Raw genomic sequence first — 57,671 nt, forward strand, 5'->3', positions numbered from 1 at the left:
ATTTGCGCAGGCAATGCTAAAAAATATTTCAATTTATAGGGCTGATTATTCCCTTTATTTAAGTAATCGCTGAATACAACGCGTCATCAAGGATTATTATGAATATAAAAACAATAAAGACATTATATGCGCCAGAAAATATTGGTATTGGCATCGTACATATTGGCTTGGGTGCTTTTCATCGTGCTCATCAAGCGGTTTATGTCGAAAAAAACCTAAACCGTAACCTTGGTGGTGATTGGGGGATATGTGCTGTTAATATTCGCTCTAATAGACAATTGGTTGACCAATTAAAAACACAAAATTGTCGCTATCACATAGCTGAATATACAGACAATCAGCACGCTGAATTGAGAGAAATTAACGCCATCAGAGACGCTTTATTTGCGGGGGGAGACAAAGAGGCTTTATTTGAAAAGCTGCTATCGCCTCATACCAAAATAGTGACTCTAACGGTCACTGAAAAAGGCTATTACGTCACGCCATCAGATAAAAAACTACGTCGCGATGACCCAAGCATTCAGCATGATATGCAATCGCCAAGCACACCGAAAACAGCGCCCGGTATTTTGGTGGAAGCCTTATTTCGTCGTAAAGCATTAGGCTTAGCACCGTTTACTATTTTGTCTTGTGACAACATGCCAAATAACGGCGAAATAACACGTCAAGCCGTGTGCGAATTAGCATCACTTCGATCTGAAGAATTTGCCAAATGGATTAAAGAAAACGTGGCGTTTCCTTGCTCTATGGTGGATAGAATTGTGCCCGCCATGACAGATGAATCACGAGCGCGACTACAAGCTGAATTAGATTGTAATGATCCAAATGCGGTGATGTGTGAAGCCTTTAGCCAATGGGTTGTGGAAGATAACTTCCTATTAGGTCGACCAGATTGGGAATTGGATGGTGTTCAAATGGTAAAAGATGTTCATCCATTTGAAACCATGAAACTGCGTTTGTTAAATGGCAGTCATTCTTTGTTGGCCTATGTTGGCTCCGCAGCAAAACTAAACACAGTTGCAGACGCCGCAGCAGACCCAAAATTGGTTGCCTTGATTCGTCACTATATGACTCTAGAGGCTGCACCTACTTTGGATATGCCAGAAAGCGTTGATGTTCAAGCTTACATAGAGAATCTCATTCGACGCTTTTCAAACGACAGCTTGCAACATAAGTTGGCGCAGATCGGTATGGACGGATCACAGAAAATTCCTCAGCGCTGGTTGCCCGTAGCTGAAAATAGATTGGCTTTGAGTCAAGAAATACCAGCGATTGCATTAGGGATTGCCGCTTGGCTTTTTTATGTTCGCGGAGAATCTGTGACAGGTCAAACTCACATTGTGGATGACCCAATGTCGCAAACATTTAGCGAGATTCATGCTCGTAATTCGGATCCAGAAAGCCTTATTCGAGAGATGCTGAGATTAGAAAGCGTTTTCCCAGAAAGCCTCAGACAAGACAACGGCTTCTTTCAATCCGTTTTGAAGTCTTATTTAACATTGACAACAAAGGGTGTGGTTGACTGTTTGCAGTTCGATCAACCCGATACAGCACGTTTCGGAGAATAGAATGGAACATACTTGGCGTTGGTTCGGACCAAATGATGACACAACCTTAATAGACATTCGTCAATGTGGTGCAACAGGCGTTGTTACTGCGTTACATGAAATTCCTAATGGCGATGTTTGGCCTATTGAAGCCATACAAGCGCGTAAAACTATGATCGAAAGTCATGGCTTGCGTTGGTCTGTGGTGGAGAGCGTCCCTGTACATGAAGACATTAAAAAGCGCACAGGGAAGTATCTTGAATACATAGAGAACTACAAGCAAACACTTGCGAATTTATCCGCCTGTGGCATAGACACTGTGTGTTACAACTTTATGCCTGTTTTGGATTGGACACGTACCGATTTGGCCTATGAATTGCCGGATGGTTCCCGCGCACTTCGATTTGATCAAACTGCATTTGCGGCGTTTGAGCTCTATATTTTAGAACGCAAAGGCGCAGAGCTGGAATACAGTGATGCAGAAAAAGCCGAAGCAAAAACCTTCCTTGAAAACTTAAAAGAGGAGGATAAAAACTGCTTAGTTGCCAACATCATTGCAGGCTTACCTGGCGCGGAAGAAAGCTACACGCTAGAGCAATTCCGTGACAAATTAGCGGAATACGACCATATCGACCGAGACGGACTTCGTCAGAGCCTCAAGTTTTTTTGGAAGCGATTGTGCCTGTTGCAGAGCAGGGCGGATTGAAGCTTGCGATTCACCCAGATGATCCGCCGCGTCCTATTCTAGGCTTGCCGCGCGTTGTATCAGTCAAAGACGATGTGCAATGGTTGTTGGACGCAGTACCAAGCGCTTCAAACGGCATTACCTTGTGTACAGGTTCTTACGGTGTGCGTGCAGATAATGACTTGGTCGACATGATTGAGCGCTTTGGTTCGAGCATCTTTTTCACTCATTTGCGATCTACAAAGCGAGAAGAAGTGGCTGGTAGCTTCCATGAAGCCTCTCACCTTGGAGGTGATGTAGACATGGTTGGTGTAGTGAGTGCGTTAATTAAAGAAGAGCAAAAGCGTGAAGGTAGCGATGCTTTTCACCTGATTCCAATGAGGCCGGATCATGGTCATCAAATCCTGAATGACTTGGCGAAAGATGCAAAACCTGGCTATTCGACATTAGGAAGAATGAAAGGGCTTGCTGAAGTTCGTGGTTTAGAAATGGGCTTAAAAAGCATGCTTAAAGCGTCTAAATAAAAATGCTTTAGAATAGGGTGAATAAAAAATGCCTTCTGTCTCGTTGGGACAGAAGGCATTTTTGTATGAGTCAGTTAAGTTCGCATTAAAACTAGCTTGTGCACAGTCGTTCTGTGCGTTATATTGAATTTGTTCTGCACAAGGAGGCTGTGCGATAAATGTCATTAGAATTTAGGGATAAATGGTTAGAGTGCTTTTATGAAGAGGATCAGCGACATCGTTTAATTCCAAATAACCTCATGAGCGCATTGTATCGAAAGCTAGAAATTCTGGATGCTGCTCAAAGTGAAGCTGATTTGAGAGTACCTCCAGGGAATCGTTTTGAGCGCTTGGATGGAAATTTGAAAGGTTGGTGTTCTATTCGAGTAAACAAACAATATCGTTTAATTTTTAAATGGATCGATGGAGTCGCATTTAGCACTTACCTTGATCCACATAAATATTAAGGTTGGACAAAAAAATGCGTAAGACAAAACGTCGTCCAGTTGGTGTTGGTGAAATGCTAAAGCTGGAATTCTTAGAGCCTATGGGCATTACATCAAAAGCACTGGCTGATGCTATGGGCGTTCATCGGAATACCGTCAGTAATCTAGTTAATGGTGGCGTATTAACTGCTCCAATAGCTATCAAACTAGCAGCAGCGCTTGGAAATACACCGGAGTTTTGGTTAAACATCCAACACTCGGTTAACCTTTGGGACACTCGAAACCGCTACCAAGACGAAGCTAAAATGGTCAAATCATTGCTGCCTGAAACAAGTCAAATATAGTAGGCCGATAAAACTCATTTTCAATCTTCTCCTTGAGACAAAAGGGGAAGGAATTAGCGAATTCAGTTTGGCGTATTGCTGCGCTTTAACTGCATACGGCGTAAGAATTCCGACATGATGTGCATATAAAGTTCATCACCTAGATATTTATCTTCCACGCCACGGTCGATACTTGGGTTATCATTCACTTCAATGACGTAACCACGGCCATTAATTTCTTTTACATCTACACCATATAAACCGTCGCCAATGGGTTTGGTGGCGGCAATAGCAGCTTGTAACACCCGTCTTGGTACTTCAAACGTTGGCAAGGTATCAAAACCACCACTTTGGCTTTTGGTTCCGCTGTGTTGATAAATCTGCCAATGGTTTTTCACCATGTAATAACGACAAGCGAAGATAGGCTTGTTGTTTAACACGCCAATACGCCAGTCAAATTCAGTGTACAAATATTCTTGCACCAATAATAAAGACGATTTTTTGAATAAAGTATTCAGGCTTTCCGTCAATGCTTCACGGTTTTCTGCTTTAATCACGCCTTTTGAAAACGCGCCGTCAGGGATTTTCACTACCATTGGGTAGTTGATAACCGCTTCCAACGCCTCTTCTACGTCTTTTTCCCCTTTGTGTACGATGCGGGTTTTCGGGCAAGGTACTTTGTGGGTGTTAAACAAATCGGCCAAATACACCTTGTTGGTACAACGCATGATGGATTGCGGATCGTCCATGACAACCAAACCAGCGGCTTCAGCTTTTTTCGCGAAGCGGTAAGTGTGGTGGTCTATGTTGGTTGTTTCACGAATGAAAAGACCATCGTATTCTGGCAAGCGCATGATGTCTTTTGGCCCAATCATGTCGACCTGAATGCCCAGTTGCTTGCCTGCTTGCACAAACTTCTTCAGAGCTTGAGCATCACTTGGCGGCATGGCTTCTTCTGGGTTGACCAACATAGCCAAGTCAAACTTCGCGGTACGCAAGGCACGACTCTTGTTCCATACCTTGGTGCTGAAGGCTTCCAAAGATTCTGCAAACAAGGTTTCTTCTTCGTCGTTTAAATTCTTGTGGGAAGTGATTTGTAAATCACTCACTTGCCAGGTTTTACGGAATTTCAATTTTACTTCTAATACAGGACAAGCAAAGGCTTCGAACATTTTTCGAGCGAATTCTTTCATCTCTGGTTGCGTACTTTTGCCAAACACACAGTGAAAGCTCAATTCCGTTGGCGCTTCTGGCGTGCCCAATTTTTGCGCGAGTGCCGGCAGCAATTGCGCCACTTGCATTTCATACAGGGCTTTTTTACTGATGTCATTTAAGACACGAACAGAAGGCATAACGTGATGGCCACGGCTTTCCGCCAACAGAGAACAGTAATATCCGTCAGACAAATATTTGCTGCTTTTACAAAGGTTGATGATGCGCGTACGTCCTTGGCTTTTGGGCGCCAAGTTTAGGTATTGAGTAAAAGTGATGACTCGATCACTGGGTAAAAACGCAGACCAATCTTTGGCCTGATCAACAACAATGTACGTCTGTGACATTGGCTTTGTATTTCCTTCTAAATAGACTCTATTGAGTTTGCTTGTAATGCCTTTCTGAAGGGCGTTTCAGCGTTGTTTATACGCCTTTAATTTGAGCGGATAATGCGCCTGTTTTGATCATTTAACAATCGTTTTTTATCGTAAAAAATAAATATTTTTTGATTAATTATTAAGCTATCTTTTTAAAACTTTTCGTCCTAGAATGCGCGAAATTTTCGTCGTTCTGTTTAATCTATCGCAAGAGTTAAAGGATCGACTTTGGTAACTTTTTGCCCTTTCCTGAGGCGACCTAATGACTGCAAACCGCTCCACAACAACCGCTGATCCTGTACCAGATTTAGCTTCTTTAAATGTCGATATTCGTCCCGCGACAATGGACGATTTAAAAGCCTTACTCGCACTCGAAGAAAGCGCATTTTCTGGTGACCGCTTAAACCGCCGAAGCTTTCGCCGAGCAATCAGCAGCACAGGCTCGTCTTTATTAGTCGCCGTTGGAAACGAACAGAATTTACTAGGTTATGCGCTGTTGCATCTTCGACAAGGAACAAGGTTGGCACGCTTATATTCCCTTGCAGTGTCGCCAAAGGCTCGTGGATTAGGAATTGGAAAACAGTTAATACAAGCCTGCGAGCACAAAGCCATTAAAAAAGGTAAAAACTTACTGCGTTTAGAAGTCAGTGACGTGAACAAAAGTGCCATCGCCTTATATCAAGCCATGGGATATCGTGAGTTTGGCCATTACGACGCCTACTACGAAGACCAAACAGACGCCATTCGCATGCAAAAAACATTGCGTTATCTAAGCAGCGAACAAACATCTCGCCCTTTACCATGGTTAGCGCAAGGCACCCCATTTACCTGTGGCCCGGCTTCACTGCAAATGGTGTTGTCCGCTTTAAACCCTGACTATCAAGCCACACCAAACGACGAATTAGAAATTTGGCGAGAAGCAACCACCATCTTCATGACATCTGGTCATGGCGGTTGTCATCCAATGGGCTTAGCTCTAGCAGCACAGAAACGAGGTTTAACCGCTGAAATATGGCTAAGCGAACAAGCGCCTTTATTTGTCGCTGGGGTGCGAGATGAATTGAAAAAAGAAGTGATAACGCGAGTACATGAAAGCTTCAGCGAGCAATGTGCCACAGCAAAGTTAGCAGTGCACTATTCTGTTATGCCATTAGAGCAATTAATTCGTGCTTTTGAATCTGGCGCTTTACCAATCATCTTGATCAGTACTTATCGAATGGATGGCAAAAAAGCCCCTCATTGGGTCGTCATGTCAGGCTACGACGAACATTGTATTCTGGTGCATGACCCAGATTATGAAGCCAAAGACGACACACAAAACCCATTGGATTGCCAATTTGTCCCCATTGCTCGTAATGAGTTTGAGAAGATGTCTCGCTTTGGTCAGAGCCGTTTGCAAGCGACTGTTGTGTTGAGTTTTTAAAGTTCTTTCTTATTGCACAAAAATACAAGCGGAGCGCTTTCAGTCCTGACACAATAAGGAAAATCAATAAATGGAGGATGTTAGATGAAAGTGGCTTTTACCAGTGACAACATCGCGGGTGCGTCAGATTCTGTCATGGCAGCAATAATGGCTGCGAATCAGGGCGATACAATGCCTTATGGAAATGATGATTACACAGCACAAGTGACGCGCATGTTTGCTGAGCTTTTTGAATGTGATGTGGATGTATTTTTGGTTTCCACAGGAACAGCGGCAAATGTATTAAGTTTAAGTGCGATGACACCGCCGTGGGGAAGTGTGCTTTGTCACTCAGAAAGCCATATTTTGAATGATGAATGCTCAGCTCCTGAATTTTATACAGGTGGCGCCCGTTTGGTTGGGATTGGCGGTAAAGACGCGAAAATCGATCCTGTTAAATTAAAAGCGTTAGCTCACCAAAAAAAGGCGATGTACATTCTTGTCAGCCTTCCTCTGTGAGCGTGTCGCAAGTGACAGAAGTCGGTAGTGTTTACACTTTAGAAGAACTGAAAGCCATTACAGCGATTGCAAAAGAAGCAGGCTTGCCTGTTCATATGGATGGAGCGCGTTTTGCCAATGCTTTGGTTGCTTTAAGTTGTACGCCTGCTGAGATGACTTGGAAAGCGGGCGTGGATATTTTGTCTTTTGGGGCAACGAAAAATGGTGCCATGACAGCGGAAGCCATTGTGGTATTCAAAAAGTCTTTGGCGAAAGACTTGGGGCACCTTCGCAAACGTGGCGGACATTTGCATTCTAAGATGCGTTTATTAGCGTCACAAATGATTGCTTATTTGACGGACGAGCTGTGGCGAACCAATGCTGAGCATGCGAACACTATGATGGCGCTTTTACAGGATGGTTTGAAAGATATTTCAGGTGTGGAAATTAATACGCCAGCTCAAGCAAACATGCTCTTTTGCACTATGCCAACACCCATGATTGAGCACTTATTAGCTGAAGGTTATGCTTTTTACACAGGGCGTTGGGCCGAAGGCGTGATTCGTCTAGTGACGTCTTTTCGTACGCCAAAAGAAGGCGTAGAAGCTTTTGTCGAGAGTGCAAAGCGCTTTGCAGAGCAGGGCGTTTAACTCTGTTAAAACTAAATGTTTTAAAATCAGCTTCATCTAAATAAAAGAGCCAGTGAATATTGGATATTCACTGGCTCTTTTGGTTTTCAATCGCTTTATTTAGAGACTTATTTCTCAAGCAATAGATTTGGTAGTGTCATTGAAATTGATGGAATGAAAGTCACTAAAATCAATGCAGCTAACATGGCGATATAGAAGGGCCAGATGGTTTTAACGGCTTTTTGAATCGTTACCTTACCGACAACGCAGCCGACAAATAAGCAGGCACCTACTGGAGGAGTACAAAGTCCTAGTCCCAAGTTCATCATCATCATAATGCCAAAGTGGACAGGATCCATACCAAAGCCCGCTGCGATGGGCAGGAATATTGGTGTACAAATAAGAATGAGTGCCGCCATATCCATGATCATTCCTAAGCATAAAAGCAAAAGATTGAGCATGATTAGAATCATGATTGGATTATCAGAGATCGACGTGATGAAAGCTGACATAACGGCAGGCACTTGATAAAACGCCAACATGTAGCCAAAAGCAGAAGCACTACCGATTAGGATCATCACCATACCTGTAGTTCTGATAGATCCTGTAACGGCTAACACAAACCCTTTGAAGTCCATTGTTCGATATACAAGAAAAGATACCAACATTGCATAGACGGCACCAATAGCACCAGATTCTGTAACAGTGAAAATGCCAGACAAAGTGCCACCTACAACGATAATGGCAGTAATCAAACCAGGCACTGACGCAAGGAAGGAGAGAGCTAATATTTTTAAGCCAACAAAAGGTTCTGTTGGGAATTTTTTCTTGATAGCAATCCAGCGAGCGACACAGGCAAGTAAGACACACATTAATATGCCTGGAACGATACCCGCCATAAATAGACTTGAGATGGATATACCACCACCGGCAGCAACAACATATAAAATCATGTTATGGCTAGGAGGAATTACAATACCGGCAATAGAGGAGGTGACTGTTACGTTTACGGCGAAATCGTCGTCATAACCTTTTTCCTTCATGACAGGAATAAGCAAAGAGCCTAATGCTGAAATATCTGCGACGGCGGAACCTGAAATACCACCGAAAAGCATACTAGAGAAGATGTTTACTTGCGCAAGGCCTCCACGCATCCAGCCAACAGACGCTGCTGCAAAACGAATTAACCTAGCTGCGATGCCGCCGTGTAGCATCAACTCACCAGCAAAAATGAAAAAAGGAACAGCAAGTAAGGCAAATGTAGACATACCAGCGACTATGCGTTGGAAACCTACCATAAGTGGTAGACCTTCAAACATAAAAGCAGAAATAGCTGCGATAGCCAAAGCAAAGGCCACAGGAACGCCCATAACCATAACAAGAGCAAAAACACCAAGTAAAATAGCTAAGCCCATTTTATTTATTCTCCTGGTTAATGGTTGTAGGACGTATTAATTGATTCAAGGTTCTGACAACTCGATCAAGTGAAAAAATAAATATTAAAGCCCCTGATATAATCACTGGGTAGTATCGAAAAGCGGCACTAATATCTAGAAGAGGAATTCTTTTTGCTGCAGAGAACTGAGCTAAATCAATTGCGCTAGATGCCATGAGAAATCCAAAGATTCCCATAATAATATCGGCTAGAAGCCCAATAAATATTTGTCCGGACACAGGTAAAAACTGAGTGAAAATATCGACACTTAAATGTGTTCTTTCATGAATACCAACAGACGCGGTTAAAAAACCAATAGTGATAACAAGTAATAAAGAAAGTTGCTCAACCCATGTAGGCGTGTCATTTAGAACATAGCGTCCATAAACTAGCCAAGCGAAAGTAAAAACTAAAACGAGCATGCCAAGACCGGAAATCAAGTTGACGAGTCGTTTAACATAAACAAGTAATGTGTCGTATACCTGAAGGATATTGATTTTATTCATAATGAGCCTCAAAAAGCGGGAACTCAAAAAAACGGAAAACAGATTAAAAGCGGGAACAGATTAAATCATGTTCCCGCTTGTTATCACCTAATCGACTTTTTTAATGTCTTCAATGTACGACGCTAAGATAGGCGTTGCTTTGATGGCTTTTTCATACACAGGCCCCATTAAGTCAGAAAATGCTTTAGGGTCGTCTACTTCGTTGAACTTCACGCCAGCTTTCTCAGCAAGCTCACGACTTGCTTTAACTCGTTTAGCCCAAAGTTCACGCTGCATAGCAACACTTTTATCTGCTTCACGTTGCACAATTACTTTGTCTTCTTCAGACAGACTATTCCAAGCTTTTGTACTTACGCAAAGGCACTCAGGAATAATAAGGTGGTTTGACATAGAGTAGTATTTAGCCACTTCATAGTGGTTGGAAGATTCGAATGATGGTGGATTGTTTTCAGCACCATCTACGACACCAGTTTTTAGCGACTGGTACACTTCACTGTAGGCCATAGGCGTTGCGTTACCGCCAAGTTCAGCAACCATGTCTACATACAGTTCGTTGTTCATTACACGGAACTTCATTCCGTTCACGTCACTAGGCTTTGATATAGGCTTAGTATTGTTGTAGAAAGAACGTGAACCTGCATCATACCAACCGATCGCCATGATGCCTGAAGGTGCCATATCATTACTTAGGCGTTTACCAAAAGGGCCATCCATTACACGATACATGTGATCGACATCTTTAAAGATGAAAGGTAGAGATACGATATTGGTTTCAGGAATTTCGGTACCCATTGGCCCAAGACTAAAACCAGCAAAATGAATAGAGCCGATTTGCATCATTTGGATCGCATCACCTTGGCTGCCTAAAACACCACCATGGTAAAGGTTTCCAGAGACACGGCCATCGGTCGCTTCTTCAACATTTTCAATGAAAGAGTCAAGAGCGTCACTGATAGGGTAGTTTTGAGTATGGATATTCCAGCCAGTCCATGCGGAAAGTGCGGAACCAGAGAAGGCAAGGCCAGCAGCAAGTGCAGCAGATGCGATAAGAGTTTTTTTCATTGTTTTTATCCTCTTTTTTTATTTTTTGTGTGCTTTTAAAAAAGCGTTTTTTATTATGAGCTTTAATTTCTAACGCATCTTAATAAGAATGACAATAGTGCTATTGTATTATTTTCTCCATTTGGAATTTAAATCATTGAAAATTAAAGAATGATTGGTATGTATTAATATGTAATGTAGCTATTTATTAAATGTATTTTTAAAAGAGGTTAAAAAATTTAAGGAACCTAAATGAGCTGTTTTGGTTTAAGAGGTATGAAGTCGATACTGAGAAGGGGAAATTTGATAAGCCATTTTGAACATTCGATTAAAGTGGCTCTGGTCATAAAAGCCATTGGCTGTGGCAATGTCTGCGATCATCGCTTTTGAATGAGCAAGGCCAATACAAGCTCTTTCGAGTCTGAGGCGCATCAACCAAGCATGTGGTGCAAGGCCGATTTGTTTTTGGAAGCGTCGGATGAATTGAAAACGGGTGAGATCCGTTAAGCTGGCTAATTCGTCTAAGGTGATTTTGTTGTGTAAATTCGATTCGCAATAGTCTCTAATTTTTATAAATGCTTGTTTTCCAATCAGATAGTCTTCTTTTAGCTCAGACTTTTTATCCGCTAAATATAAAAGCTCCGCTAAACTGCTTATTAAGAGACTGTCTTTTTGTAAATCGGCTTGTTCAGACTGCAAAGAGGCTTTTAATTGCAGCAAATTACTGACTAGCTCTGGATGATGAATCACGTTAGGCGCTAGTTGCTGATGGACGTCATGGTATTGGCTATCAAAAAAGAAGGTATTTAATCGATCGGGTGAAATCCGGAAAGTGGTTAAGTGATATGTCTCTTCACCTTGTTCATTCCCGTTGTGCACGACATCCGGTGGCATAATACAAATATCACCAAGTTTGAGATGATGCTTTTGACCTTCCCATGTTTGGTGCAAAGTGCCTTGGGTAACCAAGCCGATGTGATAATCCAAATGAAAGTGTGGCTGAAATGAGAATTGAGCAGAAGTTGCTTCACCAATGGTGAACCCTGGTAACGCATCAAGATGCTGATAATGAAAAGTATCCTTTATCGTCATGTTGTCATTCTCTGCTTTTAGACTCTAAATAAACATTTGCTTTCTTTGTGATATTTCACGAATACATTAGGCTTGTTATGTTACCGGCAACTTTGTTGTCTCGCTTGTATTTCTGTGCATTTATTTTATTAACTTAATGTAACAATTATTACAAATCATCACGACTGTCTGTACCAAGGTACAATAGAGTGATTTCCTGCATGGGCCTATCTTATTACTCATTATAGAGTCTATTTAGGAAGCGCCATTATGAATCACAATCAGCAGCAATTTGCGACTTTAGGAGAGCCAATAGGTTTCATTTCCCAACTTGGTGGTTCAGCAATTGTTCAGTCTATTGGTGGTCAGGATCGATCCATAAAAATAGGCGATTCCGTCTTCTACAGTGAGACAGTGGTTACTCAGAGTGGTGATAGCGTTCTCATTACCTTCATTGATGAAACCGAAATGGCTATTGGGCCTTATTCTACGATTGAGTTATCGGATGATGTGCATGACTTTTATCATGTGGATGACTTTATCCAGAGCTCAACTGTGTCTACTAGCGAACTTCAACAGGCTATTTTAGATGGCGCAGACCCAACTTTGATTCAAGAAGCGCCAGAAGCGGGTGAAACCATTATTGATGATCAGCATCGAGTAGATGTGAATATTGACCGCAATAATGAAGGCGCTTTGCCTGGTTACGGCTTTGATACAAACAGTGTTTCGACACTAGCGTTAACAGCGGAAGAAACTCATGATGCCAATGTAGCTGATCTAGTGGCGGCTAGCGTTAGTGCAGACTTAGTAGCGACTGAAGATACAACTTCTATAGACACTGCGCCTGAAGAGGATGATTCTGTTGCTGTTATTGATCGCTCATTGAGTCCTGAGGAGCCTGTTGCGGACACAAGTGCTGATGCTGGAGTCGTTGTTGTCGATGATATTACGTCAGACGATGTGATTAACTTAGCGGAAAGCAATCAGATTATTATCGTGACAGGAACGGCTACGGGTGGCGATATTTCGGAAGACGATCTTGTTACTTTAGTTATTAATAATCAGACGTACACAACAAGAGTTGCTTCTGATGGTACTTGGTCTGTCGAGGTTGTAGGAGCTGACTTAGCAGAAGATGCCAAATTTACGGCCGTTGTTAGTTCGAGCGATACGGCGGGCAACACAGTTGAGAGTATTGGAAGTTCTGTACATAGTGTGGATACAAAAGCCTTTGGGCAGATTGATACATACAAGGTAACCGATGATGCAACGATTAGTTCAAGTGAGTCTGCGGTTGGTGAACTGGTTGAAATTACTGGTTATGTGGGCAATGACGTCCGTCCTGGAGATCTGATTACTGTCAATCTGGATGACTTGGAAATTGGTCGAGGCATTGTTTCTGATGTTCAAGACTCTAACGGTAAATATCTCTATACCGTTAGTGTGTTAGGTTCTGATCTTGCGAATACAGCTCAAACGAATCCGAATATTACGGTGATCGTTTCAGGAGAAGATGATGCAGGAAACCCTTTTTCAACTCAAACGACAGAAGTCTATTTTATTGAGGAAACGACGTACGCTGATGCTTATGTTTTTCTTGCGGATACCAATTACGATGGTGTAATTACGGAAGGTGAAGCGGAAAACCTGCTGGTTGCAGGCTGGATTCAAACAGCTCACTCTGTTTCTTCTATTGTGATTACGGACAGCGAAGGTGAAACGCTTACGGTTTCCACAGGTGTTACGAGTGATGACGATGGGAGTTGGGTGTATTTTGAAAACTCAATTGATGTCTCTAGGTTATCGAATGGCGCATTAAGCGTGGTTGTTAACGTTGCTGACTCTAGTGGTGTTGTTGCGCCTTCAGAAGCTGAGGTGATTACAAAGGATACTGACGAAGACACAGGTGTTATGTATTTGAGTGACACGGTATCGATCAATGCCAGAATTGCTGAGATTGATGATGTTCAAACTGGATCTGTGGCTGATAGCTCTATTGAAGGAGCAGCATCGGATGATGATTTGAGAGGCGCAAGTGGAAACTCTCAAGACACTATTAACGGTAATGGTGGCGATGATGTTCTGATTGGTGGAAATGGCGCTGATACGCTCATGGGAGCAGAAGGGAATGACATTCTAGTGGGTGGAACGCTTGGTGCTGATGATGACAGCATTGATACATTAACTGGCGGTGCGGGAGAAGATACTTTTGTGCTTTCTCAAAGTCATTCACTCGATGTGATTACAGACTTTAATGCAAAAGATGATCGACTAGATTTAACCGCATTACTTTCTGGTTTGTCTGATAATCCTGGTAGCGGTGCCGATACGGATGTTATCGCTGAGTTTCTATCTGCCAATGTGAAAGTTCAAGATCAGAGTGTTGAGGTCAATGGCGCTGCTGTTGCTTCCTTTGGAGCAGATTCAAACTTTGATTCAGATAATAGCAGTGCTGTGACTTCTGTTGATGCCATTAAAGTGATTTTTAATGACCAAGAATACAGCATTAACATTGATGGCTAGTTCATGCTTATGTCATCTCTGGAAGTGACAGATGATAAATACAGAAAAACCGAACTGGATATGAAAATTCAGTTCGGTTTTTTTGTGTCTTATGATCTTTAACTCTACAAATTAAAGACTGGCTTGCTCTTGATTTCGCTTCGGCAGTAAAAGTGAAATGAGGCTGGCGAAAAGCAGGAAAGCGCATGACACCCATAAACAGCTGATTAGACCATATTCTTGGTAAATCCACCCGGAAAATAATGTTCCAATTAAACGTCCCATGGCATTGGCCATATAATAAAAGCCAACATCCATTGATACGCCATCTTTACTGGCGAACTGAACAATCAAGTAGCTGTGGAGCGAGGAATTTACAGCAAAAACAGCACCGAACACAATCAGTCCGCCTAGTAATATAACTTGTGGATAGAATGACGACTGCAAACCAATCGCAATACCTGCCGGTAAAATCGTCAATGCCAGTGCCCATAAAGTAACCACTTTTGCGCCAGGGACTTGCTTGCTGCGTTTTCCAGTTATGTGAGGTGCGAGGCTCTGAACGATTCCGTAACCAATAACCCAAAGAGCAAGAAAACCGCCGACAGTCCAATGATCCCAACCAAACTGGCTGCTTAAATAAACCGGTAGTGCGACCACAAACCAGACGTCTCTTGCGCCAAAAAGGAACATACGTGCCGCAGATAGAATATTGATTTCTTTGCTTTTAGAGAAAATCTCAGAAAACTTAGGTTTGCTTGTCGATTTGCCAAGGTCTTCTTTTAGTTGCCAGATACTGAATGCCCAGACTAAACCAAGGGCAAGCGTCATGATAAGAATAGCTTGATGAAAACCTACTGTGGTTAGCAGTAATCCACCGATAAAAAAACCAATGCCTTTTAAAGCGTTCTTGGAGCCGGTTAATACCGCAACCCATTGATAAAGTTGGCCACTTTCACCTTTTGGTACCAGTACTTTAATGGAACTTTTAGCACTCATCTTATTTAAGTCTTTGGCGATGCCTGATAAAGCCTGTGCTGCCATAACCCAAATAACCGTTAGCCATGAATCAGGCACCAAGAGCATAGAAAGAGCGAGAATTTGCATGCCAAGGCCTATGTTCATGGTGCGGTTTAATCCCCATTTAGCACCAAGCCATCCACCTAATAAATTGGTCACGACACCAAAGGCTTCATAAAAGACAAAGAGTAGGGCGATTTCTAATGCGCCATAGCCTAACCCATAAAAATACAAAACAACCAACATGCGCAATGCGCCATCGGTTAGGGTAAAGCACCAATAGTTACCAGTTACGATAAGGTACTGGCGAACACTTTGAGAAAGTTGTGAAAGCATAGTCTCGTCTTCAGCTTTGGGTCATGGGATAAAACGGCCTTTCGGCCGTTTTAAATGGTTTTTTTAGGTGGCTTATTTGTCTAAGCGTCCTACTTTTCGCATTAACTCAGCAGTACGATTTGCATAACCCCACTCATTGTCATACCACACATACAGTTTTACTTGTGTGCCATTGATAACCATGGTGCTTGGTGCATCAATAATGCTAGAGCGAGGATCGGTTTTGTAATCAATAGAAACCAACGGACGCTCTTCATAACCAAGAATGTCTTTTAATTCGCCTTCGCTGGCGTCTTGAAGCAGTTTGTTGATTTCAGCTTCTGTTGTGGTGCGATCCATTTCAAAAACACAGTCTGTCAGAGAGGCGTTGGTTAATGGAATGCGAACAGCGTGTCCATTAAGCTTGCCTTTAAGCTCTGGGAAAATGTGTGTGATAGCGGTTGCAGAACCCGTTGTCGTTGGAATTAAACTACTACCACAAGCACGTGCACGACGTAGATCTTTATGTGGTGCATCAATGATAGTTTGTGTGTTTGTAATGTCATGAATTGTAGTCATGGAACCGTGTTTGATACCGATGGATTCATGCAGAACTTTAACCACAGGTGCTAGGCAGTTAGTTGTACAAGACGCTGCTGTCACGATTGGGTGTTGCTGTGGGTCGTAGTCTTTGTCGTTAACGCCCATTACGACGTTCAAAACACCATCTTCTTTCACAGGAGCGGTGACAACAACACGTTTTACGCCTTGGTCAAGGTAGGCTTGTAACAGTGCCTTTGTCTTCATGACACCTGTTGCTTCAATAACAACATCACATTCTGACCAATCTGTTGCAGCAATATCTCGATTGCTTGTGCATTTGATTTCTTTACCATTGATTAGAATGCTATCGCCTTCGCTGGTGGCATTGTGGTGCCAACGGCCATGAACGGAGTCGAAATTAACAAGGTGAGCCAATGTTGCAGCGTTACCTGCAAGGTCGTTGATTTGGACAAACTCGACATCGTCCCAATCAAAAGCGGCGCGAAAAGAAAGTCGGCCCATGCGGCCAAATCCGTTGATTCCTACTTTAATGGTCATTTTTTAATCCTGATTGTGTTGAGTGTTGAAAGGTTAGGTTGCAGTTCATTAACAGCATTCGTTTAAACGTTCTGGGCGGTTTCCCATGTTTTTAAGCTGTTCTATGTTCGTTTTTAGCCATTCTGTCTGACTGTTTAGTGTTGTTTGCAAAATTTTTGGAGCCCATTCTGGAAGATCTGGGTGTAACTTATAGAACACCCATTGCCCTTGGCGTCTGTCGCTTAATAAGCCGCTCTTACGCAACTGAGCAAGATGACGAGAAATCTTTGGTTGTGTTTCATTGAGTGCTTCCATAAGTTCACAGACACACAATTCAGTTGATTGTGTAATTAATAAAAGACATCGGAGTCTTGTGTCGTCAGCTAATGCTTTAAAAAATAAACTTGGGTCCATCATCTCGATTGCTTTTCTCTCTCATGTGTTCTCAGGAAGAGAGTATATGAATTTTTACATATATGTAAAACCATATATTTATATTTGGTCGATATTTAATGTAACTGTCATAATTGCTTGCCGTGTAACCAGCACGAAAAAGGTGACTCATTTAATGGTCACCTTTTAATAACATCACTTGATAGCAGTTTTATGAAAAACAGAAATTAGCGCAGGATTAATAGTGGAATATTGCTTTCTATGATCATTTTGCTGGTGTTGCTGCCAACGAAAAACTGCCTTACTTTGGAGTGAGCATAAGCTCCCATCACCATTAATTCGATGTTGTGCTCATTGCGGTATTGGGTAAGAACAGGATAGATTTTGCCTGGCTGAATGCTTGAGGTTACTTGGAAACCTTCTTCTTCAAGGATGTTCTGAGCCTCTTCGAGTTTTACGCGTCTTTCTTTTGTATCGTCTCCTGCCATGACTAAGTGACAAGGTAAGCCTAATAAAAGAGGGCTTTGCGCAATTTTAGCAATGGCGTTGTCTGCGGCTTCTCGCCCATCATAGGCTATCATAAAGTTTTTAGGCGCTTCGAATTTGCCGACACTAATAAGAATAGGTTTGTGAGAGGTGCGAGCGACTCGCTCTATGTGTGAGCCGATCGTATGTGCGTCCATGGCGTGATTCGTACCAAGGCGACCGAGCACAATAAGACGAGTTTCTTCTTCTAGATCGGAAAGTGTTTCGACGAGGTCACCGTGGCGTTGTAGTAACTCTATTTGTTTTGCGCCAGCTTTTAAGGCGAATGCCCTGGCGTTTTCTAGAATGAGTTTGCCGTGTTCAAGAGCGAGTTTCGCCCGTTGAGCATCTAATGTAATAAGTTCGTCCAAGAGATGCTCTCGGCTCCCAAAACCTATCGTACCAGATAGGTCTTCATCGGTTCTGGGAGGTTCCTTTTCTAAGGAGTGCAACAATGTCAGCGGGCAAGCCATTTGTTTCGCCGCCCACACAGAGGCTGTTGTGATGTTTTCTGATAAAGCAGAACCATCGATACAAGCTATTATATTTGTCATTGCTGTACTCCTTATCTCATGATTGCAAAAGAAGAAGGAGAGTGTAATTTTTAGCGGTTAGTTTTTAGTGACCGCCCATTACTTTTTCTACTTCTTCTGGATTGTTATGAACACCAAATTTATCAACGACTGTTGCGCTGGCTTCATTTAATCCTACGACTTCTACCTCGGCACCTTCGCGGCGGAATTTGATCACAACCTTATCGAGAGCAGATACGGATGTAATATCCCAGAAGTGTGCATCGGATAAATCGATCGTAACCTTTTCAATCGCTTCTTTAAAATCAAAAGAGCCATTAAATTGATCTGACGACGCAAAAAAGACTTGTCCGACCACTTTATAAGTACGGTGATTCGTATTTTCATTTTTGTCGCTTTTAACCACCATGAAGCGGCCAATTTTATTGGCAAAAAACAGAGAGGCTAATAGCACGCCAACAAAAACGCCCAGTGCAAGGTTGTGTGTGGCGACAACAATAGAAACAGTAGCCAACATAACTATATTAGTCGACAGTGGGTGTTTCTTCAGGTTAATAATGGATTCCCAAGAAAAAGTACCAATCGATACCATGATCATGACTGCAACAAGTGCCGCCATTGGGATTTGACCAATAAGTTCGTCAAGGAACACCACCATGATCAACAGCAAGAAGCCGGCGATGAAAGTTGATAATCGTCCGCGACCACCGGATTTTACGTTAATGACAGATTGACCAATCATGGCACAACCTGCCATTCCGCCGAACAAACTAGAACCAATGTTTGCAATACCTTGGCCTTTACATTCGCGGTTTTTATCACTTGTTGTGTCAGTGAATTCATCCACTATCGTGGCTGTCATCATGGATTCCAGTAAGCCAACAATCGCAAGGCCGATAGAATAAGGCAGGATAATCATCAATGTTTCCAGTGTTAATGGAACATCTGGCCATAGGAAAATAGGCAGAGTATCAGGAAGTTCCCCCATATCCGATACAGTTCGGATATCTAATCCATAAGCCATAGCGAATGCCGTTAAAACAACAATACAAACTAACGGGGAAGGAAGTGCTTTACCGATTACAGGCAGTAAAGGGAAAAGGTAAATGATGCCAAGACCGGCAGCCGTCATTGCATAAACGTGCCAAGTAACGTTGGTTAGCTCGGGAAGCTGGGCCATGAATATAAGAATGGCTAAGGCATTTACAAAGCCTGTTACGACAGACCGAGAGACAAACCGCATTAAAGAGCCTAACTTTAAGTATCCTGCAAATATCTGGATGACCCCAGTTAATAAACTAGCCGCAAGCAAATACTCCAAACCATGTTCTTTTACCAATGTCACCATCAATAGTGCCATTGCACCTGTGGCTGCGGAAATCATTCCAGGACGACCGCCAACAAAAGAGATGATGACAGCAATACAAAATGATGCATATAAGCCAACTTTTGGGTCCACGCCCGCAATAATAGAAAAGGCGATTGCTTCTGGTATGAGGGCAAGAGCAACAACAGTACCAGCGAGGGAATCGCCTTTTATGTTCGAGAACCAATCTCGTTTTATTGAGTCGATCATTTATTACCTTCTATTTTGTAAAAGTATGTAACTTCTTCTTAGAGAGAAGCTTTGAATTAGTATTGAAGTTAATGCGGTGCCAGCTACATGACATACAAGGATAAAGGTACCACTGTACAAAGCAGGCAGAACAAAGGGTAGAACGCTAATTAATTTATTAGCAAAATATTGAAAAACCCTGAGTTTGAGGAGCATTGAGAACGCGGCGATTATAAAGATTTGGGATATTGATAGCAACGACAAAGGCTTTTGAATTATCGGGTTTACGAACTGAAACAAATTAGAGGTATTACTGTACCAAGGTACAATAGCGACTTGTATTTGATTCAACTATTCTGCAATTAATTAAAAATTTATTACGTCTTATCAAGAGTCTAGGAGATTCACCATGAGCGACAATCAAAATACATTTGCAACATTAGGCGACCCTGTTGGTATCGTGACTAAATTAAGTGGGTCAGTCACTGTTCAATCTATTGATGGTCAAACACGAGAGCTCCAGATTGGTGACCAAATTTACTTCGCTGAAACTATTATTACTGGGACAAACTCCAGCGTCACGATTGCTTTTGTTGATGGTACAGAAGTTGTTATTGGCGGCGATTCAATCGTTGAAATTAACGAAGAAGTCTATAACCCAGGCAGTAATGAGGAATTAGTTGAAGATGCTACGGCTGAGGCTGAAGCCCTACAAGCTGCAATCTTAGCGGGTGATGACCCAACTCTAGTTCAAGACGCTCCTGCGGCAGGTGATACAGCCGAACAAGATCGTGTTGATGTTTCTATCGACCGAAATAATGCTTCAGTTCAGATCGGTTTTGGTAACGATACAGACAGCAGTCTACCGACTTATGGTTATGACACGGACAATGGTAGTAGCTCTGTCAGTGTTGCTGTATTTAGTGTTAGAAGCACAGACGATAGTTCATCAAGTAGTTCATCTAGCGATGTCTCTGACACGACAAGTGTTGCTCAATTTGTAGATGGTTTGGTGAATGGTGTTTCTTATACAACATCGAGTGGTTTATCTGGTCTTACTGGTGACCAAGGTGTGGATGGCTCATTCCAATATAATGAAGGCGATACAATTACTTTCTCTGTTGGTGGTGTTGTTGTTGCTGAATTTTCCTCTTCTGTTATTCAAGGTGGTTACTTATTTCTGCAGGATATTGCTGGTGTTGAGTTGTCTGACCTCAACGATAACTACGTTGAGAATATGGCGATTTTTCTACAGGCAATCCAAGATGGTTTGACAGACAGTGATACAGGGACTGATTCCGATGATGGAATTCTACAAACAAATGATCTGACTAATTTGGAAGAGATAAGTGGAGTTATCACTATCACTGAAGAAATGCGTGAAGCATTGGCGGATTATGACCTCAGTATTGTCGAAATGGACAAAGAAGATCTTTCAGATCTTTTGGCTGCTATAGGCATTGAGTTTACTCGTGATTCTGAAATTGTTGACGGAACGGGTGAAAATGTATTTGAAACGCTTGCTATGGAGCACGTTCAAGACTCTATCGAAACCTATGCAGGCGATCGTGTGCCTGAAGAGTTTGATGAGAGAACTCCGGATATTATTGAGTTTCATGAAGGTACTGTTACCTATGATTTTACCGAGGTTGAGGAAACTGGGCAGCTAACTTTTAATGCCTCTGATTTGGCGAATGGTATTGTGACTAATCAAGTTTTTACTGAAAACTTGGCAGTATCCAATGTTTCGTTAGGAGCAGGTTTCGAAGATCTTGGCGAATTAGTTGATAATGGTGATGGCACTTATACTATTAACATTACTAAAGACGATCTAACACCTTATGACCTTGAAGGGTTGAGCTTTGATTTCACAGTAAATGACTGGACAGCTTCTTATACAGAAAGCTCTTCTGTTGCGTTAGATACAAATAAATCTCACCTTTCTACTGACATTTCTGAAGTATCTGAAAGTGATGAGTATGCTCAGTTTACACTTTCTAGCTCCCTTTCTTTTGATGAAGCCCAGACTTTAAAAATCACTTTTACCAGCGAATTGTTAAGTGAAGCGCTAGGTAAGCAAATTGCTGAATATGCAGATGACTTTAGCATGCCATTCGAATACTCAACGGATGGTGGTGAAACTTGGGTCTCTGCAACTCTTGATTCAATGTCAGTAAATGATAATGGTGTTTTGTGGCCGACCTTTGCAATCGAGTTGCCTGCGGATTCCACTTCAATAGAAGTAAGAATTCCTATATTTGATGATGTTGAAGTGGAAGGTGATGAATATCTAGAGGCTGTTATAACGGGTGATAATTTTTACGATGAAAATGTTAGCGTAAAAATTATTGATAATGATACAGAAGAAGCAACACAGCCAGTTGTCTCTATTGACTATGTGTATGCAATAGAAGGCCAAGAATACGCAGAGTTTACTATTTCATTAAGTGAAGCTTCTACAACGGATGTAACTGTTGATTATGGTGTTGTCGGTGTGGGTGCCACAGCTGGAGAAGACTTCGAGGATGTTTCTGGGACAGTAACTATTCCAGCCGGTCAGACTTCAGTGACGGTACAAGTTCCAATTATCGATGATACAGAAATTGAAGATACCGAAATGGCTTTCGTTACATTATCAAATGTAACTGGTGATGCAGTACTTGGAGATATGCAAGGCTCATTACGAATCTTTGATAATGATGGTGAAGATAGCCTTCAGGTGCAGCTGGTTATTGATCCGGTAACAGATGATAGAGTTATAAATGCAGTTGAATCAGAGAGTGTCGTTACTATCACTGGTAGTGTGACAGGAGATGACTTTACTACAGGTGTCGTAACTCTGGTTATAAATAATGAGACTTATAGAACTGTAATAGGCTCTGATGGGAATTGGTCTATCGATGTTGCTGGCTCCGAATTGCAGGTTCATGTTGGCGAGAGCTCAACAGGTGAGCTAAAGGCTAGTGTTCTAGTACTTAATGACTCAGACCAAAAAGGTACTGCCGACTCTACTCAAGCATATAGTGTTGATGTTAGTGCAGATGCGGTTATTCATGTTAATTCGATTACATCTGATGATGTCATTAGTGCCGAAGAGAGTGACGATGTTGTTACTGTTTCTGGGTATACCGGTTTTGAGGTCGCAGCTGGTGACCAAGTGTCAGCGACTATAAATGGCACTCTATATACTGCAAGTGTTTTGGCTAATGGAACTTGGAGTATGGATGTCGCAGGGTCTGATCTTGCAGAAGATATTTCATTTACAGTTAGTGTTACTGGTGAAGATGATGCAGGTAATCCTTTTACTGCAACGACCACTTCTAACCATATTGTTGATGTGGCTGAAACGACTGAAGAGAATGCAACATTAGTTGGTACTGTTTCAGGGGGTGATGATAGCAATATTACTAGTTATGAATTAGGGATTGATGTTTCTGAAGGTAGCTTAATTTTTAAAGATGATGGTAGCTATATTTTTTCTCCAGGAACAGATTTTGATGATCTTGCTATTGGCGAGACGCGAGATGTTGAATTTACATATACCTATGTCGCGGATGGAAATGAAAGTGCGGAAGCAACTGTTACGATTACAGTGACAGGTACAAATGATGCGCCTGTTGCTCAAGCTTCTATCGGTTATGTAGAAGAAGACTCAAATATTACAGGTAAGGTTAGTGCTACAGATGTAGATCTTCCAGAAGACGCTGTTTTATCGTTCACAACAAATGAAGATATTATCGGTCTGACTTTAAATCTTGATGGTAGCTATAGTTTTGACGCTTCAAGTTATGGGCACTTGGGCGCTGGTGAAATACAGAAAATCACAATTCCAGTAACTGTAACGGATGATCAAGGCGCAACAGATACAACAACTTTAGTTATTAATGTATACGGCACGAACGATGCGCCAGTAGCGGAGGCGGATGTTGATACAGACGCAACCGAAGGTGGTGATGTGATCAGCGGCACGGTGACGGCGACGGATGTTGATGGCGATACATTGACTTACAGCTTGGTTGACGAAGATGGCGAAGCGGCGACAGCGCCAGCAGGCTTCACATTAGCGGCAGATGGCAGCTGGACGTTCGATCCAACGGCTGCGGCTTACGACTCTCTAGCAGTAGGCGAAGAGAAAGAAGTCGAAGTGACAGTAGAAGTTGCGGATGGCAACGGTGGCACAGATACGCAAACGATCACGATTACGGTGACGGGCACGAACGATGCGCCAGTAGCGGAGGCGGATGTTGATACAGACGCAACCGAAGGTGGTGATGTGATCAGCGGCACGGTGACGGCGACGGATGTTGATGGCGATACATTGACTTACAGCTTGGTTGACGAAGATGGCGAAGCGGCGACAGCGCCAGCAGGCTTCACATTAGCGGCAGATGGCAGCTGGACGTTCGATCCAACGGCTGCGGCTTACGACTCTCTAGCAGTAGGCGAAGAGAAAGAAGTCGAAGTGACAGTAGAAGTTGCGGATGGCAACGGTGGCACAGATACGCAAACGATCACGATTACGGTGACGGGCACGAACGATGCGCCAGTAGCGGAGGCGGATGTTGATACAGACGCAACCGAAGGTGGTGATGTGATCAGCGGCACGGTGACGGCGACGGATGTTGATGGCGATACATTGACTTACAGCTTGGTTGACGAAGATGGCGAAGCGGCGACAGCGCCAGCAGGCTTCACATTAGCGGCAGATGGCAGCTGGACGTTCGATCCAACGGCTGCGGCTTACGACTCTCTAGCAGTAGGCGAAGAGAAAGAAGTCGAAGTGACAGTAGAAGTTGCGGATGGCAACGGTGGCACAGATACGCAAACGATCACGATTACGGTGACGGGCACGAACGATGCGCCAGTAGCGGAGGCGGATGTTGATACAGACGCAACCGAAGGTGGTGATGTGATCAGCGGCACGGTGACGGCGACGGATGTTGATGGCGATACATTGACTTACAGCTTGGTTGACGAAGATGGCGAAGCGGCGACAGCGCCAGCAGGCTTCACATTAGCGGCAGATGGCAGCTGGACGTTCGATCCAACGGCTGCGGCTTACGACTCTCTAGCAGTAGGCGAAGAGAAAGAAGTCGAAGTGACAGTAGAAGTTGCGGATGGCAACGGTGGCACAGATACGCAAACGATCACGATTACGGTGACGGGCACGAACGATGCGCCAGTAGCGGAGGCGGATGTTGATACAGACGCAACCGAAGGTGGTGATGTGATCAGCGGCACGGTGACGGCGACGGATGTTGATGGCGATACATTGACTTACAGCTTGGTTGACGAAGATGGCGAAGCGGCGACAGCGCCAGCAGGCTTCACATTAGCGGCAGATGGCAGCTGGACGTTCGATCCAACGGCTGCGGCTTACGACTCTCTAGCAGTAGGCGAAGAGAAAGAAGTCGAAGTGACAGTAGAAGTTGCGGATGGCAACGGTGGCACAGATACGCAAACGATCACGATTACGGTGACGGGCACGAACGATGCGCCAGTAGCGGAGGCGGATGTTGATACAGACGCAACCGAAGGTGGTGATGTGATCAGCGGCACGGTGACGGCGACGGATGTTGATGGCGATACATTGACTTACAGCTTGGTTGACGAAGATGGCGAAGCGGCGACAGCGCCAGCAGGCTTCACATTAGCGGCAGATGGCAGCTGGACGTTCGATCCAACGGCTGCGGCTTACGACTCTCTAGCAGTAGGCGAAGAGAAAGAAGTCGAAGTGACAGTAGAAGTTGCGGATGGCAACGGTGGCACAGATACGCAAACGATCACGATTACGGTGACGGGCACGAACGATGCGCCAGTAGCGGAGGCGGATGTTGATACAGACGCAACCGAAGGTGGTGATGTGATCAGCGGCACGGTGACGGCGACGGATGTTGATGGCGATACATTGACTTACAGCTTGGTTGACGAAGATGGCGAAGCGGCGACAGCGCCAGCAGGCTTCACATTAGCGGCAGATGGCAGCTGGACGTTCGATCCAACGGCTGCGGCTTACGACTCTCTAGCAGTAGGCGAAGAGAAAGAAGTCGAAGTGACAGTAGAAGTTGCGGATGGCAACGGTGGCACAGATACGCAAACGATCACGATTACGGTGACGGGCACGAACGATGCGCCAGTAGCGGAGGCGGATGTTGATACAGACGCAACCGAAGGTGGTGATGTGATCAGCGGCACGGTGACGGCGACGGATGTTGATGGCGATACATTGACTTACAGCTTGGTTGACGAAGATGGCGAAGCGGCGACAGCGCCAGCAGGCTTCACATTAGCGGCAGATGGCAGCTGGACGTTCGATCCAACGGCTGCGGCTTACGACTCTCTAGCAGTAGGCGAAGAGAAAGAAGTCGAAGTGACAGTAGAAGTTGCGGATGGCAACGGTGGCACAGATACGCAAACGATCACGATTACGGTGACGGGCACGAACGATGCGCCAGTAGCGGAGGCGGATGTTGATACAGACGCAACCGAAGGTGGTGATGTGATCAGCGGCACGGTGACGGCGACGGATGTTGATGGCGATACATTGACTTACAGCTTGGTTGACGAAGATGGCGAAGCGGCGACAGCGCCAGCAGGCTTCACATTAGCGGCAGATGGCAGCTGGACGTTCGATCCAACGGCTGCGGCTTACGACTCTCTAGCAGTAGGCGAAGAGAAAGAAGTCGAAGTGACAGTAGAAGTTGCGGATGGCAACGGTGGCACAGATACGCAAACGATCACGATTACGGTGACGGGCACGAACGATGCGCCAGTAGCGGAGGCGGATGTTGATACAGACGCAACCGAAGGTGGTGATGTGATCAGCGGCACGGTGACGGCGACGGATGTTGATGGCGATACATTGACTTACAGCTTGGTTGACGAAGATGGCGAAGCGGCGACAGCGCCAGCAGGCTTCACATTAGCGGCAGATGGCAGCTGGACGTTCGATCCAACGGCTGCGGCTTACGACTCTCTAGCAGTAGGCGAAGAGAAAGAAGTCGAAGTGACAGTAGAAGTTGCGGATGGCAACGGTGGCACAGATACGCAAACGATCACGATTACGGTGACGGGCACGAACGATGCGCCAGTAGCGGAGGCGGATGTTGATACAGACGCAACCGAAGGTGGTGATGTGATCAGCGGCACGGTGACGGCGACGGATGTTGATGGCGATACATTGACTTACAGCTTGGTTGACGAAGATGGCGAAGCGGCGACAGCGCCAGCAGGCTTCACATTAGCGGCAGATGGCAGCTGGACGTTCGATCCAACGGCTGCGGCTTACGACTCTCTAGCAGTAGGCGAAGAGAAAGAAGTCGAAGTGACAGTAGAAGTTGCGGATGGCAACGGTGGCACAGATACGCAAACGATCACGATTACGGTGACGGGCACGAACGATGCGCCAGTAGCGGAGGCGGATGTTGATACAGACGCAACCGAAGGTGGTGATGTGATCAGCGGCACGGTGACGGCGACGGATGTTGATGGCGATACATTGACTTACAGCTTGGTTGACGAAGATGGCGAAGCGGCGACAGCGCCAGCAGGCTTCACATTAGCGGCAGATGGCAGCTGGACGTTCGATCCAACGGCTGCGGCTTACGACTCTCTAGCAGTAGGCGAAGAGAAAGAAGTCGAAGTGACAGTAGAAGTTGCGGATGGCAACGGTGGCACAGATACGCAAACGATCACGATTACGGTGACGGGCACGAACGATGCGCCAGTAGCGGAGGCGGATGTTGATACAGACGCAACCGAAGGTGGTGATGTGATCAGCGGCACGGTGACGGCGACGGATGTTGATGGCGATACATTGACTTACAGCTTGGTTGACGAAGATGGCGAAGCGGCGACAGCGCCAGCAGGCTTCACATTAGCGGCAGATGGCAGCTGGACGTTCGATCCAACGGCTGCGGCTTACGACTCTCTAGCAGTAGGCGAAGAGAAAGAAGTCGAAGTGACAGTAGAAGTTGCGGATGGCAACGGTGGCACAGATACGCAAACGATCACGATTACGGTGACGGGCACGAACGATGCGCCAGTAGCGGAGGCGGATGTTGATACAGACGCAACCGAAGGTGGTGATGTGATCAGCGGCACGGTGACGGCGACGGATGTTGATGGCGATACATTGACTTACAGCTTGGTTGACGAAGATGGCGAAGCGGCGACAGCGCCAGCAGGCTTCACATTAGCGGCAGATGGCAGCTGGACGTTCGATCCAACGGCTGCGGCTTACGACTCTCTAGCAGTAGGCGAAGAGAAAGAAGTCGAAGTGACAGTAGAAGTTGCGGATGGCAACGGTGGCACAGATACGCAAACGATCACGATTACGGTGACGGGCACGAACGATGCGCCAGTAGCGGAGGCGGATGTTGATACAGACGCAACCGAAGGTGGTGATGTGATCAGCGGCACGGTGACGGCGACGGATGTTGATGGCGATACATTGACTTACAGCTTGGTTGACGAAGATGGCGAAGCGGCGACAGCGCCAGCAGGCTTCACATTAGCGGCAGATGGCAGCTGGACGTTCGATCCAACGGCTGCGGCTTACGACTCTCTAGCAGTAGGCGAAGAGAAAGAAGTCGAAGTGACAGTAGAAGTTGCGGATGGCAACGGTGGCACAGATACGCAAACGATCACGATTACGGTGACGGGCACGAACGATGCGCCAGTAGCGGAGGCGGATGTTGATACAGACGCAACCGAAGGTGGTGATGTGATCAGCGGCACGGTGACGGCGACGGATGTTGATGGCGATACATTGACTTACAGCTTGGTTGACGAAGATGGCGAAGCGGCGACAGCGCCAGCAGGCTTCACATTAGCGGCAGATGGCAGCTGGACGTTCGATCCAACGGCTGCGGCTTACGACTCTCTAGCATTGACTTACAGCTTGGTTGACGAAGATGGCGAAGCGGCGACAGCGCCAGCAGGCTTCACATTAGCGGCAGATGGCAGCTGGACGTTCGATCCAACGGCTGCGGCTTACGACTCTCTAGCAGTAGGCGAAGAGAAAGAAGTCGAAGTGACAGTAGAAGTTGCGGATGGCAACGGTGGCACAGATACGCAAACGATCACGATTACGGTGACGGGCACGAACGATGCGCCAGTAGCGGAGGCGGATGTTGATACAGACGCAACCGAAGGTGGTGATGTGATCAGCGGCACGGTGACGGCGACGGATGTTGATGGCGATACATTGACTTACAGCTTGGTTGACGAAGATGGCGAAGCGGCGACAGCGCCAGCAGGCTTCACATTAGCGGCAGATGGCAGCTGGACGTTCGATCCAACGGCTGCGGCTTACGACTCTCTAGCAGTAGGCGAAGAGAAAGAAGTCGAAGTGACAGTAGAAGTTGCGGATGGCAACGGTGGCACAGATACGCAAACGATCACGATTACGGTGACGGGCACGAACGATGCGCCAGTAGCGGAGGCGGATGTTGATACAGACGCAACCGAAGGTGGTGATGTGATCAGCGGCACGGTGACGGCGACGGATGTTGATGGCGATACATTGACTTACAGCTTGGTTGACGAAGATGGCGAAGCGGCGACAGCGCCAGCAGGCTTCACATTAGCGGCAGATGGCAGCTGGACGTTCGATCCAACGGCTGCGGCTTACGACTCTCTAGCAGTAGGCGAAGAGAAAGAAGTCGAAGTGACAGTAGAAGTTGCGGATGGCAACGGTGGCACAGATACGCAAACGATCACGATTACGGTGACGGGCACGAACGATGCGCCAGTAGCGGAGGCGGATGTTGATACAGACGCAACCGAAGGTGGTGATGTGATCAGCGGCACGGTGACGGCGACGGATGTTGATGGCGATACATTGACTTACAGCTTGGTTGACGAAGATGGCGAAGCGGCGACAGCGCCAGCAGGCTTCACATTAGCGGCAGATGGCAGCTGGACGTTCGATCCAACGGCTGCGGCTTACGACTCTCTAGCAGTAGGCGAAGAGAAAGAAGTCGAAGTGACAGTAGAAGTTGCGGATGGCAACGGTGGCACAGATACGCAAACGATCACGATTACGGTGACGGGCACGAACGATGCGCCAGTAGCGGAGGCGGATGTTGATACAGACGCAACCGAAGGTGGTGATGTGATCAGCGGCACGGTGACGGCGACGGATGTTGATGGCGATACATTGACTTACAGCTTGGTTGACGAAGATGGCGAAGCGGCGACAGCGCCAGCAGGCTTCACATTAGCGGCAGATGGCAGCTGGACGTTCGATCCAACGGCTGCGGCTTACGACTCTCTAGCAGTAGGCGAAGAGAAAGAAGTCGAAGTGACAGTAGAAGTTGCGGATGGCAACGGTGGCACAGATACGCAAACGATCACGATTACGGTGACGGGCACGAACGATGCGCCAGTAGCGGAGGCGGATGTTGATACAGACGCAACCGAAGGTGGTGATGTGATCAGCGGCACGGTGACGGCGACGGATGTTGATGGCGATACATTGACTTACAGCTTGGTTGACGAAGATGGCGAAGCGGCGACAGCGCCAGCAGGCTTCACATTAGCGGCAGATGGCAGCTGGACGTTCGATCCAACGGCTGCGGCTTACGACTCTCTAGCAGTAGGCGAAGAGAAAGAAGTCGAAGTGACAGTAGAAGTTGCGGATGGCAACGGTGGCACAGATACGCAAACGATCACGATTACGGTGACGGGCACGAACGATGCGCCAGTAGCGGAGGCGGATGTTGATACAGACGCAACCGAAGGTGGTGATGTGATCAGCGGCACGGTGACGGCGACGGATGTTGATGGCGATACATTGACTTACAGCTTGGTTGACGAAGATGGCGAAGCGGCGACAGCGCCAGCAGGCTTCACATTAGCGGCAGATGGCAGCTGGACGTTCGATCCAACGGCTGCGGCTTACGACTCTCTAGCAGTAGGCGAAGAGAAAGAAGTCGAAGTGACAGTAGAAGTTGCGGATGGCAACGGTGGCACAGATACGCAAACGATCACGATTACGGTGACGGGCACGAACGATGCGCCAGTAGCGGAGGCGGATGTTGATACAGACGCAACCGAAGGTGGTGATGTGATCAGCGGCACGGTGACGGCGACGGATGTTGATGGCGATACATTGACTTACAGCTTGGTTGACGAAGATGGCGAAGCGGCGACAGCGCCAGCAGGCTTCACATTAGCGGCAGATGGCAGCTGGACGTTCGATCCAACGGCTGCGGCTTACGACTCTCTAGCAGTAGGCGAAGAGAAAGAAGTCGAAGTGACAGTAGAAGTTGCGGATGGCAACGGTGGCACAGATACGCAAACGATCACGATTACGGTGACGGGCACGAACGATGCGCCAGTAGCGGAGGCGGATGTTGATACAGACGCAACCGAAGGTGGTGATGTGATCAGCGGCACGGTGACGGCGACGGATGTTGATGGCGATACATTGACTTACAGCTTGGTTGACGAAGATGGCGAAGCGGCGACAGCGCCAGCAGGCTTCACATTAGCGGCAGATGGCAGCTGGACGTTCGATCCAACGGCTGCGGCTTACGACTCTCTAGCAGTAGGCGAAGAGAAAGAAGTCGAAGTGACAGTAGAAGTTGCGGATGGCAACGGTGGCACAGATACGCAAACGATCACGATTACGGTGACGGGCACGAACGATGCGCCAGTAGCGGAGGCGGATGTTGATACAGACGCAACCGAAGGTGGTGATGTGATCAGCGGCACGGTGACGGCGACGGATGTTGATGGCGATACATTGACTTACAGCTTGGTTGACGAAGATGGCGAAGCGGCGACAGCGCCAGCAGGCTTCACATTAGCGGCAGATGGCAGCTGGACGTTCGATCCAACGGCTGCGGCTTACGACTCTCTAGCAGTAGGCGAAGAGAAAGAAGTCGAAGTGACAGTAGAAGTTGCGGATGGCAACGGTGGCACAGATACGCAAACGATCACGATTACGGTGACGGGCACGAACGATGCGCCAGTAGCGGAGGCGGATGTTGATACAGACGCAACCGAAGGTGGTGATGTGATCAGCGGCACGGTGACGGCGACGGATGTTGATGGCGATACATTGACTTACAGCTTGGTTGACGAAGATGGCGAAGCGGCGACAGCGCCAGCAGGCTTCACATTAGCGGCAGATGGCAGCTGGACGTTCGATCCAACGGCTGCGGCTTACGACTCTCTAGCAGTAGGCGAAGAGAAAGAAGTCGAAGTGACAGTAGAAGTTGCGGATGGCAACGGTGGCACAGATACGCAAACGATCACGATTACGGTGACGGGCACGAACGATGCGCCAGTAGCGGAGGCGGATGTTGATACAGACGCAACCGAAGGTGGTGATGTGATCAGCGGCACGGTGACGGCGACGGATGTTGATGGCGATACATTGACTTACAGCTTGGTTGACGAAGATGGCGAAGCGGCGACAGCGCCAGCAGGCTTCACATTAGCGGCAGATGGCAGCTGGACGTTCGATCCAACGGCTGCGGCTTACGACTCTCTAGCAGTAGGCGAAGAGAAAGAAGTCGAAGTGACAGTAGAAGTTGCGGATGGCAACGGTGGCACAGATACGCAAACGATCACGATTACGGTGACGGGCACGAACGATGCGCCAGTAGCGGAGGCGGATGTTGATACAGACGCAACCGAAGGTGGTGATGTGATCAGCGGCACGGTGACGGCGACGGATGTTGATGGCGATACATTGACTTACAGCTTGGTTGACGAAGATGGCGAAGCGGCGACAGCGCCAGCAGGCTTCACATTAGCGGCAGATGGCAGCTGGACGTTCGATCCAACGGCTGCGGCTTACGACTCTCTAGCAGTAGGCGAAGAGAAAGAAGTCGAAGTGACAGTAGAAGTTGCGGATGGCAACGGTGGCACAGATACGCAAACGATCACGATTACGGTGACGGGCACGAACGATGCGCCAGTAGCGGAGGCGGATGTTGATACAGACGCAACCGAAGGTGGTGATGTGATCAGCGGCACGGTGACGGCGACGGATGTTGATGGCGATACATTGACTTACAGCTTGGTTGACGAAGATGGCGAAGCGGCGACAGCGCCAGCAGGCTTCACATTAGCGGCAGATGGCAGCTGGACGTTCGATCCAACGGCTGCGGCTTACGACTCTCTAGCAGTAGGCGAAGAGAAAGAAGTCGAAGTGACAGTAGAAGTTGCGGATGGCAACGGTGGCACAGATACGCAAACGATCACGATTACGGTGACGGGCACGAACGATGCGCCAGTAGCGGAGGCGGATGTTGATACAGACGCAACCGAAGGTGGTGATGTGATCAGCGGCACGGTGACGGCGACGGATGTTGATGGCGATACATTGACTTACAGCTTGGTTGACGAAGATGGCGAAGCGGCGACAGCGCCAGCAGGCTTCACATTAGCGGCAGATGGCAGCTGGACGTTCGATCCAACGGCTGCGGCTTACGACTCTCTAGCAGTAGGCGAAGAGAAAGAAGTCGAAGTGACAGTAGAAGTTGCGGATGGCAACGGTGGCACAGATACGCAAACGATCACGATTACGGTGACGGGCACGAACGATGCGCCAGTAGCGGAGGCGGATGTTGATACAGACGCAACCGAAGGTGGTGATGTGATCAGCGGCACGGTGACGGCGACGGATGTTGATGGCGATACATTGACTTACAGCTTGGTTGACGAAGATGGCGAAGCGGCGACAGCGCCAGCAGGCTTCACATTAGCGGCAGATGGCAGCTGGACGTTCGATCCAACGGCTGCGGCTTACGACTCTCTAGCAGTAGGCGAAGAGAAAGAAGTCGAAGTGACAGTAGAAGTTGCGGATGGCAACGGTGGCACAGATACGCAAACGATCACGATTACGGTGACGGGCACGAACGATGCGGCAATAATCGAAGGTGACACTAGTGTTATGGCGCCTGAAACAGATGCCGTGTTGAGTTTGAATGGGGTATTAACGTCGAGTGATGTGGATAATTTCGATAATGTGTTCCAGGCCAAGACTATGGAAAGCTCTAGTGGTACGTTCAGTATCGGTAGAGATGGTAAATGGACGTTCGTTGCCAACAGTGAGTTTAATGAGTTAAATGAAGGTGAGGAAATAGAAGAAAGCTTCACTGTTGTGTCATTAGATGGTACAGAGCAAGTTGTGACGGTGACGATCATAGGCACGAACGATGAATCAGTTATTACTGGTGATGTAATTGGTTTTGTGGCTGAGGATTCAGATCCTGACCTTTTATCAACCTCGGGCACTATTTCTGTTTCAGATGTTGATGCTGATGATTCCCCTGTCTTTATCACTGACAATGTCTCTTCTTCTGATGATACTTTAGGGCAATTAACGATTAATGCTGATGGTGAATGGTCTTACTCTGTTAGTAATGAGGCTGTTCAGTTTTTAGGCGAAGGTGAAGCTAAAAACGAAGTCTTTACTGTTTATACAACAGATGGTAAATCTGAAGAAATCTCAATTACCATTTCTGGTGCTGACGATGATTCTATTGTTGTTACAACAGCAGAATTATCTATTTCCGAAGATTTTTCTTCCCCAATTACTGAAACCTTAGAGATTACAGATATTGATCAAAATGACTCACCTTCATTTGCGGATACTGTTCTAGAAGGTGATTACGGTACATTAACTCTTGTAGATGGTCAGTGGACTTATCAGCTGGATACATCGAAAACTCAATTCTTAAATGATGGAGAAACAGCTCTTGATGATTTTGTCTTGACTGCTACTGATGGGACTGAGCAACCAATTACTGTCACAATTAATGGCTCGGATGACGTTTCTATATTGTCTGATGATTTTAGTGAAACATTAGAAGATACAGCGGTTAGCGGTAACGTTTTAAGTAATGATAGTGATGTCGATGATTCGTTATCGGTGGTTAGCTTCACGATTGCTGGAGATGATGCAACTTATACAATAACCGAGAATGAAGATGGATCATTTAATTCAGTTATTGTAAATGAAAGTGTTACGAGTTCTGGCGTAACTTCTCAGGAGATTGTAGGTTCAATTACTCTGAGTTTGGATGGTAGTTATACATTCACTCCAACAGCTGATTGGAGTGGTGAGGTTCCTCAAATAACCTATACGACAAATACTGGAACAACTTCGACTTTAGATATCACAGTTGATGCAGTGGCTGATGCTCCATCTTTAACTGTTACTGAAACGATAACGATTGATGTTGATAGCTTAGATACGACAGGCAGTAGTGGTTATACAATTACAGGTTACAGTAATTTTGATGGGTTAAACTCAGAAAATAATGTAGTTGGTGAGCTTACTACTGTTACTGGTACAGACCATGATGGTATAGGCGTAAATGCCGAGACTACTAATGGTTCTGATACAATTTCTGAAATTGGTGCAGATGCTGAGCAGAGCGAAGCTCTAGTCGTTACATTCGACAATGCAGTCACGTCAATTGATGTTTCTCTTGGTTGGTTAAGTAATGTTGAAACTGCTACTTATACGCTCTATGCGGACGGACAAGAAGTTTCTACGAATACCTTCTCTTCGGGCAATAATAATGTAAATGATATAGGTTCAATTTCATTTACAGATGACAATGGAACCCCTGTTGCTTTCGATACCATAGTGTTCAGTGCAGAATACGATCCGGATGCGACTGGTTCTTCTGATAATGATTATGTTCTTAATTCGTTAACTTTTGAGAATGTAGTTACTGACACCTCATCTAGTTTAGAAACAGTTGAAGGTGGAGATGTTTCTTTCAGCATTAATGCTGCGCTCACAGATCAAGATGGTTCTGAATCTTTGGGTGTGGAAATTCAAGATATTCCTGTTGGCTTCATTTTGACGGATGGTACGAATAGCTTTACTGCTACGGAGGATTCTACTCTCGTTGACGTATCAGATTGGTCTCTATCTTCATTGACTCTTGAAACGGCTTATATTGATGAAACGACTACCTATGATCTAAATGTTGTTGCAACAGCTTCTGAAGGTGACTCTACAAGTACTAGTACTCAAGTTATCAGCATTAATGTTGTTAATGATGATTCAGTTGCTACGCCAAGTATCACTTTCGAAAGCACTGGTGATGATGAGGTATACAACGCTGAAGAACTTGGCGAGGACGGTCTAGTAACGGCAACCATTTCGGTAACAGGTTCAGAAGTTGGCGATAAGCTGACTTACACTATAGCGAATGGTGATGAAGTAATCGTTACTTTGACAGAAAATGACATTGCGAACGGTGTCGTGGCTGAAGTCGAGCCAGGCCAAGAAGTTACAGCAATCTTGTCTGATGCTGCAGGTAATCAGTCTGACGAAATTTCAGGAACAGCAGCAGATGCTGATACCTCTGTTGAACCTCCTGTTATTACTAATATTACAGATGACTCTGATGCGTCTGATTACTCTACAGTAACGCTTCATGGTACAGGTGAGGCGGGTGCAACCATTACTTTATGGGTGATTTCTGGCTCAACAACGAATGGGAATGACACTCAAACAGGTGAATACACTGAATTGACATCTGTTACCACAACGGTATCTGATGACGGTACTTGGACATTAGATATATCGGATCTTGATGATGTTCCAGTTAACGATAATGAGTTCTTTAAAGTCGTTCAAACGGATGAAGCTGGAAATACCAGCGACTTCTCGAATACCGCACATTACTTCCATGGTAGTTTCCAGAATTCAGCTACAGAAGTTGATGACGATTATGTGTTGACTGGCACAGGTAATGATCAGATTACTGTTGGTGTTGATGACGCCAATGATGCGCTTACTATCGATGGTGGTGCTGGAACAGATACAGTTATCTTCAACAATTTCGATGCAAGCCAAGCTAGTTTTGTTGTAGATGATAACGGTAATTTACAGATTACCCGTGGTGATACGGATGATGTGGTTCTGCTTATCGATGTTGAGAAGGTTAAAATTGACGGTGAAACTTACACTATTGATGAGTTGTTTACGCCATCTGTTGATATTACCGATGATGCGAATAACGATGGGCTTCTAAATGATGGTGAAAGTGATGGCACGGTTACAGCCTCTATTACGTTGCCAATAGCGGCTAAAGCTGGAGATGTAATTACCATTACTAACAATAATGGTGAAGAAGACCGAACCATTGAGCTTGATGCAACTCAAATTGCTGCAGGTGTTATTCTTGTTGCTGGAATTGCGGAAGCTGAAGAGGGTGAAACACTCACAGTAACGGCAACACTTTCTACAGGTACTGAATCTGGTTCCGACAGCGTTGTGGTTGATACAGAAATTGCCACACCTTCTATTACGATTGCCGGTGATACTGACAATAGTGGCGCTTACAGCGATGCTGAGGTTGGTGATAATGGTACGGTCACCGCGACTATTTCAGTAGCTGGCTCCGAAATAGGAGATGTACTAACGTACAGTGTTGGTGGTGAAGAAACTGTTGTTACGTTAGATGCAGATGACATCGAGAACGGTATCGCGGTTGAAGTCGAGCCTGGTCAAGAGATTACTGCGACACTATCAGATACGGCAGGTAATACTTCTACTGTGTCTGAATCCGCACTTGAAAGGAATCAAGCTCCTGTTGCTGTCGATGACACAGCAAGTGGTGATGAAGACACTGTTATTACTATTGATGTCTTAGCTAATGACACTGACCCAGAAAATGACTCGTTGAGTATCCTTAAAGCTGGCGTTTCTGACGATCAAGGTACGGTTGAAATAGTAGACGGGAAACTTAAGTTTACCCCTGCTGATGATTTCAATGGCGAGGCCACAATTGAATACGTTATTACAGATGGAGAATTAACGTCTCAAGCAAGCGTTACTGTGACGGTTGATGCGGTTAATGATGCCCCTGTCGCTGTTGATGATTCAAGGATGACCTATGACACGGGTATACGCCTTGATGAAGCACCTGAATATGGCGTAATGGAAGTTCAAGACGAAAACGGTGAATGGGTTGAAATGACAGTAGGTGTTACATATGACCCAGACACTGAAGTGCGTTTTGTTTCTGATGCTGATGCAATTGATGAGGCTGTTGAGTTTAGTGTTGGCTCGTTTGATGAAGATCCGGATACAACTGAATTTGATGGTACGGTAGCGGTAAGTGACTGGGGGAATGTCAGCGATGACGAGAAATCAGTGGTTAAATCTTTCGATACTGAGAGCGGTGGAAGCATCACGATCACAACTTCTGTAACTTCAGAATCTGATGACTCTGTAACCCTAGCGGCTTGGAATGGTACACAAGACGGTAGTTTAGCCCGTGGTGATGGTATCGGATCTAATAGCCAAGGTGGGCTTCGTGCTGGTGAATCGCTCATTGTTGATATTGATACAGATGATGTTTCAATTAATAAGGTTTCATTTACCTTGAGTGGCCTAGGCGGTGCTTTTGATGAGGATAACGGTGCTGCAACAGAAGTGCATATAACGGCTTATTTTGCGGATGGTACTTCAGAAGTAATGTCCGGATACAGGGAAGGGGATAATGCTTATGAAGCGACTTACACCTTTATCACTGATACGGGTAAAGCAGTTGAATCCTTTGAACTAACGACGTCTGGTGGTGGTGGTAAGTATGTTGTTCAGAATATGACGGTTTCTCAAGTCATATCTGATGAAGTTACTTTGACTACTCTACAAGGTGATGGCAGTGAGTCGACTACAAGCTTGATCTTCGACCCTAGTGAAACGGTCGATGGTGTTATCAGTATGTCGGATGAGTTCATCGATGTAGATGAAACCTTGACGGAAGGCGCTATCGCAACGGATGAAGATACAGCGATAACGATTGATGTGTTAGCTAATGATTACGATATCGATGGCGATACCTTAAGCATCACTGATGCGACAGTCGCTGATGAAAGCCAAGGCTCTGTTGAAATAGTAGACGGTAAACTTAAGTTTACTCCTGCTGATGACTTTAGTGGCGAAGTAACTATTAGCTACACTATTTCTGATGGTGAGTTAACTTCAGAAGCGGATGTAACAGTAATGGTTGATGCTGTGGCGGATGTTCCTACTCTAGAAGTAGAGCTTTCTGAGGCTGTATCTCAAGATGACATCATTATAATTGGGGCTGATATTAGTAATCTTGGTGCTGAAGGTGATAATTATATTAATAGTGTGAATATCACATCAGATACTGAAGAGCGGGTATTTGATTTTGGTGATGAATATGCTGGGCAAGAAGTTACTATAAGCTTTGACTCAGAGATTACAGGTGGCTGGGAAGATGGCGTTAAAAACCACAATCGTTCTAATGTTGAGACGGCTGATTTATATACCATTATTATAAATGATGTGCAGCAAGATCAATTTACTTATGAGCAAAATACAGGTACACAGACCCATAATCAGACTAACTCTTACACTGTGACACTGGATGATGAGGGTAAGGCTACAGTTGAATTTGATGTGGCTTCTACTGCTAATGTTGAGGTAGTGAATATTACAAATATTCAGGCCAGCGTTGAATCTCTGGTATCAATTAGTCAACTAACTATTACTGGGACTCAGGCGGATGAAGATGGTAGCGAAACATTAAGCTATACCATTTCTGAGTTGCCAGATGGCGCTGAGTTGTTAGACGTTGATGGAGAGGTTGTTAGTGCAAATAGTGATGGTAGTTATAATCTAACTGAGGAGGAGGTTTCCGGTCTTCAAATTAAAGTAGATAGTACTATCGGCTCTTTTGATATCGAAGTAACTGTTATCTCCAAGGATGGTGACTCAATAAGTGATGCTGTGACACAGATAATTACTATTAACGGTACTTCTGAATCTCCTGCTATCTCTGCAGAGGCGAAAAGTTCAATTTCATCATATGCTTATGATGAATCTGATGCAGATAATAATGATAATACGGCTAACCAAAATGTTTCCAATAACTATAGCTATAGCAATACCGAGAGTTCGGAAGATGGTGTGACGACCCTAGTTTATGGTGATATAAGCTCAGCAAATTGGAATCTTGGTGGGTCAGATGACTATGTTTTTGTTGTCAATGGTAGCTCTAATAATACTAGTAATATTAACTTCAACGGTACTGGTGATATTACCGCAGTTTTTGGAGAAGACCCTACAAACAACTTGTCCCTCACATTTAATAGTGGCGATGACGTTTTAGTGCTTTCGGGAAGTCAGGATGATTATGATATTAGCTCATTAAATTATAATCGTTCAGGAGATTCTTATGTTTATAATGGCCAAATATCTACTGCAAATGGAGTAAATATCTTTACCGTAAATAACCTTGAGACGATCGTGTTTTTAGGTGATGGCACTTATGTCGGAGACGGTAGTTTAGTCTTATATACTATGGATATTACTGGCACAGTTGAAAACATTGTTGAAGAAACAGTTTTGAACATTACAACGGTTGATGCTGATGGAAATTCTGTCTTTTCAACAGAGGCGATAGTTGAAGAAGATGGATCTTATTTTGCTAGTATTGATCTCGATGGGTTAGATAGCAGTGCTGTATCTACGATTGTTTCTGCTGAACTTGAAGATGGAACTATTGTTCAAAGTGTAGCGGATACTGATGATAGTAGTGATATTGGCGTTACTTTGGACGCCAGTGATGCTACAGGTGATGCGTATTTAACTGGCGGTGACGGGGATGATGCTCTAATTGGTGGTGATGGAGATGATACATTGCTGGGTGGGGATGGAGCTGACTCATTGTTTGGTGGTGATGGTGCTGATATCTTTATTCTTCAAGATGAATCTCTTGTAGAGTCAGCTGATACTACAATGGAAGAAACTAGTGCAGATCCTCTGTTGTCAAATAGCCTTGATACCATTGAAGATTTTAACGCATCTGAAGACGCTTTAGATCTAACAGATTTATTAAGCGGTCTTGTTGATATTCCTGATGAAGATGCAAGTGTTGATGCGATCGCCGAGTTCTTAGAAGCTCACATCAGTGTTGAAGATGGTGCTGTAAAAGTGGATGATGAAGATGTCGCTAATTTTACGGAAACATCATCTTTTGACTCAAATGGAGATGGTTCTGTGAATTCGGTTGATAGCATCAAAGTTATCTACAATGATCAAGAATACAACATCAATATCGATGGCTAGTAAATAGTGTCGATTAAAAAGCCGAGCTGGAGTTTTCAGCTCGGCTTTTTTGTCTCTACAATTTGTGACAAGTAAAATGCTTAACGAGTCAGGCCAATAGGGCAGCTAACGCCCGTTCCATTTAATCCGCAGTAACCATTGGGGTTTTTGTGTAGATACTGCTGATGATATTCTTCTGCGAAGTAATACACATCAAGCGGTTCGACTTCTGTTGTGATCATGCCGTGCCCCGCTTCAATAAGGACTTTTTGGTAAGCATTTTTGCTGGCTTCAATGATGGCTAAATCTGCTCCATTTTTATAATAGATGACAGAGCGATATTGGCTGCCAACATCATTACCTTGTCTCATGCCTTGGGTTGGATCGTGGTTCTCCCAAAAGACTTTTAAGATGTCTTCTAATGACGTGACAGAAGTATCGAAAATGACTTGTACCACTTCACTGTGTCCTGTTTGTCCTGAGCAGGTTTCTTCATAGGTTGGGTTAGGCGTGTAACCGCCAGCGTAGCCAACGGAAGTAACGATAACACCTGGTGTATTCCAAAGTTTTCGTTCTGCTCCCCAAAAACACCCCATCCCTAAAATTACTTCCGCTTCGTTTTCCTTCGGGGTACGAACAAAAGGTTCGTTATTAATCACACTGATGCCAGAGATACTGAGTGGTGTGCTTCTACCAGGAAGGGCTTGCTCTTTTTCTGGGATCATGGATTTTTTTAAAATGTCGTTAATATTGTCTGACACTTTTGACTCCTTTAAAAAATGGTTGAAATTTTTAATAGTTATCTTTTTACAGCCAGAATAGGGCTGATACAAGTACTTTCAAGTTTTATATAGTTAGCTTCATAATAAGTAAAAAAGATGATTCTTAAAACTAATCCTATGTTATTTGTTAACTGGCCTTGACTCCTTGTTTTATCTACCTATAATACGCACCTCGTTAACACGGGCTAAGCAGTTTTGTTAAGCCAATTATCATTACAGAGATGGTAAAAGTTAGCGAAGATTAGTCGCGGGATGGAGCAGTCTGGTAGCTCGTCGGGCTCATAACCCGAAGGTCGTTGGTTCGAATCCGGCTCCCGCAACCAACTAATCGAATAAAATTGTTAGTGATTATCTTAGAAGATAAATTAGTCGCGGGATGGAGCAGTCTGGTAGCTCGTCGGGCTCATAACCCGAAGGTCGTTGGTTCGAATCCGGCTCCCGCAACCAACTAATCGAATAAAATTGTTAGTGATTATCTTAGAAGATAAATTAGTCGCGGGATGGAGCAGTCTGGTAGCTCGTCGGGCTCATAACCCGAAGGTCGTTGGTTCGAATCCGGCTCCCGCAACCATTTATTTAGTCACACAGTTTTAGTGCATAAAGAGATAAATTCTAAACATAACTTTGTTTAGTATGTCGCGGGATGGAGCAGTCTGGTAGCTCGTCGGGCTCATAACCCGAAGGTCGTTGGTTCGAATCCGGCTCCCGCAACCATTTCTAGTAAAGCTCATCATCTTAAGGTCGTTGGTTCACTCTCCATTTAAGAAAAGTGGCTCTCGTAACCATTTCTAGTAAAGCTCATCATCTTAAGGTCGTTGGTTCACTCTCTATTTAAGGAAAGTGGCTCTCACAACCATTTCAAGAAATTCAGTTCTATAAATAGCAGTCATTAGTTCTTTTTTAAACTCAGATAAGTATTCCTCAATCATTTCAAGAAGTCCCAATTAAAAAGTCTTTAGTATATTTTTGGCATTCAAATAGTTAACTCTTGCGTGTTTCGTTGATAAACCATTTGATGACGTTGCCGATGGCGAAAGTGGAGTGGTAGTTTGAGCAGATTTGATAGCCTCTTGTGGTCGATTTTAATCGTGGTCCAAGTTCTATAAGTTTGCCTTCTTCGATAAATGGATTGATGAGTCCTTCCCAGCCTAAACATATTCCTTGCCCATTAATAGCGGCTTCCACGACAAGCGGGTAGTTGTTGTAGCAAAACATGACAGGGTATTTTGAGGGTTGTATTCCAAGAGTTTCCGACCAGCTTTTCCAGTTAAGCCATCTTGGATCTTCTTTGTCTTTGTGTAATAAGGACAGCTTACGTAGGTCGATCAAAAAATCGCCTGCTTTCAATCCCATTCTCTCGGCAAAGCTGGGCGAACAAACAGGAAACACTTCTTCTGCAAATAAGAGTTCTTCAAATTTATATTTCCCAATATGGTCAGCAAAGTGGAATAAAATATCCGCGTTAGACGAGTTTAGTTCGGCTAAGTTGTTGGTTGGTTGTATTTCAAATTGATAGTCAGGAAAGGCTTCCTGTAAACGTTGCAGTCTTGGCATTAACCAATGAAAAGCAAAGCCAAAATAAGCGCTGATGGATATTTTTGTGTTGTTGGTTCGCAAGTTGGCTTTTGCGTTGGTTGTAGCGTTTAAGATTGAAGTAAGAGCTGCTTGTATTTCATAGTAATATTTTGATCCCGCTTCGGTGGCGGTTAATGGTTTTTTTGATCGATTTATTAATACGCCACCCACAGTATCTTCTAATGCTCTTATTCTCTGAGAAACAAGAGGCTGTGTAATGTCTAATTCTTTTGCAGCTACCGTCATTGATTGGTTACGGACTGTTGCTTCAAAAGCAAGTAGGCTGTTTAAAGTCGGTAAATCTTGTTCATTCATCATTAGAAAACTGCATCTTAGTTATAAGTTTTTGCCTCTGTCTCCTGCAGACTAATTGCTTGATACTGTCGCTGTCAATCAGGGGGAAAAAGAGATGTCGCAGGTTAGATTTTCTGTCAATGAAGCCGAAGCATCGATACTGGCTCATATCGATGCAGAAATCTTTGAGTTGCCAGCTTTGTGGTTGAGAGAGCGCTGCCAAGACGAAGCGCATCTTGATCAAATTACCCAGCAGAGGTTGTTTGATCCACATCAGTTAGAAGATGAAATATCACTTTTAAAAGTAGAGAAACAAAGTGATATACAATATCAATTAACTTTTAGTGATGGTTATAGTGGTTATTACGATTTTACGGAGTTCTTCGCTGATTTTGATTCATACGATGGTGCGCCAACACCAACACCTTGGATGAGTGATACTGATAAGCAAGACTTTTATGTCGACTATGATGACTTATCTTCAGATAATGGCATGTTAAAAGCGCTAGAAACCTTTTTAACAAAAGGGGCTTTGATAGTGACTAATGTGCCAAACAAGCCAGATGCGGTATTGGATGTGGCGAGTCAATTTGGTCAAGTCAGAGAGACAAATTTTGGTAAATATTTTGAAGTGTATACACGTCCTAATTCGAATGATTTGGCCTATCGCTCTGTACCTTTAGGCCCTCATACGGATAACCCTTACCGTGATCCTATGCCTGGTATTCAACTTTTACATTGTATTGAAAACCAAACCAGTGGTGGTTTATCTACCTTGGTTGATAGCCTTTCAGTGCTTGAAAAATTAAAGCAAGAAGATCCAGAAGGCTATAAGCTTTTATGTGAGGTTCCTGTACGTTACCGTTATGTCGAGGAAGACGTTGAGTTGGTTGAAAGGCGAACCATAATCGAATCGGATAACACGGGGAAAATTACAGGCGTAACCTATAGTCCTAGATTGGACTATCTACCACTACTTCCTAATGATCAATTGGTGATCTTCCATCGCGCTCGTAAACGCTTGGGGCAACTACTTAGCTCACCAGAGTTTGAATGGCGATTTAGATTAGAACCAGGTCAGTTACAAATGTTTCATAACACGCGAGTGTTACATGGGCGTACAGGATTTGATGCAAGTGAGGGTTTGCGTCATTTACAAGGCGCTTATATTGATTTAGATGCACCTAAAGGTCGTTATAAAGCGATTAAACGCCAAAAAAGAATGACAGATAAAGAGGGCAGATAACTATGCAAGTCGTTCAGTTTCGTCAAATGAAAGATGGCACGAAAGAAGAATATGAGTTTTTAACAGAACATGAAGAAGCCTATGCGAAAGGCTTACCTGACCGTATTTTACAAGCACTAAAAAACTTGGAGAATACCTTGTCTGGTTATCAGGTGAGTCGTCTCGAGCATTCTCTACAGTCTGCCACTCGTGCAGAAGCCGATGGTGCTGATAAGGAGATGATTGTCGCTGCGTTGATTCATGATTTGGGAGATGATTTAGCACCACATAATCATTCTCAATATGCCGCTTCAATTTTGCGTCCATATGTTCGCCCACAGGTTACTTGGGTGATTAACCAACACGGTCTTTTTCAGAACTTTTATTATGCTCATCATTTAGGTGGTGATCCTAACGAAAGAGACTACTTGAAAGATCATCCTTGGTATCAGTCTTGTGTGGATTTTTGTGAACGTTGGGATCAATCTTCTTTTGACCCAGACTACCCAACAAAACCTTTAGAGTACTTTGAACCAATGGTGCGAGAAATCTTCACACGCCCTGCGTTTGACCCTAAATATGTGGGAGCTCAGACAATGGGGAAAAGTGCGGTAGACATTGCAATGTCAGGAACTGCCTAAGTAAAGCGACACATGAGAGTGTAGCTTTTTCTAATCCCTTCCAATAAGACGTTAGATTTAATGGAGAGATTAAATCTAACGCTCTACTCAAAAAATTAAGCCTTTCTACCCTGAATATATTTCATTTCCCTAAAAAGTTAACTGGCTGTTCAACTATTATGGAATACACCGTTTTTTATCTTGCGCTAAAAGTATAAAATCATGGCCAAATTTTTACTCGATGAACTTATTTATTATTGGGAGTGTTCACGGCCATGCCGACAGAATTCGTTTTAAAGGCGTCTTGTGATGCGACAAGTGGTATTGTCGCTGCAGTAACGTCTTACCTTGCTCAGAACGATTGCTATATTTCAGAGATGCATCAATTTGACGATGAAGAGAATCAGCTGTTTTTTATGCGCGCTGTATGTCGAATTGAAAATGATGAAAACACGATTGAATCTATTCGCGCAGGGTTTGATGAAAAGGTATCTCACTTCAACATGAAATGGGATATTTTAGATAAAAGTGAGCCTGTTAGAGTCTTGCTAATGGTGAGTAAATTTGACCATTGTTTGGATGACCTTCTTTATCGTCATCGTAAAGGCGAGTTGCCAATGGAAGTGACAGCGGTGGTATCAAACCACAAAGACTTGCGTCCGATGGCGGAGCGAGAGGGTATCCGATTTGTACACTTGCCAGTGACGAAAGAAAATAAGGCGGAACAAGAAGAAGCGTTATTGGATATTATCACAGAAACAGGTACAGACTTGGTTGTGTTGGCCCGTTACATGCAAATTTTGTCGGATTCACTTTGTAAAAAATTGCATGGACGAGCGATCAATATTCATCACTCTTTCTTACCAGGTTTTAAGGGTGCGAAGCCTTACCATCAAGCACACCAGCGAGGTGTGAAGCTGATCGGTGCAACGGCTCATTATGTGACTTCTGACCTTGATGAAGGGCCGATCATCGAACAATCTGTTCAGCCTGTAGATCATACTTACTCACCAGAGCGTTTGGTTGCTGTGGGCCGAGACACTGAAACAGTCGCGTTGGCAACCGCAGTCAAAATGCACCTTGAACACAGGGTGTTTATGTACGGCAACAAGACGATTGTGTTTAAGTAACCGCCTATAATTAAATGCTTGATGGGAACCAAGAATGGAAGCCATCAAGCATTTACTCTTTAGATCGCATTATCCACCAAAATAATTGGATGCCCTTTTGAGCAGCGTTCTATTCTCGCGTCTACTTTATAGGCTTGGGCCAAATTGTCTGGGGTTAGGCAATCTAATGCGCTGCCATTTGCCAGTACTTTTCCCTGATTAAGCAAGACCACTTGATCGCAATAACGCAGTGCCAAGTTGATGTCATGGCTGATTAATAGGGCAGTTGAGCCTTGTTGATCGACTTCCTCTCGAATGGCTTTTAACACCTGCATTTGCCAGTTCAGATCCAGTGCGCTGGTGGGTTCGTCGAGCAAATAGAGTTTCGGTTTGCGTACAATGGCTTGAGCCAAGCTGATCATTTGTCTTTGTCCGCCAGACAATTTGTGCATCGGCAAAAGCGCTAAATGCGTAATCTGTAAACGCTGAAACACTTCTTCAATCCTGTTGTCTTGGGACGCTTTATCAGTGAGGCTCGCGGCGGCGCTTTTAACTACTTCATAAGCTAATAAACTGCTGCCTTGAGGAAGTGATTGCGGCACATAACCAATGTTTTTTAGGCGTTGGTGTTGGTCCATGTTCGCCAGTTCAACATCGTCTAAAGAAGCGGTTCCTTGGTAAGATTTTAAGCCAGCCAAGCCTTTTACAAAGGTGGATTTTCCCGCGCCATTTTGTCCCAACAGCGCCACCAAACTGCCAGGCTTTATTGGGTCTAGATTAATGCCTGACAGAATCTCTTTTTTGCCATAAGCGATGCGAATATTTTGAAGGAGTAAACTCATGATGGATTTCGCTTTTGATGTTGGTAAATAAGGGCGATGAAAAAGGGAATGCCGACGAGTGCGGTGACCATGCCGATAGGCAAGACTAATCCTGGAATCACGCCTTTACTGACAATGGACGCCAGAGACAGCAACAAGGCGCCGCATAAGGTGCTGCCAATTAGAAAAAAGCGATGGCTTTCACCAATGACCATACGAGCAATATGTGGTGCGACTAGCCCAATAAAGCCAATTTCGCCCACAAAAGCCAACGCGACGGCAGTGACCAAACTCACGCGAACCAATGTAGTGACTCTGAGTTTTTTGACATTGATTCCCATGCTTTGAGCTTGTTCTTCGCCACTGCGCAATAAGGTCATCGACCAAGAGTGACGTAAGCTGACCAGTAAGCACAAGGCAAAGACCACGGCGACTATGATGGCTTTTTCCAAATCGGCCCGTGCAAGGCTGCCCATTGTCCAAAAGACGATTTGTTGCAGTTGCCCTTCATCGGCGACAAATTGAATCACGCCAACCATGGCGTTCAAACCGAACATTAAGGCAATACCAAAGAGTAAAACGCTTTGAATACTGCCGCCTAAACTGTTGGCTACGCCAAGAATGATAAGAGACGTGAGGCAAGCGAAGGCAAAAGCAAACATCGGCAGCAAGTAGGTTTGGCTGATGCCGATTGAGCTGAAATCAAAAACGATCGCCAAAGAAGCGCCAAATGTCGCCGCTGAGCCAACGCCTAGTGTAAACGGGCTGGCAAGAGGATTGTTCAATGCGGTTTGCATCTCAGCGCCAGCGAGCCCAAGAGACGCGCCCACTAAAATCGCCATGAGCGCGTAGGGAAGGCGAATGTCCCAAATGATGACTTGCTGTGTGATGGGTAAGGATTCCGGTGACCAAAGGCCTTGAATCAAGTCGCCATAAGACAGAGAAGAAGGGCCTTCGGACAAATCGTAAAGCAATGACAGCGTGATGCTCACGGCCAACAGCGTCAATAAAATAAGGCGCGTGCTCATGTATTGACGATATTGGCTGGCTAAAGATCCGTTGTTTTTGGTTAGCTTACTCATGAGTGTCCTTAGCAAGCTGAGTCCAGTAAACACCTGTTAGAGGAATGGCTTGGAAACGCTCAAAGAACTCGTTTATGGTCGCGTTAGGGTCCAGTTCTTTAAACTCTTCTGGATACAACCATTTGGCGGTAACTTGCACGGCAATTAGGTTCAGTGGCGAGTTGTAAAAGCCATGCCAAAGGGCGTAAGCCTGCTGATTCTGATACGCGTTAAGCGTGGTTAACTTGTAACGCACAAAGGCTTGTTGCAAAGAAGCTTGCGCGAAATCGTTTGGTACGCCTGCGCCTAGCATCACGTAAGGGAGTTCATCGTCTGGGTTTTCTTTCGGCATGCCTTTAGAGCCAACTGCGGTGGCGATGTACACATCAGGTTGTTGTGTGAGAAGGTATTCATGGTTCACCATGCCAGCCGCGCCGGGAATCAAAGGCAGAGCAATGTTGTTACCGCCAGCGGCATCAATGAAGTCCGCCATCATGCCGCGCACCATGGTTTCACAGCAGCCATTTGTCACGCCCACTCGACTATGGATGAACACACGTTTTTTCTCATTCTGTGACAGTGTGGCGATTTTGTCTGTCACCTTGGTTAACTGACTTTGGTAGAAGGAAAGGAAGTCTTGAGCTTGCTGTTCTTTGCCTAATATCTTACCCAGTAGCAACAAACTTTTCGGGGTGTTTTTCAGAGGCTCTTTTCGAAAATCGACAAACACCACTTTTATGCCTGCTTTCTCCAGTACTTTTATGATGTTGGAATGACGGGCATTTGGGCCGTGTCCATCAAGGCTGAAAATGGCTAAATCCGCGTTTAATGCAATGGCACTTTCAATACTAAAGCTGTCCGCAGAAGAACGACCAATGACAGGGATATCCGCAATGCTTGGGAAGCGTTTTTGATAAGCAATGTAACTGCCGTAATCGACCCATTGCAGTTTGGAGAGCATGGCGGCAACAGGTTTGATTGGGTCGTCTTGGTTCAAAATAGACAAGGCATGTATGTAACGACTGTCGCCTAAAATAATGCGTTCAGGTTGTTTTGAAAAAGTCACTGAACGGCCCGCTAAGTCAGTCACCGTCACAGGCTTTTGTGCCGCTTGGACAACCAAACTGAGGGAACACATGAATGCGAAAAAAAGGCCCATTTTCAGACTTTTTAGCGAAGATAGGGTGTTCATGAAAAGCTTCCTTTTTATAACAAAGGCGCCAGCTCCTATAAAAATAAGAACCGGCGTAAAGGGGGAAAATCGTTATGATTAGAATTTATAAGCTGCGCTTAAACGGATGTCACGGCCAGCGGCTGCTTGGCCAGATACGATTGCGTAGCCTGTATTGTCCGTATAATCGGCTATTGCCGCATGGCTGATATATTGCTCGTTAAACAAATTGGTAACGCTTAAAGCTAGAGTTAGACTGTCATCATTTAAAGGAAGCCATTTTGCATACAAATTATGAACCGTGTAACTTGGTTTATCGATTTCTACATTGTTATCATAAATATCAACATATACATCAATGTCATAAATACCTTGAACTATTTCAGCAGACCAACCCGCTTGGAATTTATCATTGAATTCATAATCGAGGCTTAGTGCTAAAGTATCGCCAATGTTATTCGCAGTTGAGCCATATTCATAACGAGTTACGAAGTCACCGTCGGCTAAGCTTTCTGCACTATGGAAGTGTAAGCCAGCAGTTAACTTTTCCATTTGATAAGTGGCATCTAAATAGAAACCAACCGTTTCAATAGGGTCTTTTTTATTACCATAGGTGCTTTCATAAGTGGTGGAGTTGTAGTAATTAACCCCGTATGGGTCATTGATTACCGATTGATACACACCAAAGCCAACTTCGAATTTATCTGTATGGTAGTTAGCTCCAATTTCAATATTTTGAGAGCGCTCGAGCTCTAGCGAGTCATCAGTTAGATAAGAGTTTAATGTATAAGCGTCTCTTAACTCTGGTCCTCGAATAGCTTCTGCATAGTTGGTTGTAATATCAAAGTTTTCGTTAAGCTGATATGTCAGACCGATATTTGGAGCAAAGCCACCAGCAGAAAAGCTGTCTTCATATTCGTCTGTCATTTCATATTGATCATAACGTGCACCCATAGATAGAGTAAGCTGGTCTGAAATGGCAATAGTGTCTTGGATATATAGACCTGTTACGGATCCTGTGGCATCTACAGTTGATCCATCTGTTTCAAGTAAAGAGCTACTGTCATCACGATGGTTAAATCCGAAGACAATTTCATGATCTGAAATTAAACTTGTATTTCGAGCATTAATCCCAGTTGAGTCGATACTCCCGGAAACTAAGCTACCGTAGTAATATCTCTCTTGTTCATTATTTGTTTGGTAAACAGTTAATTTCGTATCGATTAGATCGTTATCTTTGTCTGTAAATTGATAATTTAATGTTGTTGTCTCACGAGCGAACACACTGTCTGTTAAGTAGTTTTTATAACTTGCAAACCATTCTGGTCGGTATAACATTTCACCTTCTTGCTGGATATTTTCATGGCTAAGGCTTAATGTTTGCTCATCAGTTAGGTGCGATTTGATTTTTAGGAATCCTACATTTGCATCCTGCTCTGTTCCATCTAGCTCATTGCCTTCTCCATCTTCAAAATTGGAATGGCTAGAATCAGTAAGGTGTACCATACCCTCTAATTTTCCTGACTCTGTTCGGCCGTAAACAGTGGCGCTGTTTTTAAGCCCTTCACCGTTACTGCTGTAAGTGGATTTTAGTAAAGCGCCAATGTTTTGGTCGTCTTCTAGTAAATCACTCGGGTCTTTAGTAATGAAACGAACGGAGCCGCCTAATGCGCCAGGTCCTGAAGTTGCATTGGCTGCACCTGCTTCTACTTCAACTCGTTTCAATAACTCTGGTTCAAGAGAAATGCGTCCTGCGTGATGGAAAAGAGCATTAGCTTGCTCTGCGCCATCAATTGTAATGTTTAGAGAATCCTCTCCTATATTGCGAACATAGATTTTTTGGCTTGTTGTATTACCACCGCCCGCTGTGATTTCACTTTTATTGCGGAAGAGGTCTTCTAAACTGCTTGCCTGGCTGTTTTCAATGTCTTCTGAAGAAACGGCTTGGTCTAGTTCTGTAATCGCACGACCTTCGATTTTAAGTTCGTCTAATACCGTGTCTTCAGCCATGGCTAAGCCAGAAAGGGCTGCTTGAGAAACAGCAAGCGCTAAAAGTGTTTTTGAAAATAAACGATGGGAACGCATAAATACCTCTATAAATGAGAATTGTTTACATTATCTGTTGGGTATTATGTGTTTTACGTAAAGAATGTGAATGACTTTTACATTTGTTACATTTGATCAATGCAAAAGTCATTTATTGACTCATTTTTTATGAGGATTTATAAGGTAGTTGAATAGAAACGACTAATCCGTTTTCTGATTTATCTGTGACGTTTTGAGCATAGATAGAGCCATCAAGTGCATGGATCTGCCTTTTTGCGAGTGCCAGTCCTAATCCGTAGCCACTCTTTTTAGAGCTCACAACGCGTTCGTTATCCTGACTGTCTTGTTTGATACGGAAGAAGGGCTTGAATATGTCTTCCAAATATTCTTCGGGCACGCCACAGCCTTGGTCTTTTACTTTGATGACGAGAAAATGGCTTTCTTGATGCAGTGATATGGTGACCGTTTTTCCAACTGGTGTATGGAAAAGCCCATTTCTGATGATGTTTTCTAGCGCCGCAGTTAATGCTTGGTGGGCGCTCTTTATGATTATTTCTTGGTCTGGTTGAAGTAACTTGACGGTATGTTGAGCAAATTCGAATTGGGCATCCTCAACAATGACTTGCAGTAAAGCGGTAATGTCTAAGTCGTGTAATTCAAGCTTGGGTGATTCTGTATTAAACCAGGCGAGTGTTAGTGCGTCGTCTATCAACCCTTGCATGTTGGAAGATTCATAACGTAAGCGCTCTAATGCACTCTGAGATTGTAAGTCCTGCTCGACACAGTCCACGGCAATGTTGAGTCGTGTTAACGGTGTTCTCAGCTCATGGGACAAATCGGCCAAGAGTTGGCGCTGATCTATGATCAAGGTGCTGATGCGATCTGCCATCTTATCAAAGGTTGTGGAGAGCCGTGTTAATTCATCGTTGCGCTGTGTTAGCGCTTCACTGGCACGCACATTGAAGTCACCTTCGCTAAAACGTCGAGTGGCTTTTTCCAATCGTTTCAGCGGTTTCATTACATGTTTATACAGAATGAAGGTAATCAAACATAAGATGAGAAAGGGCAGAGCGATTTGCAATAACAGGTCGATAATGAATAAATTTTTGCCCGGTCTCATGCGTTGTGGAAGCTGGATTAAAAAGCGCGTTACGCCATCCTCAAATGGAATGTCCATGGTTGGGTTATATTTGAAATATAAGTGTATTTTCCATTCTAGGCTGCGGCCTAACGCAAAGGTTTCAATGTACGCATCGGAGAGTTGCGTATCGGCGAGGTTTTCAATCGAAGGGCGAGAAATGGCAATCCAAGTGTTTTCTTTTTCTTCAATTCCTTTGACCCATAAAGCTAAGGCGCTTTCACCTTCTTCATAAAGAATGTGTTCGGCTTCTTTCGCGTAGGCTCGTAATTCGGCTCGATAGCCTTGGTCAATATAACTCATGCTGTCTTCAGTATGACTGGCGACCAAATCAATCAACCAGAAAAAGATCACGGTGCCGACGGCAATAATCGAGAATAATTTCCATAACAAACGGTTTTTCATCGGTAACAATACCCTTTGCCATGAACGGTAATCAGGTACTCACTTGGCATGCCAGTGGCGATCAGCTTTTTACGTATACGACTGATGTGCATGTCTAAGCTTCTATCATATTGATTATGTGGTTTGCCTAATGCCATTTGGGACAAAAAGGATTTGTTCAGGGTGTTGCTTTGGTTTTCCACCAGTAACCAGAGTAGTCGAAATTGAGTGGGCGATAAGTCTATTAGTTGTTGGTTGTAATGGATGCTTTTCTCTAAACGGGATAAGACTAAATCGTCGTCTTTTAGGTTTAAGGATTTTTGAGTGTCTTTGGTTTGTAGTGTTCGTCTTAATAAGGCATCTACCCGTAATAACATCTCAGTGAAGTTGAATGGCTTAGGTAAATAGTCATCTGCACCAATGCTCAAACCTTTGATACGATCTTCTTCTGCACCAAGAGCTGTGAGCATCATGACAGGTGTTTGTCGCTCTTTGCGTAATAGGCTTAGGATGTTTAAGCCATTCATATTCGGAAGCATGATGTCCAATAAAATAAGATCAAAAGATGACTTTAGAGCAGCGAGCAAACCTTGCTCTCCATCATGACATACTTGTGTTTTAAATCCTTTAGACTCTAAAAGTTGAGATACTTTTTGACCTAAGAAAACATCATCTTCAATGATTAAAATCTTAGAACTGAGCATGTTAATTACCACATTTAAATGAAAATCATTCTTATTGTAGGTTGTTTTATATTCAAAGTCACTTGGTGATTAAAAGAGAGGCTCTTTGTTGAATTTATTTAGGCTTCAAGTTGGTACTTTGAAAATACAATAGAGAAGAGGAGGCTCAAATGCAGAAAAGCCAACCCAAATGGGTTGGCTTTATATTTTTAATAAATAGACTGCTTATTTAGTATATATCCCTTTTAAGAAAAGGGGGTAACCTAAAAGGAACGCCATAACCAAATAGAGTAGGTCTGTTTATTTTCTTTGGTTAGAAGTCAATACTAAGTAGCAGACCTAGTAATTTATCATCGTCTTTTGTAGAAGAGCTTACACCGGTGCCTTTAGCTTTAAGGTAAGTGCCGTCTTCAGTTCCTGCTTCCACATAAAGTTTTACTAATTTACTAAAGGCATAAGAAGCACCAATACCCATACCTGAGTAGTTATCAGTGCCAGATATGCCATTATCGATAGTTTCGTAACCAGCGTATACATCAAGTTTATCGCTAACTTCATAGTTCACGTTAAACTCAAGACCTGTTGAATCGTAGTCCGTTCCAGACTCTTCTGCACTCATAGAGCTGTACAAAGCACCTAGAGTAAATGGGCCTGTGAAGTATTCAACTTGTGCTTGCCAAAAATTTACTGTTGCTGTGTCATCTTCATCTGTTTCTTTACCAACACCAGCTTCGATCTGGAAATCACCTACTTTTGTTTTACCGTACAATGCTGAACGTTGAACAGTTGTAGTATCTTCGATTTGAGTGTGGGAAGCGACAATTTCAAAGTCATCATGATCATATTCAACGACAACTGTTTGGCCAAATACTGTGCCGCTACCGTCTTGTTCGCCTGAAGCGCGCCCCAAATTGGCTATTTCAAACGTATCTATACCTAGAGGGTCAATAGCGTCTTCACGATAACCTGCTGTCACAGTGAGATCATTATATTGGAAACCAGCAAAGGTTGAAGCACTTTCAGCTGGGTCTCCATCATCACTTTCAACAGTCAAATCTGCTGATGCAAGGAAACTTAATGAGTCATCGATTTTTATTTTAAAGTCGAAATCGATGTCATCAAAATTAGCTTCAAGTGTTGTTTCACTTGGATCTGATCCTGAAGTTTCTTGTTCAAATATGAGGTCAATATCGCCGTTTAGATTAAAAGTAAGATCATCAGTCTTAATTAAATCAACTGCGTGAGATGATGTAGAGACAGCCATAGCTATTGCAGTTAGGCCAAAAGCGGTAACAAGCTTAGTTGCTTTCATTCGGAATACCCCTGTTATTTTTATTGTAATTTACTTTTTATTTGAGTCTTAATGTTGCACTTTATTTGGGCGGTGAAGATAACTAATTGGTTTTTTGTATCAATATCGCACCAATTGTGAACAAATAAAGGACAGGTTCAATATATCATACAATATTAATAAAACAATAATTCCGAAGAAAAAAATTGCAAAGGATAAAATGAGGGTTTTTTAATCTAAAGCTATGATTTTATTGATTATTTTTTGATTTTTCTGGAGGGAGGGGTGTATGTTTCTTGAATTTTATGGTTTGTTTTTAAGTATCTTTTTGTGAAAAACCAATGCTTTTAAGCCACTTTCTATATTTATGTCTTTAAATACAGGTGGGTTTTCGAGTCGAAATTGATACTTTAAAGACGGTGCTTCTGCCTCCATTCCGTCAATGAGGAACTGTGAGGGTAAGGTTGGGTCATTTACGCAAGCCAGTACTTTGCCGTTTTCGGTGAGGAGCTCAGGAAGGCGTCGAAGGATTTTCTGGTAATCTTTGGTTAGGGCAAAACTACCACGTTGAAAGGTTGGTGGATCGATAATAATAAGATCGTACTCACCGTATTTTTTGATTTTTCCCCAAGACTTGAAAATATCATGGGCGAAAAACTTTACTCGATTGAGATCGTGCTGATTTAGTCGGTGATTTTCCCTTCCTCGATTAAGTACCGCTTTCGCCATGTCTAAATTGACGACAAAATCAGCTCCGCCTTCAATCGCAGCAACGGAGAAACCACAAGTGTAAGCAAATAGGTTCAGTACGCGTTTATCTTGGCTGTTTTCTTTTACCCATCGACGGCCATAGCGCATATCTAGGAAAAGGCCTGAGTTTTGGTTTTTTCCTAAGTCTAGCTGGAAGAGTAATCCGTCTTCATTAACAACTTGATGCTCTTGGTAATCACCCCACAAGCATTCAGTCGGGCTTTTTTCACGGCTTCTATGTTGTAATAAAAGAGACTGAGCTTTGCTTGTTTGCCACTCCGCTCGTGTTGTCCAATCAAGCAAAGTACAGGTTAATCGCTCTAGCTCTTCTGTGGTCGGCTCTTTGAAAAGAGAGACCAGTATTTGGCCGCCTAACCAGTCCACTGTAATTTGCTCTAAGCCGGGAAAACATTTTCCCCGTCCATGAAAAAGTCTCTGAACACCTTGTGGTGACGGATTTAAATTGAGAAAAACCTGTTCTGTTAGTGTGTTTAGAGTCAGAGAGTCCATTTGAATATAAGTCTTAAGCCTTTATGTCTAGAGCGTGTTCTTCAGCAGAAGAAACAATGCATTCGCCTGCAAGATTAGGCGCAACTCCGACAGAATAACCGTCATTTTGCATGCCTAGGAGCCATTTTTCAGACCAATCTGCTGCGCTAATTTCTAAACCATTAAAGCCTTCATATTCCTTTTTACCCCAATCTGCCGCTAATGCTTCTGTTGGCCAAATAGGTAAAACTTTGTCGCTGCCCAGATCAATGATGAGGCAGCCTTCTGCATCTGCAAGTGTCCAAAGAGGTTGGCCTTTTTTGATCAAGGTAACAACTTGGGTGTAACGCTCACTGCTTGGTAAACGGTAAAACGCGTCGTCAAATGTAATTGGTGCCGTCATGGTGGTATTTGCTCAGAGGTAAAAAAAGAAAAGGATTTTAGCATACTGAAAAGCAGAGGAAGAGAAAAAGAATGGCTGTTTTAGCCACTCTTTCTTCCTATTGCGCGTTCTACTATTTTGGGAGGCGGTTTAATGAAAGAGCTTTTCTAAGTCTTGTAAGTGTGCCTTTTTCTCGGATTCGCTCATCCAGCTACAGGTGATCCCATTTTTAGCTAATTGCAATAATTCAGCTTTAGTAACAGCCGTTTTTTGAATGAGGGCACGATAATTGTCATTCATGTAGCCACCAAAATAGGCTGGATCGTCCGAGTTGACCGTGGCATTTAAACCCAGTGCGAGCATTTTTTTGATTGGATGCTCTGCCATGTCGTTGACAACACAAAGCTTCAGATTAGAAAGCGGGCATACTGTGAGAGTTAATCCACGTTTTTTGATTTCTGCGATTAAGGCTTCATCTTCTAAAGCTCGGTTTCCATGGTCAATTCTATCTACTTGGATAACATCAAGAGCTTGCCAAACGTATTCTGGTGGACCTTCTTCGCCAGCATGAGCGGTAATTTTTAAACCTAAATCACGGCAAGCTTGGAACACATTGGCAAATTTAGCGGGTGGATGACCCACTTCTGAGCTGTCTAACCCAATGCCATCTATCCATTCAAGATAAGGTTTGGCTAATTCTAATGTTTCAAATGCACTTTCTTCACTTAAATGTCGCAGGAAAGACATAATCAGTTTGGATGTCATTCCCCATTGCTTTTTAGCATCTTGTAGAGCGTTATAAATTCCTGTGATCTGTACTTCAAATGGAACATCACGAGAAAGATGCCCTTGTGGATCAAAGAATATTTCCACATGAACCACATTTTCTTTATGCATTTTCGTTAGATATGCCATGGTGAGATCATAAAAGTCGGCTTCATGGAGTAAGACAGACATACCTTGGTAATACAGATCTAAAAAGTCTTGCAGCTGGGTGAATTGATAGGCTGCTTTTAATTCATCGATTGTTTTGTATTTTAGAGTGACTTGGTTACGTTGAGCGATAGCAAACATCTGTTCTGGCTCAAATGTGCCTTCAATATGCAGGTGGAGTTCTGTTTTAGGCATTTTTTCTGCGAGCTGAAGCAGTGTGTCTGTTGTACTCATGTGATTACCTTT

The 57,671-nt window shown here is 44.3% G+C and carries 32 protein-coding genes, 4 tRNA genes and 2 pseudogenes (1 of these 38 cut by a window edge); 16 read left to right on the forward strand and 22 right to left on the reverse strand.

Features of this window, described 5'->3' with window-relative positions; translation table 11 throughout:
• From uxaC to AC0L46_RS14570, 5 genes and pseudogenes are all read left to right on the forward strand, one after another.
• Positions 1–39: the end of a glucuronate isomerase gene (gene uxaC / locus AC0L46_RS14550; protein WP_473504600.1), read on the forward strand. 1,356 nt of this gene lie to the left of the window's left edge; the window shows 39 of its 1,395 coding nt (coding positions 1,357–1,395); its start codon lies off the left edge, out of view; it ends in the stop codon at positions 37–39.
• 59 nt (positions 40–98) lie between these two features.
• Entirely contained in the window at positions 99–1,568 is a 1,470-nt protein-coding gene (locus tag AC0L46_RS14555; protein ID WP_473504602.1) for a mannitol dehydrogenase family protein, read from the forward strand.
• Position 1,569: 1 nt separating this feature from the next.
• Positions 1,570–2,756, forward strand: a pseudogene (gene uxuA / locus AC0L46_RS14560) (mannonate dehydratase).
• A gap of 158 nt (positions 2,757–2,914) precedes the next feature.
• Positions 2,915–3,202 (forward strand): type II toxin-antitoxin system RelE/ParE family toxin, encoded by a 288-nt coding sequence (locus AC0L46_RS14565; RefSeq protein WP_473504604.1) that lies wholly within the window; start codon positions 2,915–2,917, stop codon positions 3,200–3,202.
• Between the two features lie 14 nt (positions 3,203–3,216).
• The gene (locus tag AC0L46_RS14570; RefSeq protein ID WP_473504606.1) at positions 3,217–3,525 is read left to right on the forward strand and encodes a HigA family addiction module antitoxin; all 309 of its coding nucleotides are present in this window, start codon (positions 3,217–3,219) and stop codon (positions 3,523–3,525) included.
• A 62-nt stretch (positions 3,526–3,587) separates the two neighbouring features.
• Here AC0L46_RS14570 and AC0L46_RS14575 read toward each other — a convergent pair whose 3' ends face one another.
• On the reverse strand, positions 3,588–5,063 hold the full coding sequence (locus tag AC0L46_RS14575; protein WP_473504608.1) for a RimK family protein: 1,476 nt from the start codon (positions 5,061–5,063) through the stop codon (positions 3,588–3,590).
• A gap of 292 nt (positions 5,064–5,355) precedes the next feature.
• On the opposite strand from AC0L46_RS14575, the gene AC0L46_RS14580 reads away from it, so the two are divergent.
• The gene (locus AC0L46_RS14580) at positions 5,356–6,516 is read left to right on the forward strand and encodes a GNAT family N-acetyltransferase/peptidase C39 family protein (protein WP_473504610.1); all 1,161 of its coding nucleotides are present in this window, start codon (positions 5,356–5,358) and stop codon (positions 6,514–6,516) included.
• A 147-nt stretch (positions 6,517–6,663) separates the two neighbouring features.
• A pseudogene (locus AC0L46_RS14585) lies at positions 6,664–7,643 on the forward strand (threonine aldolase family protein).
• Between the two features lie 107 nt (positions 7,644–7,750).
• Here AC0L46_RS14585 and AC0L46_RS14590 read toward each other — a convergent pair.
• The 4 genes from AC0L46_RS14590 to AC0L46_RS14605 all read right to left on the reverse strand — a co-directional run bounded on the left by AC0L46_RS14590 (position 7,751) and on the right by AC0L46_RS14605 (position 11,696).
• On the reverse strand, positions 7,751–9,037 hold the full coding sequence (locus tag AC0L46_RS14590; protein ID WP_414680047.1) for a TRAP transporter large permease: 1,287 nt from the start codon (positions 9,035–9,037) through the stop codon (positions 7,751–7,753).
• A 1-nt stretch (position 9,038) separates the two neighbouring features.
• Positions 9,039–9,563 carry a TRAP transporter small permease gene (locus AC0L46_RS14595; RefSeq protein WP_414680046.1) on the reverse strand — a complete coding sequence of 175 codons (525 nt, stop codon included), beginning with the start codon at positions 9,561–9,563 and terminating at the stop codon, positions 9,039–9,041.
• A gap of 87 nt (positions 9,564–9,650) precedes the next feature.
• Entirely contained in the window at positions 9,651–10,625 is a 975-nt protein-coding gene (locus AC0L46_RS14600; RefSeq protein WP_414680045.1) for a TRAP transporter substrate-binding protein, read from the reverse strand.
• A gap of 246 nt (positions 10,626–10,871) precedes the next feature.
• Positions 10,872–11,696 (reverse strand): helix-turn-helix domain-containing protein, encoded by an 825-nt coding sequence (locus AC0L46_RS14605; RefSeq protein WP_473504613.1) that lies wholly within the window; start codon positions 11,694–11,696, stop codon positions 10,872–10,874.
• Between the two features lie 249 nt (positions 11,697–11,945).
• Here AC0L46_RS14605 and AC0L46_RS14610 point away from each other — a divergent pair, with 249 nt between their 5' ends.
• Positions 11,946–14,201: a retention module-containing protein gene (locus tag AC0L46_RS14610; protein ID WP_473504615.1), complete on the forward strand. Its 2,256-nt coding sequence runs from the start codon at positions 11,946–11,948 to the stop codon at positions 14,199–14,201.
• A 111-nt stretch (positions 14,202–14,312) separates the two neighbouring features.
• On the opposite strand, the gene arsJ is transcribed toward AC0L46_RS14610, so the two are convergent.
• From arsJ to AC0L46_RS14635, 5 genes are all read right to left on the reverse strand, one after another.
• Entirely contained in the window at positions 14,313–15,536 is a 1,224-nt protein-coding gene (gene arsJ, locus AC0L46_RS14615; protein WP_473504617.1) for an organoarsenical effux MFS transporter ArsJ, read from the reverse strand.
• A gap of 72 nt (positions 15,537–15,608) precedes the next feature.
• Positions 15,609–16,616 carry an ArsJ-associated glyceraldehyde-3-phosphate dehydrogenase gene (locus AC0L46_RS14620; RefSeq protein WP_414680041.1) on the reverse strand — a complete coding sequence of 336 codons (1,008 nt, stop codon included), beginning with the start codon at positions 16,614–16,616 and terminating at the stop codon, positions 15,609–15,611.
• Between the two features lie 48 nt (positions 16,617–16,664).
• Positions 16,665–17,009, reverse strand: a complete 345-nt coding sequence (locus AC0L46_RS14625; RefSeq protein WP_414680040.1) for a metalloregulator ArsR/SmtB family transcription factor — start codon at positions 17,007–17,009, stop codon at positions 16,665–16,667.
• Between the two features lie 206 nt (positions 17,010–17,215).
• A complete protein-coding gene (locus AC0L46_RS14630) occupies positions 17,216–18,067 on the reverse strand; it encodes a universal stress protein (RefSeq protein WP_473504619.1) in 852 nt (283 codons plus the stop codon).
• Between the two features lie 64 nt (positions 18,068–18,131).
• Positions 18,132–19,622 carry a SulP family inorganic anion transporter gene (locus tag AC0L46_RS14635; protein WP_473504621.1) on the reverse strand — a complete coding sequence of 497 codons (1,491 nt, stop codon included), beginning with the start codon at positions 19,620–19,622 and terminating at the stop codon, positions 18,132–18,134.
• A 388-nt stretch (positions 19,623–20,010) separates the two neighbouring features.
• Here AC0L46_RS14635 and AC0L46_RS14640 point away from each other — a divergent pair, with 388 nt between their 5' ends.
• A complete protein-coding gene (locus AC0L46_RS14640) occupies positions 20,011–40,692 on the forward strand; it encodes a VCBS domain-containing protein (RefSeq protein ID WP_473504623.1) in 20,682 nt (6,893 codons plus the stop codon).
• Between the two features lie 80 nt (positions 40,693–40,772).
• Here AC0L46_RS14640 and msrA read toward each other — a convergent pair whose 3' ends face one another.
• Positions 40,773–41,396 (reverse strand): peptide-methionine (S)-S-oxide reductase MsrA, encoded by a 624-nt coding sequence (msrA, locus tag AC0L46_RS14645; protein ID WP_473507158.1) that lies wholly within the window; start codon positions 41,394–41,396, stop codon positions 40,773–40,775.
• Positions 41,397–41,699: 303 nt separating this feature from the next.
• Between msrA and AC0L46_RS14650 the strand changes: the two genes are divergently transcribed.
• The 4 genes from AC0L46_RS14650 to AC0L46_RS14665 all read left to right on the forward strand — a co-directional run bounded on the left by AC0L46_RS14650 (position 41,700) and on the right by AC0L46_RS14665 (position 42,167).
• Positions 41,700–41,776 (forward strand) — tRNA-Met (locus AC0L46_RS14650).
• A gap of 47 nt (positions 41,777–41,823) precedes the next feature.
• Positions 41,824–41,900, forward strand: a tRNA-Met gene (locus AC0L46_RS14655).
• Positions 41,901–41,947: 47 nt separating this feature from the next.
• Positions 41,948–42,024: transfer RNA gene (locus AC0L46_RS14660), tRNA-Met, on the forward strand.
• Between the two features lie 66 nt (positions 42,025–42,090).
• A tRNA-Met gene (locus tag AC0L46_RS14665) sits at positions 42,091–42,167 on the forward strand.
• Positions 42,168–42,434: 267 nt separating this feature from the next.
• On the opposite strand, the gene AC0L46_RS14670 is transcribed toward AC0L46_RS14665, so the two are convergent.
• A complete protein-coding gene (locus tag AC0L46_RS14670; RefSeq protein ID WP_473504625.1) occupies positions 42,435–43,346 on the reverse strand; it encodes a LysR substrate-binding domain-containing protein in 912 nt (303 codons plus the stop codon).
• A gap of 91 nt (positions 43,347–43,437) precedes the next feature.
• On the opposite strand from AC0L46_RS14670, the gene AC0L46_RS14675 reads away from it, so the two are divergent.
• From AC0L46_RS14675 to purU, 3 genes are all read left to right on the forward strand, one after another.
• Positions 43,438–44,568: a TauD/TfdA family dioxygenase gene (locus AC0L46_RS14675; RefSeq protein ID WP_473504627.1), complete on the forward strand. Its 1,131-nt coding sequence runs from the start codon at positions 43,438–43,440 to the stop codon at positions 44,566–44,568.
• Between the two features lie 2 nt (positions 44,569–44,570).
• A complete protein-coding gene (locus AC0L46_RS14680; RefSeq protein WP_473504629.1) occupies positions 44,571–45,188 on the forward strand; it encodes an HD domain-containing protein in 618 nt (205 codons plus the stop codon).
• A gap of 254 nt (positions 45,189–45,442) precedes the next feature.
• Positions 45,443–46,297, forward strand: coding sequence for a formyltetrahydrofolate deformylase (purU, locus tag AC0L46_RS14685; RefSeq protein WP_414680032.1), 855 nt, complete (start codon positions 45,443–45,445; stop codon positions 46,295–46,297).
• A 59-nt stretch (positions 46,298–46,356) separates the two neighbouring features.
• Here purU and AC0L46_RS14690 read toward each other — a convergent pair whose 3' ends face one another.
• From AC0L46_RS14690 to AC0L46_RS14735, 10 genes are all read right to left on the reverse strand, one after another.
• On the reverse strand, positions 46,357–47,118 hold the full coding sequence (locus tag AC0L46_RS14690) for an ABC transporter ATP-binding protein (protein WP_473504631.1): 762 nt from the start codon (positions 47,116–47,118) through the stop codon (positions 46,357–46,359).
• Entirely contained in the window at positions 47,115–48,179 is a 1,065-nt protein-coding gene (locus tag AC0L46_RS14695; RefSeq protein ID WP_414680030.1) for a FecCD family ABC transporter permease, read from the reverse strand. Before AC0L46_RS14695 ends, AC0L46_RS14690 begins: the two co-directional genes overlap by 4 nt.
• The gene (locus tag AC0L46_RS14700) at positions 48,172–49,350 is read right to left on the reverse strand and encodes an ABC transporter substrate-binding protein (protein ID WP_473504632.1); all 1,179 of its coding nucleotides are present in this window, start codon (positions 49,348–49,350) and stop codon (positions 48,172–48,174) included. Before AC0L46_RS14700 ends, AC0L46_RS14695 begins: the two co-directional genes overlap by 8 nt.
• A 78-nt stretch (positions 49,351–49,428) precedes the next feature.
• Positions 49,429–51,414 (reverse strand): TonB-dependent receptor domain-containing protein, encoded by a 1,986-nt coding sequence (locus AC0L46_RS14705; protein ID WP_473504634.1) that lies wholly within the window; start codon positions 51,412–51,414, stop codon positions 49,429–49,431.
• 127 nt (positions 51,415–51,541) lie between these two features.
• The gene (locus AC0L46_RS14710) at positions 51,542–52,918 is read right to left on the reverse strand and encodes a sensor histidine kinase (protein WP_473504635.1); all 1,377 of its coding nucleotides are present in this window, start codon (positions 52,916–52,918) and stop codon (positions 51,542–51,544) included.
• On the reverse strand, positions 52,915–53,601 hold the full coding sequence (locus AC0L46_RS14715) for a response regulator transcription factor (protein ID WP_473504636.1): 687 nt from the start codon (positions 53,599–53,601) through the stop codon (positions 52,915–52,917). Before AC0L46_RS14715 ends, AC0L46_RS14710 begins: the two co-directional genes overlap by 4 nt.
• Before the next feature lie 292 nt (positions 53,602–53,893).
• Positions 53,894–54,892: a porin gene (locus AC0L46_RS14720; protein ID WP_473504638.1), complete on the reverse strand. Its 999-nt coding sequence runs from the start codon at positions 54,890–54,892 to the stop codon at positions 53,894–53,896.
• Between the two features lie 282 nt (positions 54,893–55,174).
• Entirely contained in the window at positions 55,175–56,131 is a 957-nt protein-coding gene (locus AC0L46_RS14725) for a class I SAM-dependent methyltransferase (RefSeq protein ID WP_473504640.1), read from the reverse strand.
• A gap of 13 nt (positions 56,132–56,144) precedes the next feature.
• Positions 56,145–56,513: a DUF2750 domain-containing protein gene (locus AC0L46_RS14730; protein ID WP_473504642.1), complete on the reverse strand. Its 369-nt coding sequence runs from the start codon at positions 56,511–56,513 to the stop codon at positions 56,145–56,147.
• Between the two features lie 129 nt (positions 56,514–56,642).
• Complete coding sequence (locus AC0L46_RS14735) at positions 56,643–57,659, reverse strand: adenosine deaminase (RefSeq protein WP_473504644.1); 1,017 nt, start codon at positions 57,657–57,659, stop codon at positions 56,643–56,645.
• Positions 57,660–57,671 lie beyond the last annotated feature (12 nt).

Source organism: Marinomonas sp. 15G6-16 (genome assembly GCF_055809555.1).

Bases quoted from the DNA above. Each gene is read 5' to 3' on its own strand.
- AC0L46_RS14640 (WP_473504623.1), top strand. From the start codon at position 20,011: ATGAGCGACAATCAAAATACATTTGCAACATTAGGCGACCCTGTTGGT.
- msrA (WP_473507158.1), bottom strand. From the start codon at position 41,396: ATGATCCCAGAAAAAGAGCAAGCCCTTCCTGGTAGAAGCACACCACTC.
- AC0L46_RS14700 (WP_473504632.1), bottom strand. From the start codon at position 49,350: ATGAACACCCTATCTTCGCTAAAAAGTCTGAAAATGGGCCTTTTTTTC.
- AC0L46_RS14690 (WP_473504631.1), bottom strand. From the start codon at position 47,118: ATGAGTTTACTCCTTCAAAATATTCGCATCGCTTATGGCAAAAAAGAG.
- AC0L46_RS14580 (WP_473504610.1), top strand. From the start codon at position 5,356: ATGACTGCAAACCGCTCCACAACAACCGCTGATCCTGTACCAGATTTA.
- AC0L46_RS14705 (WP_473504634.1), bottom strand. From the start codon at position 51,414: ATGCGTTCCCATCGTTTATTTTCAAAAACACTTTTAGCGCTTGCTGTT.
- AC0L46_RS14675 (WP_473504627.1), top strand. From the start codon at position 43,438: ATGTCGCAGGTTAGATTTTCTGTCAATGAAGCCGAAGCATCGATACTG.
- AC0L46_RS14735 (WP_473504644.1), bottom strand. From the start codon at position 57,659: ATGAGTACAACAGACACACTGCTTCAGCTCGCAGAAAAAATGCCTAAA.
- AC0L46_RS14570 (WP_473504606.1), top strand. From the start codon at position 3,217: ATGCGTAAGACAAAACGTCGTCCAGTTGGTGTTGGTGAAATGCTAAAG.
- AC0L46_RS14630 (WP_473504619.1), bottom strand. From the start codon at position 18,067: ATGACAAATATAATAGCTTGTATCGATGGTTCTGCTTTATCAGAAAAC.
- purU (WP_414680032.1), top strand. From the start codon at position 45,443: ATGCCGACAGAATTCGTTTTAAAGGCGTCTTGTGATGCGACAAGTGGT.
- AC0L46_RS14610 (WP_473504615.1), top strand. From the start codon at position 11,946: ATGAATCACAATCAGCAGCAATTTGCGACTTTAGGAGAGCCAATAGGT.
- AC0L46_RS14595 (WP_414680046.1), bottom strand. From the start codon at position 9,563: ATGAATAAAATCAATATCCTTCAGGTATACGACACATTACTTGTTTAT.
- AC0L46_RS14620 (WP_414680041.1), bottom strand. From the start codon at position 16,616: ATGACCATTAAAGTAGGAATCAACGGATTTGGCCGCATGGGCCGACTT.
- AC0L46_RS14715 (WP_473504636.1), bottom strand. From the start codon at position 53,601: ATGCTCAGTTCTAAGATTTTAATCATTGAAGATGATGTTTTCTTAGGT.
- AC0L46_RS14605 (WP_473504613.1), bottom strand. From the start codon at position 11,696: ATGACGATAAAGGATACTTTTCATTATCAGCATCTTGATGCGTTACCA.
- AC0L46_RS14720 (WP_473504638.1), bottom strand. From the start codon at position 54,892: ATGAAAGCAACTAAGCTTGTTACCGCTTTTGGCCTAACTGCAATAGCT.
- AC0L46_RS14625 (WP_414680040.1), bottom strand. From the start codon at position 17,009: ATGGACCCAAGTTTATTTTTTAAAGCATTAGCTGACGACACAAGACTC.
- arsJ (WP_473504617.1), bottom strand. From the start codon at position 15,536: ATGCTTTCACAACTTTCTCAAAGTGTTCGCCAGTACCTTATCGTAACT.
- AC0L46_RS14635 (WP_473504621.1), bottom strand. From the start codon at position 19,622: ATGATCGACTCAATAAAACGAGATTGGTTCTCGAACATAAAAGGCGAT.
- AC0L46_RS14695 (WP_414680030.1), bottom strand. From the start codon at position 48,179: ATGAGTAAGCTAACCAAAAACAACGGATCTTTAGCCAGCCAATATCGT.
- AC0L46_RS14590 (WP_414680047.1), bottom strand. From the start codon at position 9,037: ATGGGCTTAGCTATTTTACTTGGTGTTTTTGCTCTTGTTATGGTTATG.
- AC0L46_RS14680 (WP_473504629.1), top strand. From the start codon at position 44,571: ATGCAAGTCGTTCAGTTTCGTCAAATGAAAGATGGCACGAAAGAAGAA.
- AC0L46_RS14670 (WP_473504625.1), bottom strand. From the start codon at position 43,346: ATGATGAATGAACAAGATTTACCGACTTTAAACAGCCTACTTGCTTTT.
- AC0L46_RS14600 (WP_414680045.1), bottom strand. From the start codon at position 10,625: ATGAAAAAAACTCTTATCGCATCTGCTGCACTTGCTGCTGGCCTTGCC.
- AC0L46_RS14555 (WP_473504602.1), top strand. From the start codon at position 99: ATGAATATAAAAACAATAAAGACATTATATGCGCCAGAAAATATTGGT.
- AC0L46_RS14575 (WP_473504608.1), bottom strand. From the start codon at position 5,063: ATGTCACAGACGTACATTGTTGTTGATCAGGCCAAAGATTGGTCTGCG.
- AC0L46_RS14565 (WP_473504604.1), top strand. From the start codon at position 2,915: ATGTCATTAGAATTTAGGGATAAATGGTTAGAGTGCTTTTATGAAGAG.
- AC0L46_RS14710 (WP_473504635.1), bottom strand. From the start codon at position 52,918: ATGAAAAACCGTTTGTTATGGAAATTATTCTCGATTATTGCCGTCGGC.
- AC0L46_RS14725 (WP_473504640.1), bottom strand. From the start codon at position 56,131: ATGGACTCTCTGACTCTAAACACACTAACAGAACAGGTTTTTCTCAAT.
- AC0L46_RS14730 (WP_473504642.1), bottom strand. From the start codon at position 56,513: ATGACGGCACCAATTACATTTGACGACGCGTTTTACCGTTTACCAAGC.